The sequence below is a fragment of the Psychrobacter sp. Ps1 genome, from assembly GCF_022129425.1.
Classification (GTDB): Bacteria; Pseudomonadota; Gammaproteobacteria; order Pseudomonadales; family Moraxellaceae; genus Psychrobacter.
In genome coordinates this window covers 57,672-115,342 of record NZ_JADQAN010000004.1, presented here as the reverse complement: position 1 = coordinate 115,342, position 57,671 = coordinate 57,672, and the positions used below count along the sequence as shown (strand labels likewise).

The 57,671-nt window shown below is 42.9% G+C and carries 46 protein-coding genes and 1 tRNA gene (2 of these 47 cut by a window edge); 19 read left to right on the top strand and 28 right to left on the bottom strand.

Translation table 11 applies throughout. The features are described from left to right. From pyrC to I3249_RS02990, 3 genes are all read left to right on the top strand, one after another. Positions 1-986: the 3' portion of a dihydroorotase gene (gene pyrC, locus I3249_RS03000; RefSeq protein WP_238068507.1), read on the top strand. Its footprint begins 85 nt before the window's first position; the window shows 986 of its 1,071 coding nt (coding positions 86-1,071); its start codon lies off the left edge, out of view; the stop codon is at positions 984-986. Between the two features lie 291 nt (positions 987-1,277). Then, positions 1,278-1,937: a ribonuclease T gene (rnt, locus tag I3249_RS02995; protein ID WP_101206451.1), complete on the top strand. Its 660-nt coding sequence runs from the start codon at positions 1,278-1,280 to the stop codon at positions 1,935-1,937. A 533-nt stretch (positions 1,938-2,470) separates the two neighbouring features. Continuing rightward, positions 2,471-2,546, top strand: a tRNA-Glu gene (locus tag I3249_RS02990). A gap of 239 nt (positions 2,547-2,785) precedes the next feature. Here I3249_RS02990 and I3249_RS02985 read toward each other — a convergent pair. The 11 genes from I3249_RS02985 to I3249_RS02935 form a co-directional block, all read right to left on the bottom strand. Next, positions 2,786-3,394: a BLUF domain-containing protein gene (locus I3249_RS02985; RefSeq protein ID WP_238068506.1), complete on the bottom strand. Its 609-nt coding sequence runs from the start codon at positions 3,392-3,394 to the stop codon at positions 2,786-2,788. A 415-nt stretch (positions 3,395-3,809) separates the two neighbouring features. After that, entirely contained in the window at positions 3,810-4,538 is a 729-nt protein-coding gene (gene ispD / locus I3249_RS02980) for a 2-C-methyl-D-erythritol 4-phosphate cytidylyltransferase (RefSeq protein WP_238068505.1), read from the bottom strand. Positions 4,539-4,723: 185 nt separating this feature from the next. Then, positions 4,724-5,032, bottom strand: a complete 309-nt coding sequence (locus tag I3249_RS02975; protein ID WP_057761172.1) for a septum formation initiator family protein — start codon at positions 5,030-5,032, stop codon at positions 4,724-4,726. 166 nt (positions 5,033-5,198) lie between these two features. Beyond that, positions 5,199-6,515: a phosphopyruvate hydratase gene (eno, locus tag I3249_RS02970; RefSeq protein WP_057761174.1), complete on the bottom strand. Its 1,317-nt coding sequence runs from the start codon at positions 6,513-6,515 to the stop codon at positions 5,199-5,201. A 323-nt stretch (positions 6,516-6,838) separates the two neighbouring features. After that, on the bottom strand, positions 6,839-9,199 hold the full coding sequence (locus tag I3249_RS02965) for a cation-translocating P-type ATPase (protein WP_238068504.1): 2,361 nt from the start codon (positions 9,197-9,199) through the stop codon (positions 6,839-6,841). A gap of 235 nt (positions 9,200-9,434) precedes the next feature. Continuing rightward, positions 9,435-9,659 (bottom strand): cation transporter, encoded by a 225-nt coding sequence (locus I3249_RS02960; protein WP_201578727.1) that lies wholly within the window; start codon positions 9,657-9,659, stop codon positions 9,435-9,437. A gap of 254 nt (positions 9,660-9,913) precedes the next feature. Next, positions 9,914-10,171 (bottom strand): heavy-metal-associated domain-containing protein, encoded by a 258-nt coding sequence (locus I3249_RS02955; protein WP_238068503.1) that lies wholly within the window; start codon positions 10,169-10,171, stop codon positions 9,914-9,916. 27 nt (positions 10,172-10,198) lie between these two features. Beyond that, entirely contained in the window at positions 10,199-11,074 is an 876-nt protein-coding gene (gene kdsA / locus I3249_RS02950; protein ID WP_238068502.1) for a 3-deoxy-8-phosphooctulonate synthase, read from the bottom strand. 216 nt (positions 11,075-11,290) lie between these two features. Then, entirely contained in the window at positions 11,291-12,925 is a 1,635-nt protein-coding gene (locus tag I3249_RS02945; RefSeq protein ID WP_238068501.1) for a CTP synthase, read from the bottom strand. Positions 12,926-13,121: 196 nt separating this feature from the next. Then, on the bottom strand, positions 13,122-14,165 hold the full coding sequence (locus I3249_RS02940) for a porin (protein WP_238068500.1): 1,044 nt from the start codon (positions 14,163-14,165) through the stop codon (positions 13,122-13,124). Positions 14,166-14,774: 609 nt separating this feature from the next. Further along, positions 14,775-16,973, bottom strand: coding sequence for a malate synthase G (locus I3249_RS02935; protein WP_238068498.1), 2,199 nt, complete (start codon positions 16,971-16,973; stop codon positions 14,775-14,777). 556 nt (positions 16,974-17,529) lie between these two features. Between I3249_RS02935 and I3249_RS02930 the strand changes: the two genes are divergently transcribed. Beyond that, entirely contained in the window at positions 17,530-18,327 is a 798-nt protein-coding gene (locus tag I3249_RS02930; protein ID WP_238068496.1) for a tRNA-(ms[2]io[6]A)-hydroxylase, read from the top strand. A gap of 177 nt (positions 18,328-18,504) precedes the next feature. On the opposite strand, the gene I3249_RS02925 is transcribed toward I3249_RS02930, so the two are convergent. The 6 genes from I3249_RS02925 to mtgA all read right to left on the bottom strand — a co-directional run bounded on the left by I3249_RS02925 (position 18,505) and on the right by mtgA (position 23,233). After that, complete coding sequence (locus tag I3249_RS02925; protein ID WP_238068494.1) at positions 18,505-18,705, bottom strand: hypothetical protein; 201 nt, start codon at positions 18,703-18,705, stop codon at positions 18,505-18,507. A 70-nt stretch (positions 18,706-18,775) separates the two neighbouring features. Beyond that, positions 18,776-19,102 carry a hypothetical protein gene (locus I3249_RS02920; protein ID WP_238068493.1) on the bottom strand — a complete coding sequence of 109 codons (327 nt, stop codon included), beginning with the start codon at positions 19,100-19,102 and terminating at the stop codon, positions 18,776-18,778. 66 nt (positions 19,103-19,168) lie between these two features. Next, the gene (locus tag I3249_RS02915; protein ID WP_238068492.1) at positions 19,169-19,426 is read right to left on the bottom strand and encodes a hypothetical protein; all 258 of its coding nucleotides are present in this window, start codon (positions 19,424-19,426) and stop codon (positions 19,169-19,171) included. A 63-nt stretch (positions 19,427-19,489) separates the two neighbouring features. After that, positions 19,490-19,660, bottom strand: a complete 171-nt coding sequence (locus I3249_RS02910) for a hypothetical protein (RefSeq protein ID WP_238068491.1) — start codon at positions 19,658-19,660, stop codon at positions 19,490-19,492. 315 nt (positions 19,661-19,975) lie between these two features. Continuing rightward, positions 19,976-22,222: a polyphosphate kinase 1 gene (gene ppk1, locus I3249_RS02905; protein ID WP_238068573.1), complete on the bottom strand. Its 2,247-nt coding sequence runs from the start codon at positions 22,220-22,222 to the stop codon at positions 19,976-19,978. Between the two features lie 321 nt (positions 22,223-22,543). Next, positions 22,544-23,233 (bottom strand): monofunctional biosynthetic peptidoglycan transglycosylase, encoded by a 690-nt coding sequence (mtgA, locus tag I3249_RS02900; RefSeq protein ID WP_238068490.1) that lies wholly within the window; start codon positions 23,231-23,233, stop codon positions 22,544-22,546. A 297-nt stretch (positions 23,234-23,530) separates the two neighbouring features. Between mtgA and I3249_RS02895 the strand changes: the two genes are divergently transcribed. The 5 genes from I3249_RS02895 (at position 23,531) to I3249_RS02875 (ending at position 29,525) form a co-directional block, all read left to right on the top strand. Beyond that, entirely contained in the window at positions 23,531-23,845 is a 315-nt protein-coding gene (locus I3249_RS02895; RefSeq protein ID WP_238068489.1) for a glutaredoxin family protein, read from the top strand. A 488-nt stretch (positions 23,846-24,333) separates the two neighbouring features. Next, positions 24,334-26,106, top strand: a complete 1,773-nt coding sequence (locus I3249_RS02890; protein ID WP_238068488.1) for an L-lactate permease — start codon at positions 24,334-24,336, stop codon at positions 26,104-26,106. 91 nt (positions 26,107-26,197) lie between these two features. Beyond that, on the top strand, positions 26,198-27,385 hold the full coding sequence (locus I3249_RS02885; protein ID WP_238068487.1) for an alpha-hydroxy acid oxidase: 1,188 nt from the start codon (positions 26,198-26,200) through the stop codon (positions 27,383-27,385). 106 nt (positions 27,386-27,491) lie between these two features. Beyond that, positions 27,492-28,565 (top strand): rhomboid family intramembrane serine protease, encoded by a 1,074-nt coding sequence (locus I3249_RS02880; protein ID WP_238068486.1) that lies wholly within the window; start codon positions 27,492-27,494, stop codon positions 28,563-28,565. Positions 28,566-28,712: 147 nt separating this feature from the next. Then, a complete protein-coding gene (locus I3249_RS02875; protein WP_238068485.1) occupies positions 28,713-29,525 on the top strand; it encodes a MipA/OmpV family protein in 813 nt (270 codons plus the stop codon). Positions 29,526-29,637: 112 nt separating this feature from the next. On the opposite strand, the gene I3249_RS02870 is transcribed toward I3249_RS02875, so the two are convergent. Beyond that, complete coding sequence (locus I3249_RS02870; RefSeq protein WP_101205171.1) at positions 29,638-30,165, bottom strand: peroxiredoxin; 528 nt, start codon at positions 30,163-30,165, stop codon at positions 29,638-29,640. A gap of 310 nt (positions 30,166-30,475) precedes the next feature. Further along, complete coding sequence (fumC, locus tag I3249_RS02865) at positions 30,476-31,879, bottom strand: class II fumarate hydratase (RefSeq protein WP_238052120.1); 1,404 nt, start codon at positions 31,877-31,879, stop codon at positions 30,476-30,478. A gap of 198 nt (positions 31,880-32,077) precedes the next feature. Here fumC and I3249_RS02860 point away from each other — a divergent pair, with 198 nt between their 5' ends. The 3 genes from I3249_RS02860 (at position 32,078) to I3249_RS02850 (ending at position 33,548) form a co-directional block, all read left to right on the top strand. After that, positions 32,078-32,728 carry a 5-formyltetrahydrofolate cyclo-ligase gene (locus tag I3249_RS02860; RefSeq protein WP_238068483.1) on the top strand — a complete coding sequence of 217 codons (651 nt, stop codon included), beginning with the start codon at positions 32,078-32,080 and terminating at the stop codon, positions 32,726-32,728. Beyond that, the gene (locus tag I3249_RS02855; protein ID WP_179797815.1) at positions 32,728-32,976 is read left to right on the top strand and encodes a hypothetical protein; all 249 of its coding nucleotides are present in this window, start codon (positions 32,728-32,730) and stop codon (positions 32,974-32,976) included. The genes I3249_RS02860 and I3249_RS02855 overlap by 1 nt, the downstream gene beginning before the upstream one ends. Before the next feature lie 155 nt (positions 32,977-33,131). Continuing rightward, the gene (locus tag I3249_RS02850; RefSeq protein ID WP_238068481.1) at positions 33,132-33,548 is read left to right on the top strand and encodes a hypothetical protein; all 417 of its coding nucleotides are present in this window, start codon (positions 33,132-33,134) and stop codon (positions 33,546-33,548) included. Positions 33,549-33,666: 118 nt separating this feature from the next. Here I3249_RS02850 and I3249_RS02845 read toward each other — a convergent pair whose 3' ends face one another. Beyond that, positions 33,667-35,028, bottom strand: coding sequence for a Na+/H+ antiporter NhaC family protein (locus I3249_RS02845; RefSeq protein ID WP_238068479.1), 1,362 nt, complete (start codon positions 35,026-35,028; stop codon positions 33,667-33,669). A gap of 445 nt (positions 35,029-35,473) precedes the next feature. Here I3249_RS02845 and lon point away from each other — a divergent pair, with 445 nt between their 5' ends. Both lon and I3249_RS02835 read left to right on the top strand, forming a co-directional pair. Then, positions 35,474-38,077, top strand: coding sequence for an endopeptidase La (gene lon / locus I3249_RS02840; RefSeq protein ID WP_238068477.1), 2,604 nt, complete (start codon positions 35,474-35,476; stop codon positions 38,075-38,077). Positions 38,078-38,438: 361 nt separating this feature from the next. Continuing rightward, positions 38,439-38,996 carry a superoxide dismutase family protein gene (locus I3249_RS02835; protein WP_179797811.1) on the top strand — a complete coding sequence of 186 codons (558 nt, stop codon included), beginning with the start codon at positions 38,439-38,441 and terminating at the stop codon, positions 38,994-38,996. Between the two features lie 237 nt (positions 38,997-39,233). Here the strand turns inward: I3249_RS02835 and topA are convergent, their stop codons facing one another. Together topA and I3249_RS02825 are read right to left on the bottom strand one after the other, a co-directional pair. Next, positions 39,234-41,900 (bottom strand): type I DNA topoisomerase, encoded by a 2,667-nt coding sequence (gene topA / locus I3249_RS02830; protein WP_238068476.1) that lies wholly within the window; start codon positions 41,898-41,900, stop codon positions 39,234-39,236. Positions 41,901-42,183: 283 nt separating this feature from the next. Beyond that, positions 42,184-42,780 (bottom strand): hypothetical protein, encoded by a 597-nt coding sequence (locus I3249_RS02825; RefSeq protein ID WP_238068474.1) that lies wholly within the window; start codon positions 42,778-42,780, stop codon positions 42,184-42,186. Positions 42,781-43,131: 351 nt separating this feature from the next. Between I3249_RS02825 and I3249_RS02820 the strand changes: the two genes are divergently transcribed. After that, entirely contained in the window at positions 43,132-43,671 is a 540-nt protein-coding gene (locus I3249_RS02820; protein WP_238068472.1) for a DUF2799 domain-containing protein, read from the top strand. 209 nt (positions 43,672-43,880) lie between these two features. Here I3249_RS02820 and I3249_RS02815 read toward each other — a convergent pair whose 3' ends face one another. From I3249_RS02815 to I3249_RS02805, 3 genes are all read right to left on the bottom strand, one after another. After that, a complete protein-coding gene (locus I3249_RS02815; protein ID WP_238068470.1) occupies positions 43,881-44,282 on the bottom strand; it encodes a biopolymer transporter ExbD in 402 nt (133 codons plus the stop codon). Positions 44,283-44,397: 115 nt separating this feature from the next. Further along, positions 44,398-45,087 (bottom strand): MotA/TolQ/ExbB proton channel family protein, encoded by a 690-nt coding sequence (locus tag I3249_RS02810; protein WP_101205179.1) that lies wholly within the window; start codon positions 45,085-45,087, stop codon positions 44,398-44,400. 108 nt (positions 45,088-45,195) lie between these two features. Beyond that, a complete protein-coding gene (locus I3249_RS02805; RefSeq protein ID WP_238068467.1) occupies positions 45,196-46,155 on the bottom strand; it encodes an energy transducer TonB in 960 nt (319 codons plus the stop codon). Between the two features lie 486 nt (positions 46,156-46,641). On the opposite strand from I3249_RS02805, the gene I3249_RS02800 reads away from it, so the two are divergent. The 4 genes from I3249_RS02800 to I3249_RS02785 all read left to right on the top strand — a co-directional run bounded on the left by I3249_RS02800 (position 46,642) and on the right by I3249_RS02785 (position 50,892). Continuing rightward, complete coding sequence (locus I3249_RS02800; RefSeq protein WP_238068465.1) at positions 46,642-47,694, top strand: ABC transporter substrate-binding protein; 1,053 nt, start codon at positions 46,642-46,644, stop codon at positions 47,692-47,694. A 229-nt stretch (positions 47,695-47,923) separates the two neighbouring features. Continuing rightward, the gene (locus tag I3249_RS02795; protein ID WP_101211980.1) at positions 47,924-48,862 is read left to right on the top strand and encodes an iron chelate uptake ABC transporter family permease subunit; all 939 of its coding nucleotides are present in this window, start codon (positions 47,924-47,926) and stop codon (positions 48,860-48,862) included. Positions 48,863-48,958: 96 nt separating this feature from the next. Beyond that, positions 48,959-50,044 carry an iron chelate uptake ABC transporter family permease subunit gene (locus I3249_RS02790; protein ID WP_238068464.1) on the top strand — a complete coding sequence of 362 codons (1,086 nt, stop codon included), beginning with the start codon at positions 48,959-48,961 and terminating at the stop codon, positions 50,042-50,044. Positions 50,045-50,121: 77 nt separating this feature from the next. After that, positions 50,122-50,892 (top strand): ATP-binding cassette domain-containing protein, encoded by a 771-nt coding sequence (locus tag I3249_RS02785; RefSeq protein ID WP_238068462.1) that lies wholly within the window; start codon positions 50,122-50,124, stop codon positions 50,890-50,892. Positions 50,893-51,325: 433 nt separating this feature from the next. On the opposite strand, the gene I3249_RS02780 is transcribed toward I3249_RS02785, so the two are convergent. The 3 genes from I3249_RS02780 to I3249_RS02770 form a co-directional block, all read right to left on the bottom strand. Then, positions 51,326-52,657: a PepSY-associated TM helix domain-containing protein gene (locus tag I3249_RS02780; RefSeq protein ID WP_269137200.1), complete on the bottom strand. Its 1,332-nt coding sequence runs from the start codon at positions 52,655-52,657 to the stop codon at positions 51,326-51,328. A gap of 152 nt (positions 52,658-52,809) precedes the next feature. Further along, the gene (locus I3249_RS02775) at positions 52,810-55,131 is read right to left on the bottom strand and encodes a FepA family TonB-dependent siderophore receptor (protein WP_238068458.1); all 2,322 of its coding nucleotides are present in this window, start codon (positions 55,129-55,131) and stop codon (positions 52,810-52,812) included. A gap of 899 nt (positions 55,132-56,030) precedes the next feature. Next, positions 56,031-57,671 carry the 3' portion of a TonB-dependent receptor gene (locus tag I3249_RS02770; RefSeq protein ID WP_238068456.1) on the bottom strand. It continues 447 nt past the right edge of the window, so the window shows 1,641 of its 2,088 coding nt (coding positions 448-2,088); its start codon lies off the right edge, out of view — the gene reads right to left on this strand; the stop codon is at positions 56,031-56,033.

Here is a 57,671-nt window from a genome sequence, read left to right as displayed (position 1 = left end):
CCGTACCTCATGCAGCAAGCAGCTTCAACCGTGTCATCTGTATGCCTAACCTGGTGCCTCCAGTCAAAAACGCGCAGGATGCTATTGCTTACCGCGCACGTATCATGGAGCAATTAGTAGCAAGTAACTTAAGTCTTGAGCGCAAGTCAGCTTTCGATCCGCGTATGACCCTATACTTAACGGATAACACCACTGCCCAAGACATCGAGTTGGCAGCGCAGTCAGGTATCGTACAAGCTGTCAAACTCTACCCTGCTGGAGCGACTACCAACTCCACAGATGGTGTCACCAATATTAATGCCTGTGTCGATGTCTTTGAAGCATTAGAAAAGTACAATTTGCCACTACTGATACATGGTGAAGTTACTCAAGACCATATAGATATCTTTGATCGCGAAAAGCGTTTCTTAGACGAAGTATTGGCTCAAATTATCGTGAAATTCCCTACGTTGAAAATAGTAGTAGAGCACATCACTACCAGCGATGCGGCAGATTTTGTATTGTCACAAGGTAACAATGTTGCTGCCACTATTACGCCGCAGCATTTGATGTTTAACCGCAATCATCTATTGGTTGGTGGTATCAAACCGCATTTTTATTGTCTACCCATTTTGAAGCGTGAAAGCCACCAAAAAGTGCTATTAGATGTAGCTACTAGTGGTAATCCAAAGTTCTTCTTGGGTACTGACTCTGCGCCACATGCGACAGACAAAAAAGAAGCCGCTTGTGGCTGTGCAGGTTGCTATAGTGCAGCCACGGCGCTGCCTTTGTATGCGACCGCCTTTGACAGTGTTGGAAAGATAGATAAGTTAGAGGGTTTCGCCAGTCGTTTTGGTGCTCAGTTCTACGGCTTACATCTAAATGAAAGCACGATCACACTTGTCAACACACCTATGCAAGTACCGACTGACTATCCTTATTTTGATGGCGCATCATTGACGCCCCTAATGGCAGGTGAGACGCTACCTTGGTCGATTAAGGCTTAACGCCCGCAAAGCTTAGCATTCAATAAATGACCTATTATTTTATCCTATGATATTAATGATACCTTTGTAGTAGATTTCTTTGTACTAAAGGTGCAGTTAGTATCGTAGGATGCTTATTTCTTATTCAATATATTAGTACGACTGATAAAAGTGATTTAACTTTATATGACCAATCAAAACATAGCGACCTTGCCTGACGAAGACTTATCAAACCCTAAATCTGCTAGTCCTGATACTACTCTAAACGCTTCCCCTGAAGATGTAGCTTCAGCGACAGATGAGCAAGCACCTATGGCATTAAAAGACCGCTTTCGTAAGTTCTTGCCTGTCGTCGTCGATGTGGAAACAGCAGGTTTCAATGCCCAGACCGATGCCCTATTAGAAATTGCCTGTATTCCTGTCTTACTGAATGAGCAAGGTGTATTTTATCCAGGTGAAGCTTTCAACGCTCATATCGAGCCTTTTGAAGGCGCAAACTTAGAGCCAAGTGCGCTTGCCTTTACCGGCATTGACCCTAAAAATCCAATGCGCAAAGCCATTGCAGAAGATGAAAAGACAGCATTGCGCCGCATCTTTAAAGGGTTAAAAGACGTACGCCGTGATGAAGAATGCCGTCAATGTGTCTTAATTGGACACAATGCCCATTTTGACTTGGCTTTTTTGAATGCAGCTGTGCTACGAACCAATAGCAAAAACCACAATCCATTTCATAACTTTTCAGTATTCGATACCGTTACCTTATCAGCATTAGCATTTGGTCAAACTGTCCTAGCACGTGCTTGTAAAGCAGCAGGGTTAGAGTTTGATGGCAAGAATGCTCACTCAGCTCTGTATGACACTCAAAAGACTGCTGAGCTATTCTGTCATATACTAAATAACTATCCCATGTTGGCCAATGCACTGCACAATGAAGACGCGAAAGAAGAGTCAGCTGATAGCGACAGTCAATAAGTCACATATCCTATATTGCCAATCATACATAATAGTGCTATTTGTAATACTTGATGACTTTGACATCTTGATTTGGCAATCAATAGGGATATGATTGATATCATAATATATAGATGGAACTATTTTTTCGTGATTACAGACGTAGTTGTTCTATTCGATGCGAATAACGGTCTGATGATAAAATATCACTCTTAAGCGATGTAGTTATATCCTATAGATGGTTTAAGTTGCTCACACTGTCTTGATAGTAAGCATTATCAAGATTAATAGGAGGGACTTTATTATGGATCCACAGCTCAAGTTATGGGGTACCATTCTCGGCTATATGCTGCTCGCACTGACGATTAGTGCCTGTACTTCTTTATGGATTCGCTATCATTTAAAGCGAAATGACCTACATCCTCGGCGCGCAATTAAAAAAAGATATTTAATTTTAAAAAGACGTAGAAAAAGGCTTGACAGGAAGCGCCGACGCTATTAAAATACGCACCACTTCAGCATAAATGGTGAAAGCAGTTGAAGTGTTGTTACTAGTCCCCATCGTCTAGAGGCCTAGGACACCGCCCTTTCACGGCGGTAACGGGGGTTCGAATCCCCCTGGGGACGCCACTATTTGGCGTCACTTGTTAGCACTATTGCTTAGCATTAGATTAGACTAACAAGCGTACCACCAAAAACCCAGTTCATAATTTATTATGAACTGGGTTTTTTTATGTCTCTCATTAAAAGCCAACTTATTCTTCTAAATAAAAAAGCCAGCATTAATTGAATGCTGGCTTTTTCTTTTGGTTGTCTTATTAATTGTAAATATAGCTTGGCTCAATGGGTACTTTATTCATATCTATCGATTACAGCAGTAACCATAGCAACGTAGCCACTATCATCAATCCCAATATCGTCTGGATCAAAAAGAACGCCTGATGCTGCCCTACAACTTTACTTAGAGTCACCCCTAGCGTGCTGTATTTGACAGGAGGTGTATCGACGTTACCTGTTCTCGTTTGCTCTTCATAGTAGCCTTGCAACACGTCTAAGAACTTCTGCCACTCCTTAGAATCCCACTCATACGGCTTAAATGGCATTAACTTTTTAAGCTCAGGCTCTTTAGTCATCCAACGCTCAAGGGTAATTGAACGTAACGACCAACCGGCAAAACGACGTTTGGTAATTTCAGAAAAGTCTAAAATCTTTAATTCTTTATGTCGATCATCTACCAACAAACGATTTTTTAGATTGGTTAGTGCCTGCTCTGAGCCTTCGACACACTGTAAAAAGTAGCCATTGCCATAGCAAAGAATACCTGTGATATTATCTATTTGATTGCGTTCAACCGCGGTCTCTGAGATATCATTAAGCGTGCTAGGACTTGAAAGACCAGTAGAGGTAATCCGGCTTATATATACAAGCTGGCAGAGATCTGGCGTTACTGGATTTGTTGAATCGTTGATTGTTGACAATCAGCTTCTCCCTATTATCAGGTAAATGTCGCTAAAACAATCATACTAACTTCAGAAAAAATATAGAGACAACATAACTAAGCGTAATGAATCGGTCTGATATATTATTTATTTTATAAGTTTTTATATTAATTGTATTAAGTTAGTTACATCATAGGTTAGTTTGGTCATTAAAGCAACCTATTACTGGACATAGGCCCGCTCAGACACAAAAAACATATGTAATAACCATATTATATTTCAAAGTAGATTATATATATTCTTGGTATAGGCTTTAGTAATAGTTAATTTTTAAGAATAGTACAGAAAAGTCTAACGAGGATATAGTGGCTACTGAAGCCATAATACTTATCATGGCTACTATTAAGTATAAAAGGAGTAAAACTGATGCTCGTTAGCGGAAGCAGAGTTGAAACTAAGACTGAAGCGCCATAATCGCTGTTAACAGTACCGCATCATCAGGATAGGTCAGTTTTATATTCTGGCGGCTGCCAGAGACTAAACGTATTGGTAAACCTAATTGTTCAAAAGCACTGGCCTCATCTGTAATGCTTAGCTGATGTTCAAACACATGATTTAGGACTTTTTTTAATTGACCTAAGCGAAATACTTGCGGGGTTTGTGCTTGCCACATATTGCTACGATCAATGGTAGATTTGATATAAGAGTGTGCACGACTCTCTTCTGCGGAGGTAGCTAGCTGATAGGAAGCTTTTAACGTATCGGCCACTGGTGTCGCTAGAATAGCGCCGTAAGGCTCCAGCATCGCTGCTTCAATCACTTGATCGATATCTACATTCGGTACAGCGGGACGTGCTGCATCGTGAATAAGCACCAAATCCGAATCATCAGCACCTGTCTGACTAATTGCTTCAACGCCTGCTTGTACTGACTGCCAACGCTCTGCTCCGCCGACTGCATAGCTTATAGGAAGGGTAAACTCTAATTGTTGAGCCGTGCTGTCATCGGCTGATATGACCAATAGACACTTATCAATGTAATCGCTATAAGCAAGTCGTGCCACGCTATGCTGCAATAGCGTCTGACCTTCTAGCATTGTATATTGCTTGGCAATAGACGCACCAAAACGGCTACCGCGACCAGCTGCGACGATCATGGCATGTATATTAGGGGTTGTATTCATAGTAGTGTACTCATGGTTTGAGCCCATGACAGTATATGTAAAGAGGAATAAAGCAGGTGTTAAGTGTGATGAATGGTGTCAGATAACAACATTATGATGCTGCATCATGAAAATTAATTCATGTCGTAAAAGTTAGTGTATTCGTGAAAGCTAGTGTATTCGTGAAAGCTAGTGTATTTATAAAGCTAATAGTTGCTGTGCGTGGTTGGTGCGGTGGATACTTGAACAAAAGTCTCATTAGGTTTGATTAAACCTAAATCTAAACGAGCATGCTCTTCTACGGCCTCAAGTCCTGTTTTTAAATCTTGAACATCGGTGCGTAGTAAGTTGTTTGCTGCAACTTGATTGTCATTCAAACGTTGTTGCTCTTCAATTTGAGCTGTTAACTTATTGTGTTCAAAACGGCCATTTTCACCCAACCAATACTGATATTGCAATCCTAAAAGCACTGCAACGGCTAAAGCAAGTAGTATAAATTGGCTAAAATATTTCATAAGGTGATAACGCCAAACGGTATAAAAGAAGATAGTAAAGTTTAAGCTGATTAGGCGATATACAAATGATTATATATCGCCTAAATATTAACTCCAGCTGATGAGTCTAAGCTTTTTAGCGTATATTACTTAACGCATATTACGCGCCAAACAGCCAGTCAGACTCTTAGCCACGTAAACCGATAAACTCTTCACGGCCACGATAGCTTGCACGTACTTGCTGCTCGATACGTAGCAATTGGTTGTACTTCGCTACGCGGTCTGAACGGCATAGTGAGCCAGTCTTGATCTGGCCAGCAGCAGTACCAACTGCCAAGTCTGCAATGGTGCTGTCTTCCGTTTCACCTGAACGATGTGAAATGATAGTTGCATAGCCATTTTTCTTAGCCATATAAATCGCATCTAGCGTTTCTGACAAGGTGCCAATTTGATTAAATTTAATCAAAATAGCATTGGCAATATGCTTATCAATACCTTCTTGCAAGATCGCAGGATTGGTTACAAATAAATCATCACCAACCAATTGAACTTTATCGCCAATCTGCTCGGTCAGATATTTCCAGCCATCCCAATCCGACTCATCAAGACCATCTTCGATAGAGATAATAGGATACTGACGTGCCAGCCCAACTAGGTAGTCTGAGAACCCTTGGCTATCAAAGGCTTTATTACCTTCGCCTGCCAAAACGTATTGACCGTTTTTGTAAAACTCACTAGCCGCACAATCTAGCGCAAGATGGATATCTTCACCAGCTTTGTAGCCAACTTGCTCAATCGCCTGCATGATAACCGTGATAGCTTCTTCGTTGCTACGTAGGTTAGGTGCAAAACCACCTTCATCACCAACGGCAGTATTTAAGCCTTGCGATTTTAATACAGACTTTAAGCTATGGAAAATCTCTGTACCAGCACGTAGCGCTTCTGAGAAGCTTGTGAAGCCTACAGGCTCAATCATAAACTCTTGAATATCAACCGTGTTGTCCGCGTGCTCGCCACCGTTCAAGATGTTCATCATCGGCACAGGCATGGTCAACGATGTTTGATTGCGTAGATTGGCAATGTATTGATGTAATGGCAGATTCTGTGACTTGGCTGCTGCTTTAGCTGTAGCAAGTGACACAGCTAGCATGGCATTGGCACCCAAGCTTTCTTTGTTTTCTGTACCATCTAGCGCAATCATGGCATCATCAATGGCCTGTTGCTCAGTCACATCTTTGTCAATCAAGGCACTGCGGATTTGACTGTTGACATTAGAAACGGCTTTTTTGACGCCTTTACCCATAAAGCGGGTCTTGTCGCCATCACGTAGCTCAAGCGCTTCACGTGAGCCTGTTGATGCGCCACTTGGAGCAGCAGCACGGCCGACAGTACCGTCAGCTAAAATAACATCAGCTTCGATAGTTGGGTTACCGCGCGAGTCTAAAATTTCACGAGCGCGAATGTCTTTAATTGCGGTGACGTTGTTGGTTTCTTCAGCGTACATAATGTCTGTTAATTCCTTTGGTCATGCCAAGTTTGTGAGATAAATAACGGCAGCTAGCATACAAAAAAGATAAAGCAAAATATCATATAGCGCGTAATCCTAAAAACCCTTCATACCTTTCCATCTTGTGGCTATAGTTACCCAGCAATTAGAGGTGTATCAAGCAGATTAATAGTCGGCTATAGTGCTTGGCATCATAGCATATATTTTACCAAACTTCCCTTATCTTACACCGACTTGCCGTCATAAAAACAATCTTAGAGATACATATATGCGATGGCTATCTGTTTTATATTTATAGAAGCTTAAAGCAAATATGATAGCTATCCTTTTGCTAAATGCTCTTTATCCGTATGAGAGGTAGATACCGTATTATCTAACTCAACCTCTGTCTTAAACCGTGTCAATCGTAGTGCATTCATGAGTACTGAGATGGAGCTAAGAGCCATAGCAGCGGCAGCAATCATCGGATTCAAAAACCCAAATGCAGCAAGCGGAATACCAAGACAGTTATAAATAAAGGCAAAAAACAGATTTTGCTTGATATTGCGTAGCGTTGCTTGAGCGATTTTTTGTGCCGCATCGATATGCATGAGCGACTCACCCATTAGACGTGCAGAGGCACTATGCTGAGCGACATCAGTCCCCTCAAACATCGCAAAACTGGCATCGGCAGTAGCCATCGCTGGCGCATCGTTGACGCCGTCTCCTGCCATCGCCACCTTATGACCAGCAGTTTGCAATAGTGCAATTTGACTGGCCTTGTCACGCGGGCTCATCTTGCCATAAGCCTTATCAATACCCAACTGCCCTGCTACATGATCGACAACGGACTGCTTATCACCACTCATCAAGATCACATTGATACCCGCATCTTGTAGTGCAGCGATTGCTTGCGGCGTATCTGCCTTTAAATCATCAGCTAAGGCAAATGCACCTAGTGGCTCATCATTAATACTAATCGCAACGGTACTGGCAATTTGCCATACTTTTGGCATAAATCTTGGCAACGTCAAGTTCGCAAACTCTGCCGTACCCACTTTTATCAGCCCAAGTCCTTCGATATTTGCTTGTATACCAGCGCCTTTTATCACACTGATGTCAGTCACATTAAATAGAGACAGTTGACGGTCTTTAGCTGTATTGACCAACGCTGTCGCTAATGGATGACTGGCATGCGCCTCGACACTGGCAGCGATCTGCAACACATCATCAACAGCAAGCGATTTATCCACCATGACATGATCGACGATAGTCGGTCTACCGATGGTCAATGTACCCGTTTTATCAAGTACCACTGTGTCAATATCGCCTGCAGCCTCTAAACTTTGTGCATCCTTGAACCAAACACCATGACGCGCAGCAACGCCCATACCAGCCATGATCGCCGCTGGCGTGGCCAAACCAAGCGCACAAGGACAAGCAATAACCAACACCGATACTGCGTGCATTAGTGCAGTATCAACCATACCTGTCAGCCACCATGTGACTCCAAAGGTAACCAACGCAATCGTTACCACTACAGGGACAAAAATAGCCGTTACTCGATCCGCGAGACGCGCTAGATTGGCTTTTGAACCTTGTGCATCACTCAATGCTTGTACCATATCGCCGAGTTTCGTATCACTGCCCTTCGCACTGACACGATACAGTAGACTGCCATTCTCTACTAAGGCACCTGCCAGCAATCCATCGCCTTGCTCTTTTTTGAGAGCTACCGACTCGCCAGTTAAATGACTCTCCACGCACCAGCCGCTGCCTTCTATGACGGTACCATCTGTAGCGACGCGGCTGCCTTGCTTCGCACGTAGGACGTCACCTACTTGTACATCAGATAACGCAATATTATGAAATTCACCATTTGGCTGCTGCTGCTCTACTTCATCAGGTGTCAATGACAATAGTAAATCAATACTGTTTAGGCTGTGCTTCTTGGTACGTTCCTCAAGATATTTACCCGTACGTACAAAGGCAATGACCATCACCCCTGCTTCAAAATATACGGCTGGGCTGTTACTAGCACCGTGTCCACCCAAATGCCCACTTTGCAACAAGCTGTTCAAAGTACCATCGCCGTGCGTGAGCCATAGATAAGTCGAATACGCCCATATCGTTACTGTACCGATGACCACCAACACATCCATATTGGCAAGGCCGCCCTTTATAGATGCCCATGCGCTCTTATAAAATGGTAACGCTAAACCAAACTGTACTACAGTCGCTAAAATAAATTGAACCCAGACTGGCGGCATCCACGCCATGCCAAAACCCGTCAACATACCTGCCATACCCACTAAAAATGGCACCAAACAAACCCATAATCCGATTAAACGCCATGGGTATTGAGTGGCGGTATCTTCGTCAGTCTGAGCAAATAAGCTATCGGCTGCCTGCACATTAGCCACAAAGCCTGTTTTATTCACCCACTCCGTCACCTGTTCGGGCGTCGTCTGGGTTGGGTCATAATCAACATTGGCGGTCTCGCCAGCAAAACTCACACTTACCTCGTACACCGAAGGCTTTTTATTAAGCACCTTCTCGATTCTTGAGGCGCAGGCCTGACAAGTCATGCCATCAATCGCCAATTGCAAATGCGCGCGTTGCGGTGTCAGTGACGTGTTGGACTCAACATCAGTTTCGACATCATAAGACTCATTTTTGGTAGTACGGGTGGTATCGTTCATAAATAAAACTCGTCATGGTGCCTATAAATTAGTAGGAACCACGATAAAATATCAGTGGGTGGGCAAAAATTCAAATAAAGCAATTGGTCAATATCGTATTCAGTATGAGTATTTCAGACAAAGTAGCAATGTAGCAAAATATTGAGGCTGAATACTCATAATCGTTAATCATTAAAAAACCAGCTATCATGCTTGTAATAACATGTTAGCTGGTTCTGTAAATAAGTGATGAGATTTATGAGTTAGCAACTGTCGCCTCAAATCCCGCATCGTCAATAACTGAAGCAATAGCCTCTGCACTGGTTTTGCTATCATCAAAGGTTATCGTCGCTAGGTTGTCAGCGAGGTCAACGGTAATAGTCTCTAATCCATCAATATCAGCTGTTGCTGTATGTACGCTTGCTACGCATCCGCCACAAGTCATGCCATCAATTTTAATAATACGTGTTTGATCTGCCATATTGGGCTCCTTATTTTTATTAGTAATGAGCAACTCTAATAGTGATTCTGTTAATACTTACTTTGACACCTTTTAAGTTATCAAAGTAAGAGCAACTATCAAAGCTACATTAAATAAGCATAAGCCCTATTATCCTCGACAACAAGACTGTTTGGTTGTTGCTTTATTAACGAGATGCTATTAACGAGACAGTAACTTATTAATAAAAACGTAAAATAGCTCATCGACAAGTTTATAACAATAGTTATTTGTGATTATGAATCGTTATGGTGCGGGTTCTGTGGTGAATCAATCGGAAATGGCTGAGTCACATAGTCCACCATGCTAATCGCTGCTGTTAAGGCATGGATACTAGTATCTGTATCCTCATAGCTTACCGTTGCAACATTATGCTTAGGATCCAAATTAATAGCCGTCACGCCTGAGATGTTTTTAAGAGCGGTCATCACACTATCTAAGCCTTCTGCATCATCGATATTTTCGATGCTTACTTGCGCCATTTGAATTGCCATTGTATAGCCCTCTTATTACGTACCGTATCAATGAGTATCCAATACTTCAAAACCTTTGACCAAATCATCAATTTGCTTAAGCTGACGTAAGAAAGGCTCTAGTTGGCTCATACGCAGCGCACATGGACCATCACATTTTGCAGTTTCTGGGTTTGGATGCGCTTCTAAAAATAACCCTGCCAATCCTGTAGCCATACCTGCACGGGCAAGCGTTGTAATCTGCTCACGACGTCCACCAGCGCTATCACTACGTGCACCTGGCTGCTGTAAGCTATGCGTCACGTCAAAGAATACCGGTATATCCATCTGCTTCATAGTATCAAAACCAAGCATATCCACGACCAAATTATTATAGCCAAAAGCACTACCACGCTCACAAAGTATCAATTTATCATTACCACCCTCTAGGCACTTATTAACGATATGACGCATCTCGTGAGGGGCCAAAAACTGCGCCTTTTTGATATTAATAATGGCATCTGTTTTTGCCATCGCATGCACTAAATCTGTCTGACGCGACAAAAATGCAGGTAACTGAATAATATCAGCCACTTCAGCAACTGGTGCTGCTTGATGTGGCTCATGCACATCAGTGATAATCGGTACTTGGAACTTTTCTTTGATCTGACCTAACCAATCGATACCTTGCTCTAAACCAGGCCCACGATACGAATGCAGACTTGAACGATTGGCTTTATCAAAGCTCGCTTTAAAAACATAGCCGATACCCAAGCGCTTGCAAATATCAACATACTGCTCAGCAATCTCAAATGCCAATTCTTTAGACTCTAAAACATTCATACCACCGAACAATACAAAAGGCTGGTCGTTACCAATGTTGATCGTATCGTTGTTAGGAGTGTTGATCGTGATATGTGATTGTGCGGTCAATAATTTGTCCATGAAGCCATTACCTCTTATTTTGTTATTAATATGTCTGTCCTATATTGTAACCGATAGGCTGATTAAAAAAAGTATGCAAGCGTAATTAGACGTCATTAGTAAAGATGATTGCTGATTAATAACAACAAACAGCCTGAATTAAACAAAAAAAAAGACCAATCCGAAGATCAGTCTTTTTTATAATAAACGCTTTCAATATAGATTACATTTTGAGAGCTATTTTGCTTCGTTGTGGTTCTTAGCCGCTTTTACAAAGCTATTAAACAATGGGTGACCACCACGTGGTGAGCTAGTAAATTCAGGATGGAACTGCACAGCGACAAACCATGGATGCTCAGAAATCTCAACTGACTCTACCAAATGCTGCTTGGCAGAATAACCAGAGATGGTCATACCTGCTTGCTCTAACGGCTCGATATAACGATTATTCATCTCATAGCGATGGCGATGACGCTCAGTGATATTGCTCGCACCGTAAATTTGGCTTAGCTTACTACCAGAAACTAACTCTGCTTGCTGTGCGCCTAGGCGCATCGTGCCACCAAGGTCTGAATCATCACTACGAATCTGCAGCTCGCCGCGCTCATCTAACCATTCAGTGATCAGACCAATGATAGGCTCAGCTGTCTTACGATCAAACTCAGAAGAGTTAGCGTTAATGTTAAGTACGTTACGCGCATACTCAATCACAGCCAACTGCATACCAAGGCAAATGCCTAGATACGGAACGTTGTTTTCACGAGCATAAGTGATGGCTTTTATCTTGCCCATCGTACCGCGCTCACCGAAACCGCCTGGTACTAATATAGCATCAGCATCGTTTAGCTGCGTAAGCAAAGTATCATCATCTTCTAGACGTTCAGCATCGATGTAGTCAATCTTCACATCTACTTTATGCGTGATACCTGCGTGTAGCAATGCTTCGTTAATAGACTTATAAGCATCTGGAAGCTCGACATATTTGCCGACCATCGCAACAGTCACTGTTCCTTCTGGATTCAACTGAGCTTCAACAACTTTATCCCAATCGCTCAAATCAGCTTCAGGCACATCAAGACCGAAACGCTCACAGATTAAATCATCAAGATCTTGCTCGTGTAATGTGCGCGGGATTTGATAAATACTTTGTGCATCTTCACACATGATTACCGCACGCTCTTCAACGTTGGTAAATAGCGCAATCTTACGACGGTTGTCTTGAGAGATGTGATGATCAGAGCGACAGATTAAGATATCAGGCTGTAGGCCAATAGAGCGTAGCTCTTTTACTGAATGCTGCGTTGGCTTGGTTTTGGTCTCACCAGCACTAGCAATATACGGTACTAAAGTAAGATGCATTAGCATGGCTCTATTACGGCCAAGCTCTACTTGCATCTGACGTACGGCTTCCATAAACGGAAGTGATTCGATATCACCAACGGTACCGCCAATTTCGATAATAGCAATATCATAGCCCTCGCCGCTAGCAAGAATCTTGCTTTTGATCTCATCCGTAATATGCGGAATAACCTGTACCGTACCGCCAAGGTATTCACCGCGACGTTCTTTATTTAAAACATTTTGATAAATACGGCCACTGGTAAAATTATTACTCTTACTCATTTTTGAGTGACGCAAGAAGCGCTCGTAATAACCCAGATCTAAATCGGTCTCTGCGCCATCTTCAGTGACGAATACTTCACCATGCTGAAACGGGCTCATCGTACCTGGATCAACGTTAATATACGGATCCATTTTGGTCATCGTGACAGTCACGCCACGTGCTTCTAAGACCGCTGCAAGAGAAGCTGCGGTGATACCTTTTCCTAGTGAGGACACTACCCCACCGGTCACGAATATAAACTTGGTCATAGTACTCTGTCGGTAATTGGTAAAGAAGGATTTTACTAAAAATACGCCATAAAATATAGGGCAAAAATGCAAACTGTCTGAAACTCTTATGTTTTCGCGCTGGAAGCAAACATTTTTCTGTTATTAAAATCCTACACAACAAAAAACTCACCCCGAAGGATGAGTCTTTGGTAAATAACTTATAAGACTATCTGATTTAGAATTTATATTCTAAACCGCCACCGGCTGCGAACAAATCATAGTCTTCACCAACAGCATTTTCAGCTGAGTTTTGACCGACATAAGCGTGAGCGATCATGTTGCTTTTGAATTGATACTCACCACCAACAACGATCTGATCTGAATCAAAGTTGTCAAAGCCTAATACGTCAGAAGTATTGTTGTACTGAACATAAACAGCGGCTGGCTTAGCGAAGTTATTCAAGCCCATTTTCGCACTAACAACAAAGCCTTTTTCTTTCTCGTCACCTAGACCAGAAGTAGAATCGAAATCAGCAACTTGATATAGAGCGCCAAGTACTACAGGAGCTGCCATGTACTTGCCTAGATCAACAGTAGCCGTACCACGAATAAGATCACCATCTAGGTTAACATCGTTGTCATAAGCGGCACCAAACGTAATACCAGTACCAGCATCATACATTGCTGCTGCTGCAAAACCTGCATCGCTGCTAGTAGAGTCATTTAACGATTCGTCAGCTTTATACATAAGTGCAACATCTAATGGTAGATTATTGTACTTAGGTGCTTGCCAAACAAGAGAGTTATTACGGCGACCACTATCAGTCATGTTGATGCCGCTTTCTTCTGAATCAAGCTGATTCGAACCTAAATTATCCCAAAAACCACTGCCAGAAGTGATCACGTTATTTACGTAATCAAGTACTGAGGTGTTACGACCAAAACGGAACTCACCGTAGCTATCATTCTTGAACCCTAGATAAGTATCACGGCTCTTGAATGCGATATTGTTATCATCACCTGCGTTACCATCAACATTGATACCTACTTCATACTGATAGATCACGTCAGTATTGGCAGTAATTGCTTCCGAACCTTTAAAGCCAAGACGTGACGAGTATGAGTTGATCTGTACCGCATCTTCATCGGTGTTGCTTAACTCGTTGTCTAGATTAACATAATCCACACCGACGAATGCTTTACCATAAACAGTAGGTGCTGCATTGGCTGCTGATACAGATAGGGCTGCGATTGCTGTAGCTAAAAGTAGTTTTTTCATGGGGTATCTCCACTTTACAATTGTAGTAATGAGCAAGCTATTATTAGCTGGCGCCCATAATGGTATCGTCACAAATCCTCAAAGATATAATGTGTAACTGGCTACCGAGATTAGTCAGAAACAAGTGTGGCGAAGTTCTATTACAGTAAGATGAAAAAAACCATGATTTACATAACTGGGATTAAAAAAGTAACTGCCATGTAATCTTTAGTTTTCATCCTTCCATTGCGTAACATCCGTTACCAAACTCATACTTCGAGTACAAGCATAACAACTTTGACATAATTTGCAACATATTTTTTTGCCTTTTCGATACATCTATTATCAAATAATAGACCCTTCATTTTATTTGAACGATTGTGAAAAAACTTCCGCTTACTCAATTAGATACGAATAATATTGGTTAATATGATTACTAATATTCTTAAATTTTTATAATAAACATCGAATAATAGTCCAAAATAAAGCGCTATTTACTAAAAATAAATAGCGCTAATTAAGAAGTTAATAATCTATTTGAGCAAATTTATCAGTTACAAACGAGCAAGACTGACTGGCATACTTGCTCATCAAGTATGCTCAAATGCCTGTCATATTTAGTCTATTGTTCTAAGCGTTTGCTTTAAGATCCAAACGTGCTTGATGCAACAATGGCTCAGTATAACCACTAGGCTGCTCACGTCCTTTAAAGACTAAATCACAGGCGGCTTTGAATGCATAAGAGCTATCGAAGTTATCTGCCATTGATTGATAGTCATCATCGCCTGCATTTTGCTCATCGACGACCTTGGCCATGCGTTTCATCGTATCCATCACTTGCTGCTCACTAACCACGCCATGATGCAACCAGTTAGCAATATGTTGGCTTGAGATACGCAAAGTAGCACGATCTTCCATGAGACCGACATCATTGATATCAGGCACCTTGGAGCAACCAACGCCTTGATTTACCCAGCGTACGACATAACCCAAGATACCTTGAGCATTGTTTTCAAGCTCTTGCTGCTTTTCTTCGTCAGTCCAGTCGGTATTTTTTGCTAATGGGATGGTCAAGATGTCGTCCAAGCTAGCACGCTCGCGTGATTTTAGCGTGTCTTGTACATCAGCTACGCTCACTTGATGATAGTGTATGCTATGCAAGGTAGCGCCCGTTGGTGATGGTACCCACGCAGTGCTAGCACCAGACTTAGGATGAGCAGCCTTAGTATCCATCATCTCTTTCATTTCATCAGGCTTGGCCCACATACCCTTACCGATTTGCGCGCGACCTTGTAGGCCTGTCTCTAGACCGATATCGACGTTCCACTGCTCGTAAGCAGGCTGCCATGCTTGCGATTTCATCTCGCCTTTTGGTACAAATGGACCTGCATTCATGCTGGTATGCATCTCATCACCAGTACGATCTAAGAAACCTGTGTTAATAAAGATAACGCGCTCTTTAGCTTGGCGGATTGCTTCTTTTAAGTTCACCGTCATACGGCGCTCTTCGTCCATGATGCCGATTTTAAGCGTATTGCGCTCTAGACCTAATAGATCCTCTGATGCATTAAATAAGTCATTGGCCATTTTAACTTCTTCAGGGCCATGCATTTTTGGCTTCACGATATACATTGAGCCTTGACGCGAGTTTGATAGCTCGTTTTTGCCTTTAATATCATTAAGTGATAATAGTGGCGTGATTAAGCCATCCATTAAGCCTTCAAATATCTGCTCTTGACCATCGCCTAGATCGACTAAGATGGCAGGGTTCTGCATTAAGTGACCGACGTTACGAATTAATAATAGCGAACGACCTGGCAAGATCAGCTTGCCACCATCTGGTGTGTTATATTCACGATCTGGGTTTTGCTTACGCGTACGCGTTTTGCCACCCTTCTCAAAGGTTTCTTGTAGGTCGCTATTCATCAAGCCAAGCCAGTTATGATAGACTTCGACTTTTTCTTCTGCATCTACAGCAGCGACTGAATCTTCACAATCCTGAATGGCTGTCATGGCCGATTCAAGCAGTACATCCTTGATATTTGCTGGATCGTCTTTACCCACTGGATGATTACTGTCGATTTGAATCTCAGCATGCAAGCCGTTGTTCTTTAACAGTACACCTGTAGGAGCTTCAGCGTCGCCGACAAAGCCGACAAATTTAGCCGTATCTTTTAGCGCGGTACTGTTATCACCTTGTACGACCTCTAGCTTGCCATCGACTACTTTAAAACCAGTCACATCATTATAAGAGCCTGATGCTAGTGTGAAGTGCTCATCTAAAAATGCTTTGGCGTAAGCGACAACAGCGGCGCCGCGAGTAGGATTATAGCTACCACCCGCTTCTTGGCCATTGTCACTACTGATAACATCGGTGCCATACAACGCATCGTATAAACTACCCCATCGTGCGTTGGTCGCATTAAGCGCATAACGAGCGTTACGAACTGGTACGACTAGCTGCGGCCCTGCGATGTGTGCGATTTCGTCATCGACGTTTTTGGTATCAACCGTAAACGCTTCGCCTTCAGGTAGCAAATAGCCAATCTCTTGCAGGAATGTCTTGTAAGCTGGATAGTCTATTTCGCCATCTTTTGCAGGATTATCTAGATGCCATTGGTCAATTTGCGCTTGAATCTTGTCACGAGTCGCAAGTAACGCTTTATTGCGCGGGGTAAATTCTTTAATAACCTTTTCGAAACCTGACCAATAATCGTCTGAATCCACACCGACTTTCGGTAGTACTTCGTTTTCAATAAAGTCATATAACTGCTGATCGATGGCAAGACTGCCTTTTTGAATACGATTGGTGTTAGAAGACTGGCTCATATTGTTATCCTTATCTGTTCGTGAGGGGTACTAATACTGAGTTGTGACAGTAACTGTTTAAGAGTTTTTAATCTTGTGAGGTTTAAACGTTCATATCTCATTCGTTGTGGAATCTTTGATTCTCTAATTTTTCTAAGAAGATATATCTACAAATTTGATGTTCTAGTAAAAGGCAATCTATTGATATTAGACTTACTCTTTACTAATAGTGAATCATAAAAATAAGACGAAATGCTTAAAGAGCAAAATCTCATCCTACTATCAAATAATAAAATTAACAAGGAAACACCATTCACTAAGTAAATACTTAGGCTGTTTAATAATGATAATGTATAAGCAGCCTACTCTAGGAGCTATAATCATCATCTGGGAAATAGATGCAGCAACATTAATATAAACAGTAAGTAATCATTAATACCTTGAATTATGCTTAACCGTTATCTATTAATAAATACCTATTAATGACTGTCAGTTATTTAGCATCGTATCTAGGTCAGACTAACGATATAATTACTGGTATCACCATTCATAAATAAAGCTTCCTTAGACTATGACTATGACTATCAATCAACAAGACCTCACGACATTACAATCAACAGCAAATACTATAGATAACGATAATATCGAGAAAAAATCTGTCGAAGAAAATGTCTCTCAAACTGTAAATAGTAGTGCTGAATCAGATCTAATCGAAGAAGAGCTGCCTGAAGAAGATAGTGTCGATATTACGCATCTGCGCACTCCTATAAAGGTAGACTTATCTCCTGTTTACAACTTCTTAGGAGCGCAAACCACGCAAGCTTGGGTAAACGCTGCGATTGAAAATCTACCTATGATCATTCAAGACCATGCCAACTGCGAAAAAAAGGCCGCTGGCACTGCCATGAATTTGATATTTCGTTATGAGTTCTCGTATGACTTGCAACGTAAACTCGCACAGCTAATACGTGAAGAGATGCTGCACTACGAGCAAGTACTGGGTATCATGAATGAGCGCGGTCAGGAATGGAAATACCTAAGTGCTGGGCGCTATGCTAAGGGGATGTTGAAGCACAAACGCACTTACGAGCCAGCAGCGATGGTTGATGTATTGATAATTGGGGCATTTATTGAGGCACGCTCTTGTGAGCGTTTTGCAGCATTGGCCGAAGTCATCGACGATGAGCGTTTAGCGAAGTATTATCGTTATCTACTCAAGTCAGAGAGCCGTCATTTTGAAGATTATCTTGCACTCGCTCAATCATTATCAGATGAGAATATCGATGAGCGAGTTGCTTTCTTTAAGGAAGTAGAGGCTGAATTAATAAGTAGCCCAGATGCTGAGCTACGTTTTCATAGTGGTACACCTGCTTAAAACCCACGCCTTACCTAAATATGTCTACCTATATAATGTAGAAAGTAAAAACATAGTAAGCAAAAAGGCACTGTGTTTGGTAAGAGTATATAACTCGTATCAAACACAGTGCCTTTTTATCTATGTGCAAATGCCTATTTATGTACAAATACTAATAGCTATTGATGTAGTGAGTTCTTACTTTTTATCTTCCATCAATGGACTGTCATACTGTTTGTTGCTCTTGGCGACATTATGCGGATCATGATCTTCCGTAGCTTTTTCTGCTGCGGCTGGATTTGCTTTTTGTAATGCATCATCAGGGACAATACCATTATTGTCATCTGCATCTTCTAAATTATGATCACTATTGACGCTTTCATTATCCGAGTTATTCATTGGTACTCCCTACTATGATAATTACTTATCTAACCCAAGAAACACTATATTTTTTGAGATTTGCCCCTGTTTAATCTTTTTCATCAGGATTTAAGATGCGAGTTTGTGCGTTATCAATGTTGGCATAACGATTTAAATCATTAATACCCTCACTCTTGGATGCTGCACTACCGACAGTATCTTCATTGATATTGTCATCAAACGCGGTACTGCCCTCTTGATCACGGCGATCTGGTTGGCGCGCTGGATTGTCATTATCATTTACGTGTTCTGAGTCGACCACAGATTCATCAAAAGTATCAGTCCCTTTGTTCTCAGTGGTATTTTTCTCAATTGCACTATGATCATTAGATTCTAGTACCTTCACCTTATCTATTGCTGAGTCTTTTGCTTGCATTATCATATCCTCTTTTTATATTTATAATTTTATCGATTTGGTTAGCCCGCTGTTACCTATATTTCTTTACTCATTACCTTTTTGGCTCAAGTCGTAGGCACTTAGTTCCGCTGCATTCTTGCCACCTGCTGGAAGATTTTCTTCTTTACGTGGATCAGCATAAACTTCGTCAGTCTCTTGTGAGTCTTGCTCAGGGCCATCGATTTCAGGCTTGTGCTTGCGTCCTGCATAGCTATCTTTGGGGTTTTCTAACTCATTAGCAGCAGGGTCATCCACGATTACTTTTTCTTCTGTGTCTGTTGCTTCTGGTTCTTGCATAGTCATGGCGCGTCCCTCGCTTTATTATTGGTTATTATTAATTATTAGATCGATGTTTGATGTCGTAGATTACTTATCAGTACGTAAATCATCATCGATAAAAGGCGTTTGCTCTTCTTCACTTAATGATTCAGGAGCGTCGACTTTTTTATTCTCTGCTAAGTTCTTCTCAACTTCCTGACCATTTACCTGTTCTGCAGCTTGTTTTATATCTGAATTATCATTGTTAGTAGTACTCATGGTTTATTTCCTATTATTATGATTTGATTAGACGGCTTTAGACAGTCCAATAGATATACATTTTGAACTTGTACCAACGCTCAAATGAGTAACCAATACTTCTCAAGTAGCGTCGGAATTGATATTAATTATAGGTATGACCTTGGGTAATGCACCAGTGTACTGCCGTATCAATATGTGAATAATTGTGAGGTTGCAAGTCAGTTTGTAACTTTTGCAATTGGTGAGCAAAAAAAACCAAGCACCAGTATTTACCAGTGCTTGGTTAGATAGACAATCGAATAGCTGATTATCGCCTAAAGGTGCTTTTACGAATTAGCTAGACTCTTCGACACGATTGATCGTTTTTAATAAATGCTCTTGTGCGACGTGTGGCTCCTCACCTGCTGCTGGCTGTAATTGCTGCCAAACGCCAGTGCCATCAAGTGTCCACGCTTGCGTATTATCCTGTAAGTAGTTAATTAAGCCATCCTGATAAATCTGCTTAAATAGCTTCTTGTTCTCAATCGGGAACGCCACTTCTACGCGATGGAACAGGTTACGATCCATCCAGTCTGCACTACCGCAGTATAGACGCTCATCGCCATCATTATAGAAATAATAAACGCGCGTATGCTCTAAAAACCGTCCGATAACAGAGCGTACCGTGATGTTTTCAGACAGTCCTTTTACTTGTGGACGTAAACAACACATAGACCGCAAAATAAGCTCGATCTTAACGCCTGCCTGCGAGGCATCATATAACTTATCAATGAGGCGGCGCTCAGTTAGCGCATTGGCTTTTATAATGATATGAGAACGTTTGCCCGCTTTGGCATGAGCGATTTCATCATCGATAAAGCTCATCAATTTCTCATGCAAAGTAAAGGGTGCATGTAGCAGTTTTTTGAGGTTGGCAGGCTTACCCATGCCGGTTAGCTCTTGGAATATCTTGTGAACATCTTCTGAGATATCAGGATCTGCACTAAACAGACCATAATCTGTGTAGACCTTGGCATTTGCCGCGTGATAGTTACCAGTGCCTAGATGGACATAACGGCGGATTCGGTCGTCCTCGCGGCGTACGATTAGCATGAGCTTGGCATGGGTCTTGTAACCGACGATACCGTAGACTACGACCGCGCCTGCTTCTTGTAGATAGTTGGCAACTGCGATATTAGACGCTTCATCAAAACGCGCACGCAGCTCAATAACAGCCGTGACTTCTTTGCCATTACGAGCGGCAGCTGCAAGTGCTTTGACGATTTCTGAATTGGTGCCTGAGCGATATAGCGTTTGTTTAATTGCCAATACTTTGGGATCGCTGGCTGCTTGCCAAAGTAAATTAATAATCGGCGAGAACGCATGAAAAGGATGATGAACCAACACATCACTTTTACGCATGGCAGCAAACATACTGGTCGATTTATCTGACTTATCCATTTCTCGGCGGAATGCCTTTGGCACGACATGAGTAAATGGCTGGTAGCGTAGCGCAGGAATATTAAAGTCAAACAGCAAACGCGTTAAGTTGACTGGGCCATTGACACGGTATAGCTGATTGTCATGCAACTCAAATTCATTAAGCAGATACTCACTGATATGCGTTGGGCAGTCGGTTGTGACCTCAAGACGGACTTTGTCACCGAAGCGGCGGTTTTCAAGCTCGCCCTCGAGTGCCTTGGCGATATCTTCTACATCATCCGCCAGATCCAAATCTGCATTACGTGTCAGTCTGAACTGATGACAACCCGTCACACTCATACCAGGGAACAGCTCACCGATATGCTCATGAATGATGGCTGATAGCATCACATGATGCTCTTTACCACCCGTTAGCTCATCTGGCAGACGAATCACACGCGGCAGACTGCGCGGCGCTGGAACAATCGCCAAATTAATGTCGCGACCAAAAGCATCTTTGCCTTCTAAAGTGGCAATAAAGTTTAAGCTTTTATTGACCAAACGCGGGAATGGATGCGCAGGATCAATGCTAATCGGTGTCAATACTGGTACAACTTGCTCGGTAAAATAACGCTTCATCCATGCAGACTGCTCGGCATTGAGCTCATCACGTTTTAGGTAGCGGATATCCTCGAGCGCAAGAGCGGGCAAAATATCTTCATTCAGAATACGATATTGCTCATTGATAGCGTCGTGAGTGATCGCAGAGATCTCGTTTAACACCTCGCTTGGGCGCATACCGTGAGCACTGGTCGATACGTCACCGATATTGAGTTTTTGCATGATGCCAGCGACACGTATCTCAAAGAATTCATCGAGATTCGATGAAAAAATAATGAGAAAAAACAAGCGCTCAAGCAGTGGGTGACGAGGACTGGCTGCCTGCGCCAATACACGCAGATGAAACTGTAATAAAGACAAATCTCGATTGATATAACTGCTGGGTGAATAGCTGCCATCTTCTGAGCGTTGCCATTCGATTTCTGCTAAATTATTTGGGCTATTATCTACACTACTATCTATACTAATCGCTTTATCAATATTGTCGTTAGCGCCATCTTCAACATTATTAACGTCAATCATATCGTTAACATCACCACTGCCCTGATTACTAGTCATCTCTACCACGTCACTACTCCTTTTGCGTTATCGATACGCCATCATCTTTTATCGTTCTGTCTTTTCTAGGGAATGTCTTAGTCTTATTCGAAATAGCCTAGCTTACAACATTCGATCCTATAATCTAGGGCGTGTCCTCAATTCAAACGAGTGTCCTCTAAATGGGCTAAAAACAGCTAAATTTTGCCAAACATCGTCAAATAGTTGGTCAATATCTCGATATTATCTGCACTATTTTCCTTGTTTGACGGCAATTTATTTCATTTTTATCACCATTTTTAAAATGAGGACACGCCCTAGCCCAACCTTAATGCTTTATATTTATGAAGCTACTTGCGGTAATACGGCATTTTTCATGCGTTTTTTGATAATACGTTGCTTGTTACGCAAACGCTTATCACCTTGGTTATCTTCGTAATACTTTGGATTGGTAAGCATCGCAATCAGAAGTGCTGACTCATCTCGATTTAGATTGGCCGCAGACTTATCGAAATAATGATGCGCTGCTGCATCAATACCATAGATACCATTACCAAACTCCGCCACATTTAGGTAAGCGGTCATAATGCGCTGTTTGTCCCATAGCGTCTCAATCATCACAGTGATGACAGCCTCTTCAGCTTTACGCACATAAGAGCGATGCGAGGTGAGGAACAAGTTCTTTGCCAATTGCTGAGTAATCGTTGAGCCGCCAGCAGACATTTTGCCTGTCTCTTCATTTTTCTTTTGTGCCGCTTTGATACCTTTAAAGTCAAAACCGCTGTGCTGACTAAACGTTGAGTCTTCACTCACAATTGCCGCTTGCTTGGCAGATTTGGCAATCGCATCATATTCAGCCCATGTCTGAGTGACCGTGCCACCCGTTAGGCGATGCGTCAACATAAACATGCTGTTGTTAATTGGCTGTGTTTTCCAAATTAATAATAGCCCGACGACCAATATATGGAATGCGACAACCAATAGCATAATTGCCAATAACAGACGTTTGATAAATGTGCCAAAACTTGCCATGCGCGATATCCGAGTGGTTAAAAAAGTAATAAGATAAGGTTGATACTCTATCAATGACTATGAGACATCAACTAAGAATCAATGATTATAAATGGGCTATGTATAGCCGATCATCGACCGTTGAGCATCAGCCATTAATAACGATCAATAGCAGGTCATCTTACCTAATCTCACAATCGCTGTCATTATTTACCCCACTTCTTTATGATGTAATGACCGTTAAAGTATTTTATGTTTTAAATAAGCGCGTACTGAGCATCAGCGCTTTGCAATCAGTATGAAGATAAGAGACTACCCATGCACGATGATAATATAGAAGTATTACGAGCGCGTGTTATTGCAGCAAACCCAAGCCTCGGCATTGATGAAAATAGCAATCAATGGTGGCTACTAGGCACTTCGGGCTGCCATTTATGTGATATCGCTGAGCAAATAATCACACAATTTCAGGCGGTACAACCGATTAGTTACCAACATGTCGATATTGCAGACTTTGATGAGGCACTTATGATGGAATTTGCCACGTCTATCCCTGTGATTTTGACTCCATCAAAACGATTAGACTATCCATTTTCAGTCATGGATTTACAGCAACTGTTAGCTCACAACTAACGGCACTTTGTTTTGATGTTATAGAGCTTTTAAATTTCTTATATTAGAATATCTACCGCTAATTTTAGCTAGTATGGTATTTCAATACTTGCTAGACTACTTTTATATTCTGTTTGGTAAATTGATTATACTAATGCTAATGATTTACTGATCAATAATCTCAACTCTCTAACCTTGCACTCTATTAAATCATATACATACAATTCTTAGCGAAAGCACCTAAGAGCAACTATTAAGGCGTTTTAAACACGCCCTAATAAATATAGTTAGCTGAATGTAAAACTGTTATGGATTTAAACGCGCTACTGGTATAAATTTTACTTGCGTGCTGCGTTCCCAGAGGCTGCGCAAAATTCATCCCAGTAGCGCTATGACATTTTTAGAGTGTATCGACTATAGTAATAACTTAGTATGACTTTAAAACCAGTAAAAAATAAGCTGGTATACACAACAATAAGGACTGTTAATAACAATAAGGACTGTTAATTATGTACACTTTCTTAGCCTTAGCGCCAATTCTCGTTGTATTCATACTACTCATAGTTATGCGCCTGCCAGCTAAGATAGCTATGAGTATTGCCTATTTGGTGACAGCTCTGCTAGCCTTTTTCATTTGGCACGCTAGTGGTGCTCAGGTAGCGGCTGCTACTGTTAATGGGATTATTGTGGCACTTACTATTTTATTCATTGTATTCGCAGCTATTTTACTGCTGAATACGCTGAAAGAAAGCGGCGCTCTTGTCGCCATACGTAAGGGCTTTATGGATATTTCACCTGATAGGCGCGTCCAAGCGATCATTGTGGCATGGTTGTTCTGCTCTTTAGTAGAAGGTTCATCAGGATTCGGAACACCATCTGCAGTGGGTGCTCCGCTGTTGTTGGCTTTAGGCTTTCCAGCGATGGCATCGGTCATGGTTATTCTTATCATTCAATCTACACCCGTATCATTCGGTGCAGTTGGTACGCCTCTACTACTTGGCGTTTGGTCTGGTATTACTGATAAACAAGATTTAACACAGTCCATTGCCCCTACTACTGCCGAAAATTATTTATTACAGATTACAGCTAACGTAGGCCTTGTACATGCGCTTATTGGGTTTTTGATACCTTTAATTTTAAGTGCTTTTTTGACAAGGTTCTTTGGTGAAAAACGCTCCTTCATAGAAGGGCTTAAAGTATGGCCATTTGCCATTTTTGCAGGTCTTTGCTTTACTATTCCTTATTTTTTGGTTGCTAAATTTCTAGGGCCTGAGTTCCCTTCACTCATTGGCGGTTTCATTGGGTTGTTAATTGTACTTCCCGCTGCTAAGCGTGGTTTTTTGATGCCTAAAGATACTTTTGATTTTGCCCCTCGCGCAAAATGGGACAAAGACTGGCTGGGTACTTTAGACGAGGTAAAATATGATGATTCAGCAACCCCAAAGTTCTCTTTAATTCGTGCATTTTCGCCCTATTTCATTGTGATTGCCTTATTGGTCATAACTCGAGTGATTGCACCACTCAAAGCTTTTCTGGTAGGGGATTTAACAACCATTAGCCTTACTAATCTTTTTGGTACAACAATTTCTAGTAAGATACAGCTCGCCTATTCTCCTGGTAGCATTCTAATTATTACTTCTTTATTATGTATTTTACTGTTCAAAATGAATAGCCAAGCGGTAAAGCGCAGTTGGAGTAACTCGGCAAAGACCATGGTTGCTGCCGCACCAGCTTTGCTATTCTCGGTGCCTATGGTACAAGTATTCATTAATTCAGGCTCAGCCGCTGAAGTCGCTACTGCGCTACCGGCTATGCCAATATTACTGGCTGAAAGTGCTGCCGATGCTTTTCAAAATGCGTGGCCGCTAGTGTCTCCATGGATTGGGGCAATGGGTGCTTTCATCGCCGGTTCAAATACTATTAGCAATATGATGTTTTCATATTTTCAATGGTCAACAGCCAATCAGATCGGACTCAATAGCGACCTTGCAGCACAAGTAATAGCCTTGCAAGCTGTGGGTGGTGCGGCTGGTAACATGATTTCGGTGCATAATGTGGTAGCTGCTTGCGCAGTAGTCGGCTTGGTGGATAAAGAAGGCTATGTGATTCGCAAAACACTGCTAGCGATGATTTATTATGTCGTGCAAGCAGGTTTGATCGGTATGGCTATCATCTTCGGTCAAATATGGTGGTGGGCTTTAGCCGTTCTCTGGCCCATAACATTCTTTGGACTGATGTCTTTTTGTGGCAAATTTTCCCGTAGAAAACTGAATGGACGATAATCAGGCAAGCTGACGCTATTAAACTAGATCTAGTAGCGTTAGGTTAAGGTTGCCTTCTAGTTAAAACATAACAGCAATAAGAGATAAACCTATGAAAGACTTAACTAAAATCACCGAAATCGAAGATCTGCGCCGCGTTGCTGAGCGTAAAGTGCCGCGTATGTTCTATGACTATGTCGATTCAGGCTCGTGGACTGAGACCACCTATCGTAATAACGAGACTGACTTTGACCGTATCAAGCTGCGCCAGCGCGTATTGGTCGATATGGATAACCGCAGTCTGGCAACGAGTATGATCGGTGAGCCAGTCAAGATGCCTGTAGCCATCGCCCCAACGGGTTTTACCGGCATGATGTGGGCAGATGGTGAGATACATGCCGCACGCGCCGCTGAAAAATTCGGCGTGCCCTTTTCACTATCGACCATGAGTATCTGCTCTATCGAAGACGTCGCTGAAAATACCAGTGCGCCGTTTTGGTTTCAGCTTTATGTCATGCGTGATCAGGACTTTATGGCCAATTTGATTCGCCGTGCCAAAGCAGCAAACTGTTCTGCGTTGATTTTGACTGCGGACTTACAGGTGCTGGGACAACGTCATAAAGACATCAAAAACGGTCTATCCGCACCGCCAAAACCCACATTGGCTAATATTTTAAATTTAATGACCAAGCCAGAATGGTGTCTTAATATGCTCGGCACCAAGCGCCGCACCTTTGGCAACATCGTCGGTCACGCCAAAAATGTTGAAGATATCTCATCGCTGTCAGCGTGGACTGCAGAACAGTTTGACCCTCGCCTAAGTTGGGATGATGTGGCACGTATCAAAGACATGTGGGGCGGTAAACTTATCATAAAAGGTATCATGGAGCCTGAAGATGCTATTATGGCAGCTCGCAGTGGCGCGGATGCACTGGTCGTCTCAAACCATGGTGGCCGTCAGTTAGATGGCGCACTGTCTTCTATTTCTGCGCTGTCTGACATCGTACAAGCTGTCCATGCTGAGAATAGCGACATTGAAGTGTGGTTAGACAGTGGCATTCGCTCTGGTCAAGATGTGCTAAAAGCCATCTCATTGGGTGCAAAGGGCACAATGATTGGTCGCGCTTTTCTCTACGGATTGGGAGCGTATGGTGAAGACGGGGTGCGCCGCGCGCTTGAGATTATCTATAAAGAGTGTGATATATCTATGGCATTCTGTGGTCATACCGATATCAATACTGTCACGGATAATATCTTGGTAAAAGGCACGTATGAAAACCTCAAAGTGGGTCGTTTTTAGAGCGGCTGATTGTAGAACAATCAACGTTTAAAACCGGCTACACATAACATAATTTGCTCATACCCTTTATACTGTCTCTATAACTTTTTGATGACAGTTAGCCTTTATGACCATTCAACAATTATTAAAAACAGCGCCCGTCACTACCCTGCTATTAGCCAGCTTTATCGGGCTATTTGTCATGCAGCTAGTCACGGGCGTCGATGCCAATAACCCGTCAACTGAAGCGTTAGTTAAATGGGGTGCCAACGCCTTACCCTTAACGATGATGGATGACCCATGGCGCTTGGCCAGTAGTGCATTTTTGCACATTGGTCTGATGCATTTATTGTTTAATGGGTTTGCCATGTATTTCTTTGGGCAGATTGCCGAGCCGATGTTTGGCTCAGCCAAGTTTTTGGCGTTATTTTTACTAGCGGCAATTGGCGGTAACTTACTAAACAGCTATGTCACGTGGCAAAGTATTTTGGATGGTACGGGACAGCCTGGACTATCAGCTGGGGCATCTGGCGGTATCATGGGTATTGGCGCGGCATTATTAATTGCTGCACTGTTTAAAATATCGGTCAATGGCATGGTGCTCAATCTTAAGAGCCTAATATTTATTATGGGCATAAACCTCGTCTATGGGTTTGCCGTACCGGGTATTGATAATGCGGGTCATATCGGTGGCGCAATCACAGGACTAATAATTGCATTGGCTTTTGCGATTGGCTACCGTCAGCGTCTGGCAGTCGCTATACAAAACGCAGCGATTCAGCAGCAGCGCACGCTAAACGCTTATCAAACCAACTATTCATATAGTGCTCACGACAACCCATCATATAACAGTCAGTATAGTGGCCAATATCGTGAACAACTCGATAACCAGAGCTCGTATGACGCTACTCCTATCGAACAGTCACCTCATTTTGAGATGGATTCGAAGGAGCAAGTTACCACTTTTGCTAACAATGAAACAAATACAGCAGATATATATGCTGAAAGCATTACTGCTAACAATTCACCGTTAAGTCATGAAGCTGTTCATAATAGTATTGAACCCAAAACACTTAAAAAACCTTCCGTTATTTGGCAGCTATTACCATGGCTTGCGATGCTACTTATCAGTATTGGTTTTGTCTGGTGGTGGCAAGATATTCACCAGCAATTACTACAAGTACTAAAAGCCATTGAGTAAATGCTCATACTTATCTATCATTGCTATATATACTCCAAAAACAGCATACTGACCAACATTACTGATTCGTTTTATAGCTTGTCCTTTTGAACACGTTTTGCCTAATCGCACCACTCAGTTATTTATACTCACTTACGAGATCCAATTATGTTAAAACTTGCAGCGCTACCTAATATCTCTACACGTACTATGTTTAGCGCGTTCACCGCTACTGCACTATTTAGTGTGGCTAGCATGTCTAACGCCGCACTTTTTAATGACAACTTACCGACTGACAAAGATGCTGAGCTCAGCGTTGGGGTCAATGTCATGGCAGTCAAATCGGCCTATGATCTCGAAGACAGCACTGAAGTGCGCGTGCTACCAGGTGCATTTTATGACAACAACAAAGTCTATGTACGCGGTGCGCAAGCTGGTGCGTATCTGATCAATGATGGTGTCAATCAGCTGTCTGCTTATGCCAAGCTTGCGGGTTCTGAGTTTGATCCTGATGATGCCAATGGCGCACTACAAGGTTTGGATGAGCGTAAATCATCAGCAGAAGCAGGTCTAAGCTATCAGCGTCGTACGGCTATTGGTGGCATCCGCGCACAGATAGGTGCTGATGTATTAGATCGTAGTGGTGGTAATACAGCTCGCTTGACCTACCTTTCTAGAATCACTAAAGGCAAGCTAACGGTCTATCCAAGCATTGGCTTTGAATATCATGATGCTGACTACAATGAATACTACTATGGCGTCAGTGAAAAAGAAGCCGCTAAAACGGGCGTTGACGCTTATAAATCTAACTCAAGCTTGAATCCGTATATCAATATCAGTGCCAACTATGATTTCAATGAGCGCTGGGCAGGATTTGCCAATCAAAGCGTGAGCTATGTACCAAATGAGCAATACGATAGCCCAATGGTAGACTCACGTACTGAGGCGACAACGACGCTGGGTTTGCTTTATAAGTTTTAATTAAGCCTAAATTGTCATAAAAAAGACCTTGTCATATAACGTGACAAGGTCTTTTTATTCAATAAATTTATAGATTTGCGGGTTACCACCCACACTACAAACTCAATAGAATCTAAGCGTTACTTTTTAAATACGCTAACATAGTGTCCGCATCTGATACTTCAAATGGGTCTATTGGACAGTTGTCGCCAAAGTCAGCTTCCTTAAACACTTTCTTAACTTCTTTATTATCGACAACCATCGAATAACGCCATGAGCGCATACCAAAGCCAACATTGCTTTTGTCAACAAGCATGCCCATTTTGCGCGTAAACTCACCATTACCATCAGGAAGTAAGAAAACGTTTTCACGGTTTTGCTTTAGACCCCATTGGTACATGACGAACGCATCATTGACAGAAATACAAACTACTTCATCTACGCCCAATGCCTTAAACTCATTATAAAGCTCTTCATAACGAGGGAGATGGCTGTTTGAACAAGTTGGTGTAAAGGCACCTGGTAGAGAAAACACAACCACTTTTTTATTGGCAAATAACTCATCTGTGGTTAGATCATACCATGTGAACGGGTTGTCTCCGCCAATAGAGTCATCACGAACACGAGTTTTAAAAGTCATATCAGGAACATGGGTAATCATTATTTACTCCGATTTAGGTTATTGTCTTTTTTTCTAAAATCCTGCAGGTATATGATAATAGTTATACTGGTCCATAAGCAATCTTTGAGATTATGTCCCCTAGATAAAATATAGCGCTAACTTGAAAAATATAGACAAAAAAACCTTGCCACATTCTCTTATAACTCTTATAAGAAGTGACAAGGTCTTTTTATTTCTAAATTCTCAGTGGAATAAATATGATGCTGCTACCAGAAAGACGAGTGCAAACTGTACTTATCGTACGTTAAGCAAGTCTGACGCCGTAGCAGGTCATTATTTGGTCTACTGCTTACTTAGGATGTACCATATCAGCAGGAATGACCCACTCATCAAACTGTGCTTCAGTTAATAGCTCTAACTCAACCGCCACTTGCTTCAAAGTTTTGTTTTCTTTATAAGCAGTCTTAGCGATTTTCGCAGCATTTTCATAACCAACATGACGGTTCAATGACGTTACTAGCATCAATGAGTTGTGCAAGAAGTCATCGATTTTGTCTTTTACTGGCTCGATACCAACTGCACAGTTTTCGTTGAAGCTGTTGCAAGCATCGCCAAGCAGTTTGATAGACTGTAACAAGTTAAAGGCGATAACTGGCTTATACACGTTTAGCTCAAAGTTACCTGATGCGCCAGCCATGCTGATAGTGGTGTCGTTACCCATGACCTGAGCGACAACCATAGTCATTGCTTCTGACTGAGTTGGGTTTACTTTGCCTGGCATGATAGAAGAGCCTGGCTCATTTTCAGGAATCGTCAACTCACCCAAACCACAACGAGGGCCAGATGCCAACCAACGTACGTCGTTAGCGATTTTATTTAAGCTGCCCGCTAGCGTTTTTAATGCGCCTGACGCGAATACTTCTGCATCACGAGCCGCTAGTGCTTCAAATTTGTTTGGTGACGTAACGAATGGCAAGCCAGTTAAAGTCGCTAGTTGCGCAGCTGATTTTACTGCATAATCAGGGTGGGCATTTAGACCAGTACCAACCGCAGTACCACCTAGTGGCAATTCATATAGGCCTTGTAGCGCGTTGTCGATACGAGTCAATGAATGGTCAAGTTGGCTTACATAGCCGCTGAACTCTTGGCCTAAAGTCAAAGGCGTCGCGTCTTGTAAATGCGTACGACCGATTTTTACGATGCTATCGAATTCTTTGGCTTTAGCCGCTAGTGTATCGCGTAGTGCTTTTACCGCTGGAATCAACAAGCTGTTGATTTGACGCGCAGCAGCCACACGAATCGCCGTTGGGAAGCTGTCGTTGGTAGACTGTGCATGGTTTACATGGTCATTTGGGTGAATTGGCGTGTAGCTGCCACGCTCAGAACCAGCGATTTCGTTGGCACGGTTGGCCAATACTTCGTTCATGTTCATGTTTGACTGTGTGCCAGAACCTGTCTGCCATACAACCAATGGGAACTGATCGACCAGACCACCATTGATGATTTCGTCAGCGGCTTGTACGATAAGGTCACGCTTGTCGCCTTCGATACGCTCTAGGCTTGCATTGGTAATCGCAGCGGCTTTTTTGACCAGTGCCATCGCTTCAATCATTGGACGCGGCAAAGTCTCGCCACCGATTTTGAAGTTTTCGCGGCTACGCTGAGTTTGCGCACCCCAATAAGCATCAGCTGGGACTTCTACGTTACCCATGGTATCTTTTTCGGTACGAGTTGCCTGATTCTGTGTCGACATAACTACCCTCTTTACTGGTTTGTTGTTAAATAACTGAACGATAAAAAGTGCAACAGCTGCTGCACATAAACGGAAATACGATGTAAAGTGGCGTTATGATAGCATGACTAAGGCGTGTTGAATATTCACAAATAGCCGTTGCTAGCGTCTAAAAGCACCAGCCATCATCAATTTAATACATTATTGGATAGTATATCTATGCATCCTGAGTCAGAAAATCCTGAGTCGATAGATTCTAAAGTGAACAATCCACCTAGACGGCAATTTACCCGCCAGCGTCGTCAGTTAAATGATGGCATGCGGAGACAATATGCTCAGTCTGCAAGCTTGCATTTAGCCAAATTACAGCAGCGCTTACCGCCGCGTGCGCGTATTGGGTTATATTATGATGGCTTTGGTGAGCTGCCCACTCAGCCACTCTTAGATTGGTGTCAACGCTTAGGCTATTTACCATATTTACCAGTAGTAGGTTCGCTCGGACGTGATCATAAGGGGCTCGATGATAAACACCTGCGCTTTGTCCCTATATACCAATCGAAGCTGGTCAATGTGCCGACACGGATTCATCGTTTAGGCATGAAACAAAACCATCATCGCAGATTATTATGGGCGCGCGAATTAGACGTGATTATCTGTCCGTTAGTCGCGGTAGATAAACACGGCAACCGCATGGGCATGGGTGGTGGATTTTATGATACAACACTTGGAAAAATCTATCGGTCAGGGGCCAAGAAACCGTTAAAGATAGGCTGGTGTTATGACTTTCAAGTGGTTGAGCAATTAGCGCGTCAACCGTGGGATGTACCATTAGACGGCTTAATTACCCCAAGCGGCATAAGGTGGTTTTAATGAAAGACGATAAACAATTTGAAAAAGACTCTAGCGCTGCTGATTCCAGTGCAGACAGTGTGGATGAGTATTTGCAGACATTAGGCAATGAGGACGCTAGAGAGCAACGCTACTACAGTCAAGAGCAACCGTTTAGCGCTGAAGAAATGACACAGCTCGTCAATGAAGAACGCTTAAATGAGCTGCTTGCGCAAAGTGATGCATTTTTGAGTAGTTTGAATAGTGAGATTGGGGATTTTGATGAATAACATCTATAAATGATAGAGCACAATTTGAATAAACGCGGTTATATGTTAGTTTGATTTGATCGACGTTTTCTTTTTATTGCCAAACTATTGTTTCTATATAACCTATAAACTATACTTATCGCAAATAATTATCATTACAGTATAGGTCGTTGATCGTGGACAAAGTAAAAAAAGAGTTTATGTCGCCCGCTTCGCTACAAGTTTGTTTTTATTTGTTCGTGCTATTACTACTGGCCACGCCTGCGGCTTATATTTATGATTACGACGGCTTTGATTTTGCTGAACTAAGAACCTTTTTGCTAGCGCTTGCAGCATTTTATACCTTCGCGCTTAGCACTCACATTGAAATGCGTCATATAAAGTCCTCTAGCAGCACATCTTTTCTACATTTTTTGGTTCCTATATCTCAATGCTTTTCTTTTATTCTGCTGTCTCTGTTTGCGTTGGCTATTGTTGAATACATCAATGACGATTTGAGACTAGATCGTATTTATGACCCTTTCATTACGCTGTTTTTCGTATACCTGTTGCACAAAAATATAGAAAGTATAAAGCAAGATATCGGTACTTAAGAGAACCGTTTAATTTAATTACTCTAACAGTCCTATAACTAATGCAAAAAAAGACGCTTACCGATAAGCGTCTTTTTTGTTGGGTACTTGGATTGATTTAAAGGGCTGACCAAATCACCTACAACACCATCGCTGCAATCCAACCAAATGCCAGTAGCGGAATATTGTAATGCAAAAATGTTGGTATCACACTGTCTTTGATATGGTCATGTTGACCGTCGATGTTTAGACCAGAGGTTGGCCCCAATGTCGAATCTGACGCAGGCGAACCCGCATCACCTAGCGCGCCAGCCGTACCGATAATCGCCACAGTAGCCAACGGCGAGAACCCTAAAGAGATACACAGCGGTACATAAATCGCAGCCAAAATAGGAATGGTCGAAAATGAAGAACCGATACCCATAGTCACAATCAAACCAATCAATAGCATAATAAATGCCGCCATCGCTTTATTACCAGCAAACAGTGACGCTGCTCCATTGACCAATGGCTGAATCTGCTCAGTCGCTTTCATTACTTCAGCAAAGCCTTGCGCGGTAATCATAATAAAGCCAATCATCGCCATCAGTTTGATACCGTCATTAAAGACGCCATCAGCATCACGCCACTTCACCACGCCCGTGGCCATGAACACACCGAAGCCAAACATTGAGCCAAGTAGTAGCGAATCAGTATATAGCTGCACCACAAAAGCAGTCACGATAGCAGCCAGTGCAACCAGCGTCTTTAGCTTGCTTTGCGACTGTGCGCCAGCAGCCGTTTTGCTTAATGCATCACCTTCTACTACTGCATCATGCGCTTGCTGATCTAACGCAATCTGCTGATACGCACGTGGCTTACGGTAGCTGATAAATACAGCAACCAGTAAACCAATTAGCATACCCAATGCAGGAATCGCCATGGCTTGCACCACAGAAATATTGGCAACATCAATGCCCGCTTCACCCACGTTTTTTAGCATAATCTGATTGAGATAGATATCACCAAAGCCATAAGGAATAAACATATAGGTGGTGACCAGTCCAAACGTAATCAGACAAGCAATCAGGCGTCTATCAATCTGCATGCGATTGAATGCTAATAATAGTGGCGGTACCAGTAGCGGAATAAAGGCAATATGAATAGGGATTAAGTTTTGGCTAAAGCAGCTCATGGTAATAAGGCCTGCAAACAGCATGTACTTAATCATGCCACTCGTACCCGCAGCATCAATACGCTTAATGACCGCGCCTGCCAACGATTGCGGCAGGCCCGAATGAGCAATCGCTACCGCAAACGCCCCAAGCAGTGCATACGACAACGCAATCTCTGCGCCATTACGGATGCCTTCTTGAAAAGCATTGAGCGTATCAGTAATACCAAGCCCTGCTAGCAGTCCACCTGCCAGCGCCCCGATTAATAAACTGAGCACCACGTGCACTCGCGAAAGTGACAGTCCTAGCATGATAATAACTGCTAGCAATACCGCATTGATGGCCATGTGTTGCCCCTTGTTCTTTATACTTTGGTCTTATTGAGACCTATGAATATTGAAACTAATGAATATCGCCCTGTTGTCTAAAACGTCCCAATATGAGAGCCTGTTTTAGACGCGCGCCAGTTTACCTTATTTTGGGTATAAAGCCTACGTATAGAACCGATTAGACATCATCATAAGCAGCCAAATATCATTTACACATCTAAACCCTCTTCTCTAATTTCTGACTGTTTTTATCACTCATAGACCAGTCATAGACCATTCATACTCATGACGACACATCGTTACCGACGTTAATGGCGTCGTTTACTGGGCGCTTAGACAACTATTTAACAAAGATAAGCAGACGACTTCACCAATCAGCCTTGCAATTTTTTTCGTGAGCACCATTTATCTAAACATGAACCACGAACTTGACTTTACAAGTCTGGGGAACGAGGAAAAACATATGAGTGAACATAATATTGATAAAGACAACATCGACATCGATGTATCATCTGCCCTGAACACTGACACGACGTCTGATGCAAATACTGACACTGACGCTAACATCAGTGCTGACGCGAATAACGAGACAGAAAGCTCATCTACGGATGCGTTAAATGCTTCGTCTGACGCTGTCAAAGATAATGAAGATGAAAGCTATCTGCCACTGTTGGCATTGCGAGACGTCGTCGTCTATCCACACATGCAGATTGCATTGTTTGTAGGACGTGCGCCATCGGTGAAAGCGGTTGAGCTGGCACAAGCTGAGTATGGCAACAAAGTACTGGTAGTCGCGCAAAAAGACTCACTGACCGAAGATATTGATCAAGATAACTTGTATCAGTACGGTACGGTGTGCCGCATCGTCAGCACCATGCCACATGATAGCGACGAGAACTGCATTAAAGTCTTGATCGAAGGTCAATACCGCGCTCGTGTTGACAATATAGAAGGCCATGATGATTTATTGATGGCGAGATTTGAACGTGCCGACCTTGATGTCAGCATGGATGAGAGCCAACAGAAAAACACCATTCAAGCATTAACTACATTATTCGAAAGCTATGCAGATGCTCGACTTCGCAATGCACGTGAGCTGACTCGTGTGGCTAAGCGTATCGACGACTTGCTTGAGTTGGTTTATTTCATCTCAACTCGTGTGTCGATGGACCTTGATATCAAACAGTCTTTCTTAGAAGAAGACGATATCAAAACGCATATCAACACCTTAACTGAATATCTGGTCAAGCAAAGTGCTGAGCAAAATATCGAACAAGATATCCAAGATGCTGTCCGTCAGCAAATGGAAGACAATCAGCGCGAATACTTCTTGAATGAGAAGATGAAAGCCATCAAAAATGAGCTGTCAGATATGAATGATGGCGCGTTCGATGGTGAAGATGATGTGGCTGAGCTAGAGCAGCGTTTAGAAGATGCTGACTTGCCAGAAGATGTGCGCAAAAAAGCTGAGCAAGAATTCAAAAAGCTCAAAATGATGCCACCTGCATCAAGTGAATCGTCAGTCGTACGCAACTATATTGAATGGATTTTGGATACGCCGTGGAATGCGACGACCAAAGTATCTATCAATTTAGATAAAGCTAAGACGGTATTAGACGAAGATCATTATGGTCTACAAGATGTAAAAGACCGCATCTTAGAGTACCTCGCCGTGCAATCACGCGTGAAGAAACTTCGTGGTCCGATTCTATGTCTCGTCGGTCCTCCAGGTGTCGGTAAAACCTCGTTGGGTGAATCTATCGCCCGTGCCACGGGTCGTAAGTTTGTACGTATGGCGCTTGGCGGCGTACGTGATGAAGCAGAGATTCGTGGTCATCGCCGTACCTATATCGGTGCAATGCCAGGTAAAATCGTTCAGTCACTTGCAAAAGTAGAAGTCAAAAACCCGCTGTTTTTATTAGATGAAATCGATAAGATGGCGCAAGACTTCCGCGGTGATCCAGCATCAGCGTTGCTTGAAGTATTGGATCCATCACAGAACGATACATTTAACGACCATTATTTAGATATGGACTTAGATTTGTCGCAAGTGATGTTCATCTGTACTGCCAACAGCATGGATATTCCGCCTGCGCTGCTTGACCGTATGGAAGTCATTCGCCTGCCGGGTTATACCGAAGAAGAAAAAGTTAATATCGCACAGAAATACCTAGTGCCAAAAGCGATTAAGCAAAACGGTCTTAAAGAAGGTGAAATTGAGATTGTTGAAGCAGCATTGCATAGCATCGTGCGTAGCTATACGCGTGAAGCAGGTGTGCGTAACCTTGAGCGTGAAGTGAACAAGATCTGCCGTAAAGTGGTTCGCGGTTCGGTTGAAACTCATGGCGCACGTGCTCCGAAAAAAGCAGAACGTCAGCTAGTGACCGTCGATGACAAAAATATCGATGACTATCTAGGTGTACATCAGTATGACTACGGTCTGGCTGAAGAAGAGCCTGAAATTGGTCGTATTACTGGTCTTGCATGGACTCAGGTCGGCGGTGAGCTATTGACCATCGAAGCGGTCGGTATGAAAGGTAAAGGCGAGCTTAGCTTTACCGGTTCACTAGGCGATGTAATGAAAGAGTCGATTCGCGCGGCTATGAGTGTGGTTCGTGCTCGCGGTGATAGCTTAGGTATCGACTACGAAACGTTTAAAACAACAGACGTCCATGTGCATATGCCAGAAGGCGCCACGCCAAAAGACGGCCCATCTGCTGGTGGTGCACTGACAACAGCGCTAGTCTCTGCGTTGACAGGTATTGCTATTCGTCCAGATATTGCGATGACAGGTGAGATTACCTTACGCGGTAAAATCCTACGTATCGGCGGTCTCAAAGAGAAGTTGCTTGCGGCACATCGCGGTGGTATCAAGCATGTCTTGATCCCAGCGACTAATGAGCGAGATTTGGCTGATATTCCTGATAACGTGAAAGAAGGCTTAACCATTCAGCCAGTCGCGACGATTGAAGAAATCTTAAAGGTTGCTTTGGTCAGTATACCAACACCAATTAAGCCTGCCAAAGTGACTGTTGATAAAACCTCTGGTAAAGCACTGCACAATTAATTGAACCTTTATTAAGCCAGTTCTATAGATTAGGAAGCCGCTCATCACTATGGTGAGCGGCTTTTTTATACCTGTTTGTTATTCATTTGCTTGCAGTTCATAGCCTTCTTAGTAGGTTTCTCACGCATTTAAAGCCATTTAATTTTGAAAATCATTTATCTTAGTTCGTTTTTCAAACCCATACGTTACTTACATTTATTAACTGATTGTTGCGCATTTGATGAATAACTATAGCGTTAGCTTGGCTATACTGACTCCGATGTTAACGAATATTGACACCGATTTTTATAGAACAATAACGATAAATATTCGTGGCTTTCATAAAGATTAAAAATAACAACTCAAACAATTGGAGATAATAATGAATAAGACATTACTTGCAAGTACCCTATTATGCGGTTCAGCGTTAGCAATGACTGGTTGCCAGACCGTAGAGAGTCAAATGCAAACGGGTAATCCTTTAGCACAGCCGACGCTAAAATCAACCATACAAACAGTAGATGGTGAGAAGAAAGAAGTTGGTCAAGTTTTCTTACGTCCAGTCGATGGCGGCGTCCAAGTTTACGGTAAACTTACTAACCTACAGCCAGGTAGAACTGTCTCATTACATATCCACGAAACAGGCAGCTGTGACGTTATGGGTAAAGCGGCAGGCGGTCACTTCAACCCAGATAACAAGCCACACTCTAATCCAGATGATATGAATGGCCATGCTGGTGACTTGCCAAACTTAACTGCTAATGAAGATGGTGTTGCTACTATTAACTATGTGAATAAGAAAATCGCAGCGACTGAAGCAGGTAAATATAGCGTAAATCGTTTGGCCTTTATCGTACATGCTGGCGTTGACGACTATACCAGTCAGCCTTCAGGTAATGCAGGCGATCGTATTGGTTGCGGTATCATCGTAAAAAACTAATACTGTCCTAATTTATGAACTTAGACTAGGTTTGTAAACGTAAAATAGTTTGAAAGAAATAGCTTAAAAGAAATATTATAAGCACAAAAAAACCCTCTTAAATTATAAGAGGGTTTTTTATTGGAAGTAACTATTAGGTTTGTTGAAGCCAATACAAGAAAGACCAATGCAAATTGTACCTGTAGTACATTAAATGAGTCTGACGCTATAAAAGCACTATATTGGATGTAACAATATTTACTCCTCTACCCATTCACCTTTACGCCAGTACACACCCCAACGTGTGGCCTTACCGTTTTTCTCAGAGCCGATATACTGCTCTTTTTTCTTACGTGACCAGCGCAATATGGTTGGGTTGCCTTCAGGATCCTCATCTGGTCCTGCAAACAGATACTGGAACTTATCTTCCATTTTATCTTTGATTTCTCGTAGCTCAGCCAGCTTCGGCGGACGTGTCTCACGCACTTTTGGAAACTTAGACGCTGCTAAGAACATTCCAGCTGCACCTTCACGCAATATGAAGTAATCATCATGCTTAGTCGACTTTAGCTCTGGTAGGTGGATTGGATCCATACGTGGCGGCGCTGCTTCGCCTGTTTTTAGTACCTTGCGCGTATTATCACAGTTTTGACAAGCAAAATACGGGCCAAAACGTCCTGTCTTAAGCTCCATCTGCCCATCGCACTTGTTACAGTCAATGGTTGGTGCATCTGAGCCAGGAACTTCAAACTTGCCTTCTTCTAGAATATAACCATCGCAATCAGGGTTGTTACCGCAAATGTGTAGTTTGAGACCACCATCTACGATGTAACCATTCATCGCCGTGCCACATTTCGGACAGCGTTTTTTCTCCATCAAATCTTTAACTTCTGCCGCTTCGTCATCACCTTCCGCATCATCTAGATTGGCGAATGCTTCGACTGGCATTAGATTTTTGGTACCTTTACAGCGCTCTTTTGGCGGCAAGTTATAGCCAGTACAGCCCAAGAATACACCTGTTGACCCTGTACGCAACTGCATCGGACGATCGCAAATATCACAATGGACATCAGGCACGTCAGTTGGATCGTTTGGACGCATACCGTCTTTTTCTTTGGCACGCTCTAGAGTCGTTTTGAACTCGCCATAGAAATTATCAAGCACATCTTTCCAATCTTGATCACCCTCTGCCACATGATCGAGCTTGTCCTCTAACGCAGCAGTGAAGGTATAATCCATCAAATCTGGGAAGCTAGCTGTCAATCTATCCGTGACGATATCACCCATTTTTTCAGCAAACAGACGCTTATTCTCAAGCTTCACATAACCACGATCTTGAATAGTCGAGATGATTGAGGCATACGTCGATGGACGACCGATGCCTTTTTTCTCAAGCTCTTTTACTAGGCTTGCTTCAGTATAGCGAGGCGCAGGCTTAGTAAAATGTTGGCTCGGATCTAGCTTGTCTAGGTTTAACTTATCGCCTTTTTTGACATCAGGCAGCAAGGTATCGTCAGTCTTGGCTGGTGGCATAACTCTCGTGTAGCCATCAAATACCATGGTACGACCGCGGGCTTTTAGCTCGATATCATCTGCGCCTACAAACAGGTTCACTGACAGATACTTGGCAGGTAACATCTGACACGCCACAAATTGACGCCAGATTAGCTCGTATAGACGTATCGCATCACGCTCAACACCTTTGAGCTGTGTTGATTTCATGTTGACGTTAGAAGGACGAATCGCTTCATGCGCCTCTTGTGCACCTTGCTTGTTACCATAGAAATTTGGTTTTTCTGGTACATATTTTGCACCATAGCTGTCTTCGATATGACCACGGACAGCAGCAAGTGCGTCGCCTGATAAAAATGTCGAATCGGTACGCATATAAGTAATATGACCCGCTTCGTATAGACGCTGCGCCAAAATCATGGTTTTCTTAACAGAGAATCCTAAGCGCGTGCTGGCAGCCTGTTGCAAGGTCGAAGTAATAAATGGCGCACTTGGACGTGATTGCGTTGGTTTCTCTTCACGCTCTTTAACGATAAAGTCACTTGCTTTGAGTACCTCTAAGACTTTATCGGTCTGTTCTTTATTACCAAGCTTTAGGGTTTTGCCACCTTGTTTGGTCGCCTCTAAGCGGATACCGATTTGCTCAGCGTCTGAGGTCTTTTTGGCTTTGCCATCAGCGATATGCGTGTCCGCATGGATTTGCCAGTACTCTTCTGGAATGAACGCGCGAATCTCATGCTCACGCTCGACGACCAAGCGCATGGCAACTGACTGTACACGGCCTGCAGATAGCCCGCGAGCTATTTTTTGCCATAATAGTGGCGATACCATAAAGCCGACAACACGGTCCAAGAACCGACGCGCTTGCTGCGCATTCACGCGGTCAATATCTAATTTTGAAGGCTGTTTAAACGCACTTTGAATAGCTGACTTGGTAATCTCGTTAAAGACCACACGTTGATACTTACTATCAGGGCCACCGATGACTTCTTTTAGATGCCAAGCAATCGCTTCCCCTTCTCTATCCATATCCGTTGCCAGATAGATTTTGTCAGCGTCTTTGGCTAATGCTTTAAGCTCTTTGATGACTTTGGTTTTGTTGGGTAGTACTTCGTAGACTGCTGCCCAGTCATGCTCTGGATCTACACCCATGCGGCGTACCAGTGCTTGCTGCGCTTTCTCTTCTTTGGTCAGACTGTCATCTTTTTTAGCGGTCGTTGCTTTCTTTGCGCTTTTGCTCGCACTGACCGGCAAATCACGGACGTGACCGATACTTGAGCGCACAATAAAGTCATCACCAAGGTATTTATTAATCGTTTTTGCCTTGGCTGGTGATTCTACAATCACCAAAGACTTACCCTTTGGGCTGTCAGCAGCTGGTGCTGGACTTTTTTTGGTTGTGGTTTTTGCCATGTTTGACGACACCATAATATAAGTAAATTAAAAGTAAGGTTAAATTCAGCAGCACGGCAATTTATGGAAGCGGATACTCATGGTTTGGCCATGGTTCAGCTATTTATAGTAATAATCGCTGCTGATAAAAAAGGTTATAAAACAAATAATAACCATAAAATAAAGATATAGTTATAAAGACGTTACACTGCTAAGCGTTAAACTGTCAACTTTAAATAATTTGAATATGACAAACCGCTTGCATATTGCCCTTTAATGGAGACGAAAAAACGCTTTACTAGGTTTATGCTTGTTTTTGCATATGTAGCGCCCACTTCTCAAGGTTTTCTTTGAGCACTAATAAGTCCGCTTCAATCCGTTTTTGATGGTACGTAGGATTAGATGCTGGACGTACATAAGCAATATCTTCCCAATAAATAATAATGCTATTGGCCTTGGTCAATAGACCTTTAACAAACGGTTCGATACTTACTGGCAGCTCCAACGGCACTTGATCCAAGCTAAAATCAGTTTTTTTGACTACTGGATTATTGCTGATTTGACTAGAACGAATCGCACTGGGAATAGTAAGCGTTTTATCATCTGTACTGGTATCAACAAAACTGCTGTCTGGTCGCCACTGTCCATCAATCACTTGATAACGAGTATGCGGCAGTTTAGTGTCTTCAAATATCAGGCAGTACTGTCCAAGCATACCGCGGCCATACTCATTATCACGACCTTTGATCCAATCAGGGCACGAAACAAGTTTTGGATTGAGCTGTAAACGACGCGCGGTCATACGCAGCTTATCCAAACGCTGATCGATACCGTTCGGTTTGAGCGCCATCATACTCCCTAATACGAATAGTACAATGATAACGCCAATCAATGTTCCCATGATGGTCTGGCCTTTTGACTAAATGAAAAAGATACTAAGAGATATAGAGTGAAATATCGCTAATGAACCGTTATTTATACATAGTACATTTGCGGTTAGCACGATAATAAACAACGATATATAAGGGCTTATAATGAGCACGAACCATTAAATATCAAGCGTTGTCGTCCAATCGCAGTGCAACAGGTACTTTTAAAGCATATGACAATTTAGCAAGTTACGCTATTAAATCAGCTATTTAGCGTATATAAACTTACCGAGTACAGTACGCTATAAAAACCAGATACGAAAAGTGGTCAGTTCAAAAAAGTGCTATGATAAACCATAATTTTAAACGCGCGCAGGTTTATTATGAATTATCTTATTGAGTCAAACTCATCGGGCGCTTATCACGCTCGCAAGCTGACAAGTAAAGTCATGAGCAAAGCAGGCATGAGCCTATCGCTACTTGGCGCGGTCGTACTGACATTATCAGGCTGTGCCACGACTCAGAGCCTAACGCCGCAGCAGTGTCAAAGCAGTAACTGGCAAGAAGTCGGCTATGCTGATGGCTCACAAGGTCGTTCAGGAGCTTACTTCGGTCACTATACCAATAGCTGCGCTAGTGTCGGCGGTGCTAGCCCTAACCGTATCCAATGGGAGCAAGGCCGTCAACAAGGCCTCAAAAACTACTGTACCGAGCTGAACGCTTATAAGCTCGGTCGCGAAGGCTATGACTGGCAACCTGTCTGTCCGTTAGAAGGTATTGAGAAGTTAGAAGAAGCTTACTCTCAAGGGCGCTACTACTATATCCGTCAACGTGATCTCGACTACTTACGCTCACCTTACCCATTTGGCTACAGACATGCAGGCTTCGGTTACGGCTATCGTCCGTTTGGCTACGGCTGGTAAAAAAAGAAAACCTCACTAACGACTTAATTTGAGGTTTAAGTAGTTAATGAGGTTGGAGAAAATTTTATTATTTTAATTGTTTTTATTATAGCGGTGTTGGTTGTTTTACTGGTTGGGCTATTGATATATCTAGCCAGTTTTCTACTATAGAGCCAAAGCTACTAGCACTGACTCACTATCGTTAATCTCTTAGAGATTTAGCTACTCAGCTATTCATTCACAAACGCGATTTTGGTCAGTCCAGCGTTACTTGCCGCTGCTAAGACTTGAGCAACCGTATCGTACTTGCCTTCTTTATCCGCACGTAACTGTACCGCTGGATTCTTACCAGTCGCGCCTTGTTGCTGCAAGCGTGTCTCTAACTCTTGCATACTGATCGGATCACTATCCCAGAATATCCCTGCATCTTTATCAATGCTGACTTGAATCGCTTCTGGCGGCGTTTCGTTGAGCGCGGCACTGGTCTCTGGCAAATCTAAAGGCACCGTCGGATTCAACACGGTCGCTGTCAATAAAAATATAATCATCAATACCAGCATGATATCGATCAGCGGAATGAGGTTCATCTCATCCATGCTTCGTACGTCATCATCACCCAATTGAAATGCCATAGTTACTCTCAATGCTTTTGGTTATTTTCACACAGCCAAGCCGTTTTTTGACCTGTCGTTTGAGCCTTTACAGACCTAGCGCTGGCAGATTTAATGCTTGCAAGATCAACACTATCTATAGCTGCTTTGGCACAGAATTACTGTAGTTATTGGTATGCTGAGTCTCGCTCGTCGTTGAACGACTGCTTGGTGCAGCGTGCACTTGTGAGGCGCTAGCAGCATGGCTCGCGGTTACCTTGGTAGTATCCACAAGACCCGTTGATTGCGCCAATAAATCATGCGCTCTATCGTTGGCTTGATACATTATGCGGCGATTGATACGTACTGCAAGGTTATAAAACACCACAGCTGGAATCGCTACTGCAATACCAAGACCTGTCATAATTAGAGCTTCACCGACTGGCCCTGCAACCTGCCCCAATCCTGCCTGACCACTCATACCGATATTGTGCAAGGCATGGAAAATACCCCATACCGTACCAAACAAGCCGATGAACGGTGCAATCGCTGCCGTCGTACCAAGAATCGGCAGACCGCGCTCACTAGCAAAGCGATAGCGACCGATATGCTTGAGCAAAGTCTGCTCAGTCACCAAGCGGCGAGTGGCAGCATCAGTACCAGCCAAGTCAGACTGTTTGGCTTGTAATTGCTGACTCAAATCATCTGCTACATTGGTCGCCAGCTTACGGCTTTGCAATACGCGGACGATACCTGTCACCCAAGAGAGAATAGATAACGCAAGCAACAAAAAGAACAACGTTTTTGTCACCATGTCGCTGATCTGCCAGTATTGCATAAAGTCCATGTCAGACTCCTTAATGTGTAATGCCATTACATGATACTGAGGTAAATATCATGTTTAGTTTTATAATGAAAAATGATTAATAAATACGTTGTTATAAAATGTGAGCTATCAAGGAACCGCGTAACTGATCGGTAGAGTTACATCACCTACCACGGGTACGCCATTCTTAGTAAAGGGTTTGAACTTGCCAGATCGAACTTGACGTCGGGCTTCTTTGTCTAGTAGCGGATTACCTGATGATTGAGCAACTCGCACGTTATCGATGCCGCCTTGTTTGTTGACTCGTAATACTAAGACAACGTTGAGCGTATCACCAGAACGAGCTCTACGTGCGGCGCGCTCAGGGAAACTAAAGTTTGGCGCAGATGCCCAGTTGGCTGAGCTAGCAGTAAAGCTCACAGGCTCATTACTCTGTGCTAAAGCAGCTGCTGCTTCTGCCTCAGCTCTTGCTTGTGCAGCGGCGGCCTCTGCGGCAGCCTTCGCTTGAGCGGCAGCTTTGGCATCAGCGACTCTTTTGGCTTCTTGCTCTGCCCTAGCTTGCGCCTCTTGCTCAGCTTTTCTGGCTTGTCGCTCTGATTCAGCTTGGGCAGCTGCTTTGCGCTGTGCTTCAGCTGCTGAATTATCAATCTTTGGTTTCGGTAGCGCCTCTTTTGGGGCTACTTTTTGACTGGTATCAGGACGAGGCTTTTCTGACGCTATCACAGGCGTTACTTTCGGCTCTGTATTTTTTACAACAGGCTCTTTTGGTTTTACTGGTGTCTCTGTTGGTTGTTTAACCGGTTCTTTAGGCTTAGGTTCAGGTTGCGGCGCTGGCTGAACTTGCACCTCGGGCTGTACTTCTTTTTTGGCTGTGACTGTTTGTTTTTCTACTTCAGTTGAAACCGTTTTTGCCGGTAATGACACAAACTTTATCTCAAGTGGTGACATCTCTTTTTTTGGCTCAGGTTTGAGTTCAGGCGTTTTTATTGCCACTAGTGCAATTGCGGCAAGCACATGGAGTCCTAGTACTGCAACAATAGCTAGCAATAACGACTTAAGTGGTGGCGCGTCTAAATCCGTTGAACTCATAACAGCCTAATGTTTATTACTCAGAGTAGAATGGCGTAGATAATAATGCAAACGATAATTATTATCAATAATAATTTACAATATTTTCGCTATTTAATACATCTCTGACACGTGACATTGCTTAGTAGCCTTACTTATCAGAACGCTTATTTCTATGAACGTTACCTACTTTTATACCTCACTACTATGAATCTTATCTTTACATCAAATGATACGTTGCGTTTAATATAACAAGTGCTGTTAATAAAAACCATTATCATTTATATTGATAATGAGTCTCAACTACTTTATTATAACCGCTGTACTGTCTACCCAAACTATTTTTATAAAAATTATTCGTACAAAAAATTAGTGAGTGGTACTAAGTAGACTATTTATTTTATGCTTTTTATCTCAAGCATCGTTCAGACTTAATATTTTTAGCATCATTCATCTGCAATTATTTTAGACAATTGCTTAAACATTTTTTGATAGACCGAGTTCATTATGCCGACACCTTTATTATCTAGCAGACCTACCGCCTCTTTTTTCAAACGTCCATTATTGACTGCTGCCATGACAGCGTTATTAGCTACGGTAGTGGCAGGATGTAGCTCGCCTGAATCTAATGACTCTGAGCCAGCAGACGCCAAAACTGAAAACCCAATGGCTGATGAATCACAGAACGTTGCTAATAACGACGCTGTATCTGCTGAGAAAATCATGGTCAATACTGTAAAAGGTGATGTTGAGCTAGCCATGAACCCATCGCCACTTGTCGTTTATGACATGACATTGATGCAAGACTTGGCCGCGCTAGATGTGGCGGTCGATGGTATGCCTGGTGGCCTATTACTAAAGAATCTACATTCAGAAACACAGCCTGATCCAAAATCGGTAGGTACTGTATTTGAGCCAGATCTTGAAGCGTTGAATGCAATGCAGCCACAAGCTATTTTGGTTGGTTCACGCATGGCAGAAAAATACGACGAGCTATCAAGTATCGCGCCGACATTGGACATGAGTATTGATACAGCTAACATTTACGAATCAAGCAAGCAGCGCCTGCATGATCTAGGTGCACTGTTCGGTAAAAGCGATCAAGCCGCCAAGCTACAACAGAACATCGATGGACTCATCACTGAGACCAAGAATCTAACAAAAGAAAATAAAGGCACTGGCCTAGTCGTCATGGTCAATGGCAACAAAATGTCAGCCTATGGTGACAAGTCTCGCTATGGTTTTATCCATACTGTGTTAGGTGTACCAATGGCAGATGACAAAATTGCCGATGCGCCTCATGGTCAGCCGATATCGTTTGAATACATCCAAAAAGCCAATCCTGATTGGTTATTTGTCATCGACCGTAGTGCTGCAATTGGTGAAGACGGTATTGGTGCCAAGGCCGTATTAGACAATCCACTAGTTGCCCAGAGCAATGCATGGAGCAAGCAGCAAGTGGTTTATTTGAGCCCAGATTCTTACTTAGCATTTGGCGGTTACTACCAGTGGATGCAGGATCTAACGACGATCAAAGATGCTTTTACTAACGCTAAATAACGTCGTTGCTTATAAAAACGATGATTGCTCAAGTAGGTAATTATTACCGTTAACCCTGCTCATTTTTAAGCCAGTAGAGATTATGTCGTTATTTTCACCCCGTACTCATGCTAGGCTCAAATCCAGTACTGCTCCATCAGCGTCAAGCTGGCAAAGCGGTACTGGCAATGCGTTACATCGACGTACTGTCATACCACCGTGGTTCATCAATATAGCAAGCCTCATTCTTATGGGGCTTTTGGTGTTATTGAGCTTATCTATTGGGGTGGCTGACTTTTCGTGGTCAGGTATCTTGCAGAGCCTGCTGACTCAGAGTGCCAACTCCGATAGCTCATTGTTATTGGTTAGCCGTATACCGCGTACCATCGCCATTATCTTGACTGGTATTGCGATGGCAGTGGCTGGGATGATTATCCAAGTAGTACTAAAAAACCGCTTTGTAGAGCCATCTATGGTTGGTGCGACTCAGAGTGCTGCACTTGGTTTGCTGGTGGTCAGTTTACTGTTCCCTGCCAGTGCGCTCATTGTCAAAATGGGCGTGGCAACCATCGCTGCCGTTTTTGGCATGATGCTATTTATGCTGCTCATTCACCGCATTCCGCCCACTGATTTTTTGATGATTCCACTGATTGGCATTGTCTTTGGTGGCATTATTGAAGCAGTCACTACCTTTATCGCCTATCAAACCGAATCGCTACAGATGCTTAGTGTTTGGCAGTTTGGGGATTTCTCAGGCGTATTGGCAGGGCGCTATGAGCTGTTGTGGCTAACGGGTGGACTGTGTGTGCTGGCTTATATTATTGCCGACAAGCTTACTATCGTTGGTTTGGGTGACAATATCGCCTTAAACTTAGGTATTAGTAAGCGTCAAGTCACTTGGATTGGCGTGGGTATGGTAGCCATGATGAGCGCTGTCGTGGTCGTGACTGTGGGCATGATTCCTTTTATTGGGCTGGTCGTACCAAACATTGTGAGCCGTCTAATGGGAGATAAGTTGCGTCGCAGCTTGCCAGCAGTTGCCCTACTTGGTGCTTCAGCCGTGCTGCTATGCGACATTATCGGACGCTCTATTCGCTATCCATTTGAAGTGCCGGTCGCCACTATTTTTGGTGTGGTTGGTACGGTGCTGTTTTTATGGCTGTTATTACGAGCGCCAGCTGAGCAGTAGCACTATGTTCACTAACTGTGTATTAGTTTTCAACACTCACTTACCGTCGTTCATTTTTTGCCTTATTAGATAAGCTTGGCACCATAGGATTTTTGTATGTTCTCATCAACTAAGCTTACTTCTACCAAGACTGGTGCTACCAAAACCAGCACAGCGATAGATAACTCATCTTCAACAGATGGTCAGTATTCAGCCGCTGCACAATGTCATTTGGCAAAGCTTTGGGCATGGATAGTTGCCCATCCAAAATCTATAGCAGCTATTATTCTAATTATCTCGATGACCTTGTTTATGACACTCAATGTCAATGGCTATTGGGACTTTGCGCTACCATTACGCGGCAAAAAATTGCTGGCACTAATGGTGGTTGGCTATGCGATTGGCGTATCGACATTACTGTTTCAGACGTTGACTCACAATCCAATTCTAACGCCCTCCCTACTCGGGTTTGACTCACTCTACGTTCTGTTACAGAGCTTACTGGTTTTCTTTTTAGGTGCGATTAGTTTTACCAGTCTCGATCCTATTGCCAAGTTCACGTTAGAGATTGTCCTGATGTTTGGGGCATCTTTATTATTATTTAAGTTATTATTTTCTAAAAGCAGTCAGGATCTGACACGGCTAATATTGGTGGGCGTTATCTTTGGCGTGTTGTTTCGCAGCTTATCAGCACTCATTGCACGGCTAATAAACCCTGATGATTTTGTGGTCGTACAGTCTGCCAGCTACGCGCAGTTCAATACGGTCAACCCTCAGCTACTAGGTATCAGCTTATTTATCTGTGCCATCACTGCGATATTTGTGTGGCGCTGGCGTTATCAATGCGATGTGTTGATGCTCGGACAAGCACAAGCCGTCAACCTTGGTATCAACTATCAACGTTTAGCATTTGGTCTATTAACTGTCATCGCTGTACTGGTTGCCACGGCCACGGCACTGGTCGGCCCAGTAACTTTCTTTGGTCTATTGGTTTGCGCATTGACCAATCGTATCGCGCGACATATGTATCACACCGAGCGGCTGATATTGGTCAGCTTGGTCGCTATGATTTGCTTGGTGCTGGGTCAGACTATCTTTGAGCAAGTGCTAGATATGGCAGGCGTATTGTCAGTGGTGATAGAGCTGGCGGGCGGATTGATGTTCTTGGCATTGATATTTATGTCTCAACGTCGTTCAGTATGATTACTTAGCTAACATTCTTTATTTAGCTGATCCTGTTGATAGAGAAAACCCTAAGACTTTTTTAAATAAGACTGACTATGATTAAACTAAATAATATCTCTCACTATATTGGCAAACAACAAATCTTGCATGACATTACGTTGTCCCTACCAACGGCGCAGGTGATTGCTTTGATTGGGCCTAACGGTGCTGGAAAGTCTACGTTGTTTTCTGTCATGGCCCGTTTGCAACCGCTGCAATCTGGGCAGGTGAGCTTCGCTGTAGATAATGAGGAACGTGATATTGTCAGCTGTCAGGCGCGGACACTGGCCAAAACTGTCGCTATGCTCGGACAAGACAATCATGTACAAGGACGACTGCGCGTACATGAGCTACTGATGTTTGGTCGTTATCCCTATCATCAAGGACAACCGACCGCTGACGATCAGCAAAAAGTACAGGAAATCCTCGAACGCTTTGAGCTTGAGCCACTTGCCGAGCGCTTCTTGTCAACGCTATCAGGTGGACAGCGTCAGCGCGTGCTGATCGCTATGATTGTCTGCCAGGATACACCCTATCTATTGCTCGATGAGCCACTGAACAACCTAGACATGTATCATGCTGGTCGACTCATGCGTGAGCTACGTACGCTTAGCCACAGCCAACAAAAAACCGTGGTGATCGTCCTACATGATATCAATCAAGCAGCACAATTTGCCGATACAGTAGTTACGATGAAAGCAGGAGAAGTGATGGCTGTTGGTCGCCCTGCTGATGTTATTACTCAAGAGACAATGAAAGATTTATACAATGTCGACGTCACTGTGCTCAATCATCAGGGTCGTCCTGTGATTGTGGATACGGTTTAAGTAAAGTATTTTGCGAATAACAAAAAGGAGAATAGATGCACAAAATGCTATTAAACAGTCGATGGATAAACTACAAGAATTTATCTCTACTCATTTTAGTGATTAGCTTTTGCCTGTTCATTTATTATGCTCTAAATAAGGAGATATCAAATACCTTTTTTTGGTTAGGAATGACCTTATATGGTCTAAGATTGGTGGTTATTCCTATGGATTTTACTCAAAACATCTCTTCAGTAGATTACTCAAAGAACTATGATGAAAATAATAGTTGGCATAGATGGGTCATGATAGGTGAAACGTTTGCTTTCTTCATTTTTACTGTCTTGATAGCATACACAATATTTTTGCAATTCAAGTGATAACTAGGGCATGCCTTTAATGCAGTACATAGCTATTTACCGAATTAAAAGCCTACCTTAGAAATCTGGCAATATTACCTACCCTTTTGCAACGCCTTCAATCGACTTTGACGCCCTTTCCACCATAGATAAACACCAGTAATAGACAACACTGTCACAGCCAAACCTATCAATGCTAAAAATATTTGATACAGCAAATGGCCAATACCTTGACTGATATGCCCCATATGTAAGGTCGATAGCCATTGATCGGCTTTGCTGCCAAATGATGAACTTTGATAGCCAAAATTTACACGCTCGATGCTACCAGTCCTTGCATTGACGGTAATAGACGAAGCGCCGCCTTTTTTACCGATATCTCTATCTGTCTTAAAGCGCAGCTGCCATTGACCCTCGTCCTCAATCCAACGTATGCCTAAAAACTCTCGTACTAGCATACCCTTGCTTTGGGCAGCAGTGTTTGCCTGCTCACTTAAATAGGCAATGCTATTGGCTTTATTGACCACATCAACAGACTCGACATCGACAACCTCATTGTTTACAGCCTTAACCCTAGTCGCTGTTTCTGCACCAGACGCCTGCTCTGCTTTTTCTGATGGTTTTCTTGAGTTCTCCTGTCTCTCACCCCTTCCTTCAAGCCCTACGACAGCGTGCATCACAGGTTGATAGACCTCTCTTAGGTTAAAACCAACACTAGACCACGCGATGACAAATAAGATCCCCCAAAGCCATAATCCAAAAGCATGGTGTAGATCATAATTCAGTTTGAACATATTACTTTTGGTGCGGATTTTCCACGCTGGTAACCAACGTTTCAAAAATGAGGCACGTTTTTTAGGCGAGGTTTGATTCTGTGCTTTTTTCTTGAGCGCTCTAGGAAACGTTAAGTAAAAGCCAATAAAGCAATTAATCGTCCATACGAGCGCGACAATCCCTAGTAGCAATTTTCCAATATCACCCAATAATAAATCGCGATGTAACCAAAACACTTTCCACATGGTGTTGTGCCATGCCCACTCATCTCTATCACGAGTACCAATGATATCGCCAGTATAAGGGTGGACATAAACTTGTTGAAACGGTGCTTTTGGTTGGTTTTGGGCGGCTTTTCCTCGCGCTCTATCTACCGAAAATACGGCTGACCTCTCTGCTGCTATCGAGGTTGGCATGCTAGAAAAAGCATATTGTGGATACGCACTGATGACCTTATCATGAAGCTCTGCAATAGGCAGATGTGATGCGTTTTGTTTCTCGACCTGGGCCAGTTTATGGTTGAAGATATCATCTAGCTCGTCATGAAATGCCAATAATGTGCCAGTAATACCAGTAATAATTAAAAAAGCTGCCATGGCAAGCCCAGTATAACGGTGAATCCAAAGACAGCTATAGCGAAGGTTAAATGACATAAATAAATCTGCTGTTATATTGTGATAGTTGTTTACTAAATGATTATTTATTGAATGGTTAGAAAAGCGTGTTAAAGGGAGTTACTAACAGCATAAAAGGTCTAAGCAAATAGCTCAGACCTTTTATATTGAACAAACCCTATGTCTAACTATTAAAAGTCAACGCTAACGTCGAACACATAAGTACGACCAGGCTCATTAAAAGTACGTGCACCAGCATTCGTAGCGGTACCCTCACGATAAACACCCGTATCAAATAAGTTTTTGACACCAGCACCAACCGTAATCGCGTTTGTCAAATCATAGCGAGTGCTCACGTTAGCAATGGCATACGGCTCGCGATCAAGCAACGGGTCATCACTATCATCTCCCGTCGTCGCTGAAATCGTTGGGGCTTCAATCGTGCCATAGTAGCTCACATCAAAACCAGCATTCCACTGAGGCGTGATATCCCAATCGACACCCGTGTTTACAGTGAACTTAGGAATGAGCGATAATGGCTCGCCATTGTCTTTACGCTCAGAGCGGATGTTACCAGTGATATTAGAAGACCACGAAACATTGTCAGTGACTGGTACTTGTACAAAACCTTCTAAACCTTCGACAATTGCTTCACCTTGATTGTCCCATTGAAAGATAGAACGATTTGTCGCTGGGTCTACCGCCACACGATCCGTACCAGCGCCAATGCGGTTATCATAGGCATTATGGTAGTAAGTCAAACCAGCATTTAGCCCAGTGCCATCATCATAAGTAAAGGTGATCTCTTTATTCCAAGATGTCTCATTTTCTAGGTCAGGGTTACCTAATACATGACAACCTCTTTCATCAGCAGGTACCCAAGATGGACAACCATTGCCACCAGTATAGTAAATATAGTTTGGATCAAGCTGATATAACGATGGGGCTTTAAACGCACGACTGACGCCGCCTTTTACTGACCAATCAGGGCTGAAATGCCAAGTAGTATTGATACTAGGCGACCAATTACTACCAGCCTCGCTATGATAGTCGAAGCGTAAGCCTGGCGTGACATACCAATCAGGCGTGATCTCGTAGTTATCTTCTAAATAAGCACCAATAAGATAAGCATCTGAAGTTGGATCACGCTGTTCAGGATCGGTCTCTACGTCACCAAAATCAAAACCATCTTCAAATGTCATATCAGATACCACAGGGTTATCTAGCTTTTCGCCGCGAAACTCTGCGCCAGCAGTCAAGGTATGACGATCAAAGTAAATATCCCATTCTGATTTGGCATTCAGCGTATCGTAAGTCGCCTCTGTCCACTCAAAATCTTCGCCTTCGTCAGGTATTTGAATTTGACCTTCACCACCACCCGCACTACCTTCACCCAAACGCTCATTAACTGTCCGAGTATACTCAATGAAACTGTTACTACTAGCGTCATCATACTCACCGCGATGTGTGATCGCCGCGCCATAGCGTTGCATTTTGCTCGTTGTTTCACCTTCTAACTCATCTAACAAATTTTGGTTCACGGTTTGGAACAATGAATCACCCGCCCAGCGGTTTTCTTGACGGCTATAATTCACTTCAAAACCGACCGTATTCATCGCATCCATCGCGTATTCAAACAATTGGCGCACATCGATATTTTCGACACCTTCAGTACCTGCCGCTACCGAGGCAGCCGGACCACTGCGCCCGTCAACAATCTGTGCATCTTTGGCATTGATATAAGGATCATCGCCTTCACTATCGTGATAACCAAGAGTGGTACGCGAGGACAGTTTATCCGTCAATGCACCTGCCATATTGATATTGGTACGCCAGCTACTGCCTTCTAAATCGCTCTCTGGTGCCTCATAGTGACCACTGATAGAAAACTCTGGCTCAGTCGGGCTCTTAGTAATGATATTTACCACGCCGCCCATACTACCAGAGCCATAACGGGCTGCTGCAGGACCGCGCAATACTTCGATGCTTTCGATAGCGCCTGGTGGTACCCACTGCGAGTCACCACGCGTGTCTTGCTCACTGCCACGACTAGGTCGTGAGGAATTACGAGAAGTGACAGGACGACCGTCGATTAAGATAAGTGTATTGTTTGGCCCCATACCGCGCAAATCAATTTGACGCTGGTTACCACGCTGACCTGACGTTGAAGAACCCGACAAATTCACACCTGGCATCTTACGTACAATCTCTGAAATATCATTAGAAACTGATGCTTTTTCGATGGCCTCTTCACTAATAATAGACAGCCCAGCTGCTTGTTCTAGCTCGTCCCTTGCTGCCCGCACCACAATTGTATCCAATGTAGCTGTAGGCACAGCTTCTTGGTCGGTCGCCCCTTGCACAGCTACCTCATCACCCTCGGCAGCAAAAGCGGTACTACTAAGAATAGAGGTCACAGCGATACTTAGTAAAAGCTTACCAGTCACGACGCGTTGAAGTTTTTTTGGAGAAGTGATGACTGAGAAATCAGAGCAACCTGATTGGTTTGACATAAGTAATATTCCTTGAAGCGCACAATTTCGTTAATACCTGTTTATCTCATCGTCAGTGAATGGTTTCAGCCACTTTTTATGCAATGCTTCGGATGCATTCTCGGTGCAAGTACACATAAATAAACGTCTAAAATTGACATACGATTGTCGGATAGACGTGTCCGTAAATATATGTGTTATAAAAACATGACTAAAATATCGCCAAGCGGCTTAGCTATTGAGAGTAAACGAATAAGGGTATCTACTAAGTAGGGTTAAAAGTTTGATGACGCTGTAACTATCATTAGCTAACGAATTAAATATTTAGCGTAAAAAAGTCTCTATAAATAGAATAGAGCAAAGGGTCATTAACTGTTCTGTAATGAACGAAACACACTTTAGCAAGATACATATAAGAATGCAAACATTAATGATAATTATTATCATTAATGTTTGCATTCTTATATGTGGTTCAGTTAACGGTTTAATGGATGCTAAATATATTTATAGAAATGCCTGTTAGTTTCAGTTGTATAAGCGCTACACTGTCAAACCTTATCGATATTTCCAATATGATAATTCGGCCAGTTAAAAACATTATGCGTCAGCTTCAGAATTTCGACGTTTGATTACTCTATGCCCGTATTCATTCACAATTATTTCCTGATAATTTGAAAGATATAAATGAGCTTCGATGATAGCTCGCTGTTGTTTAGAGTATTGGCATAGTGCTCGCATACGACTCGCATACGATTTAACTCATATGCTATTTATACGGTAGCCTCACCTTCTACCAAACGAGCAACTTAACATCTACTCTTAGATAAATCGCACTCTCAAAAATCTCGTAAAAAAAGCCAGCTCCCGTATAAGACAGCTGACTTTATAAGTACGATTAGACTTAAATTCGATAAGCTAGATTAGAACTGATAAGTTAAAGACGTTTTGATATTACGCCCCATTTCAAAATCAGTATAGGCATCATCGATAGAGTTACGTGACGCATGGCTTGCATAAGTCTCATCAAAGATGTTGTATACACCTAGCGTGGCCTTCAAACCTTCGATTTGAGTTGGCGTGTAAGTCATGAAGATATCGTGCACATCATAGCCTGGTTTTTCGTTGTCATCACCAGCGGTATTCGGTGTCACATCGGCGACATAAGTACTGCGCCAGCCAAGCTCAGTAGTATTGGTTGGAGCGTAACCCAAGTTGACCATGTACTTATCGCCAGACTCAGAGCCACTGCCACTGACAGAAGAGATATTGTAACCTGTATCTTCGCCTTTGCTACGTGCACGAGCATAGCTTAGACCCATGTTGAAGTTATCTGCGCGATAATCGGCTGATAGCTCTACACCTTTGATTTTGAAATCTTCATCATTATTGATGACACCTTGGCAGGCTTCAGGGGCAGCACTTGTACCTAGTTGCCCAGTTGTGCAATTCATGCCAGTTCTACTACCACCTGCACGTACAAACTCAATATAGTTTTCGATATTGGTTTCAAAGTACTTAGCACTTAGTTTTAAAGAGTCATCAGCCATAGTCAGACCACGCAGCGTTGTAGCAATACCGACTTCTGCATTATCACCTTCTTCTGCTTTTAGGTCATTGTTCACATAGGTATCAACACCGTCGGAATTAAAGATCGCTTGACTAAGATCTGGACCATTAAATAACTGCGTATAGCTCGCAAATAGCTGGGTGCGCGGTGCAATCTCATAGCTAGCAGCCAATGCGCCAACGACATTGTCGTAAGTCTTGCCAGCCGATACATACTCTGGAGATTCATAACGGTCATAACGGACGCCTGGCGTTAAACTAAGCTTGCCCATTTGCCATTGGTCTTCCAGATAGACTGAAGTGTTGGTCGCCTCATCGGTGCTCGCCTTGCCAAAATCGCGCGCCATCTCAGATTCTTTTTTGTAATGCTCAACCCCAGCGATGAACTTATGAACCCCTGGCACACCATTGATGATACTGCTATCGATGATACTAGTGTTTTGTACTTTTGCGCCTGTGGTTTGGACTTCTGCATCAAACTCAAACCCAGGTTCGCCATCAGAGTTACGCAAAATCTGTGTGCTGGTCTGATATACATTGGCATCTACATTGACCAACTGGTTGGCAGGACTATATGCGTAGTCAAGCGCATAGGTATCGCGTTTGACTTCCTGCGGGATGATTGGGTTCCAGCCACCAGCAGGAAAATCTGGACGTAATGGGAACTTGCCTTTGTTTTCGGTACGGCTAAAACTAGCGCCTACATGATGATCACTACCGACATAAGCACCAGCTTTTAATAGGATGTTTTCGCCTTCGCTGTCTTCCGTTTGGATTTTACGGCCTTTACCGTCTTCACCAGCGTCCGCATTGCGTTTGCCATAATAAGCCAGTAAATCAATATTTTCTGTTGGCGCACCATACACAGTAGCTGAAGTTAGCAGTTCATCATTGTTGCTAGCATAACCTGTATGCAGCTTAGCACCTACCTTTTGACCTGGCTTGAGTAAATCTGCCGCGTCGACTGTCTCAAAAGCAACCGCACCGCCGATAGC

Bases quoted from the DNA above. Each gene is read 5' to 3' on its own strand.
- I3249_RS02895 (WP_238068489.1), top strand. From the start codon at position 23,531: ATGCACGATGATAATATAGAAGTATTACGAGCGCGTGTTATTGCAGCA.
- I3249_RS02845 (WP_238068479.1), bottom strand. From the start codon at position 35,028: ATGGCCATCAATGCGGTATTGCTAGCAGTTATTATCATGCTAGGACTG.
- I3249_RS02835 (WP_179797811.1), top strand. From the start codon at position 38,439: ATGAATAAGACATTACTTGCAAGTACCCTATTATGCGGTTCAGCGTTA.
- rnt (WP_101206451.1), top strand. From the start codon at position 1,278: ATGGCATTAAAAGACCGCTTTCGTAAGTTCTTGCCTGTCGTCGTCGAT.
- I3249_RS02785 (WP_238068462.1), top strand. From the start codon at position 50,122: ATGATTAAACTAAATAATATCTCTCACTATATTGGCAAACAACAAATC.
- I3249_RS02925 (WP_238068494.1), bottom strand. From the start codon at position 18,705: ATGAATAACTCGGATAATGAAAGCGTCAATAGTGATCATAATTTAGAA.
- kdsA (WP_238068502.1), bottom strand. From the start codon at position 11,074: ATGGACAAATTATTGACCGCACAATCACATATCACGATCAACACTCCT.
- lon (WP_238068477.1), top strand. From the start codon at position 35,474: ATGAGTGAACATAATATTGATAAAGACAACATCGACATCGATGTATCA.
- I3249_RS02965 (WP_238068504.1), bottom strand. From the start codon at position 9,199: ATGAACGATACCACCCGTACTACCAAAAATGAGTCTTATGATGTCGAA.
- I3249_RS02910 (WP_238068491.1), bottom strand. From the start codon at position 19,660: ATGAGTACTACTAACAATGATAATTCAGATATAAAACAAGCTGCAGAA.
- I3249_RS02775 (WP_238068458.1), bottom strand. From the start codon at position 55,131: ATGTCAAACCAATCAGGTTGCTCTGATTTCTCAGTCATCACTTCTCCA.
- I3249_RS02860 (WP_238068483.1), top strand. From the start codon at position 32,078: ATGCATCCTGAGTCAGAAAATCCTGAGTCGATAGATTCTAAAGTGAAC.
- I3249_RS02945 (WP_238068501.1), bottom strand. From the start codon at position 12,925: ATGACCAAGTTTATATTCGTGACCGGTGGGGTAGTGTCCTCACTAGGA.
- I3249_RS02815 (WP_238068470.1), bottom strand. From the start codon at position 44,282: ATGGCATTTCAATTGGGTGATGATGACGTACGAAGCATGGATGAGATG.
- I3249_RS02920 (WP_238068493.1), bottom strand. From the start codon at position 19,102: ATGCAAGCAAAAGACTCAGCAATAGATAAGGTGAAGGTACTAGAATCT.
- I3249_RS02820 (WP_238068472.1), top strand. From the start codon at position 43,132: ATGAATTATCTTATTGAGTCAAACTCATCGGGCGCTTATCACGCTCGC.
- I3249_RS02805 (WP_238068467.1), bottom strand. From the start codon at position 46,155: ATGAGTTCAACGGATTTAGACGCGCCACCACTTAAGTCGTTATTGCTA.
- mtgA (WP_238068490.1), bottom strand. From the start codon at position 23,233: ATGGCAAGTTTTGGCACATTTATCAAACGTCTGTTATTGGCAATTATG.
- topA (WP_238068476.1), bottom strand. From the start codon at position 41,900: ATGGCAAAAACCACAACCAAAAAAAGTCCAGCACCAGCTGCTGACAGC.
- eno (WP_057761174.1), bottom strand. From the start codon at position 6,515: ATGTACGCTGAAGAAACCAACAACGTCACCGCAATTAAAGACATTCGC.
- I3249_RS02800 (WP_238068465.1), top strand. From the start codon at position 46,642: ATGCCGACACCTTTATTATCTAGCAGACCTACCGCCTCTTTTTTCAAA.
- I3249_RS02940 (WP_238068500.1), bottom strand. From the start codon at position 14,165: ATGAAAAAACTACTTTTAGCTACAGCAATCGCAGCCCTATCTGTATCA.
- I3249_RS02855 (WP_179797815.1), top strand. From the start codon at position 32,728: ATGAAAGACGATAAACAATTTGAAAAAGACTCTAGCGCTGCTGATTCC.
- I3249_RS02955 (WP_238068503.1), bottom strand. From the start codon at position 10,171: ATGGCAATTCAAATGGCGCAAGTAAGCATCGAAAATATCGATGATGCA.
- I3249_RS02960 (WP_201578727.1), bottom strand. From the start codon at position 9,659: ATGGCAGATCAAACACGTATTATTAAAATTGATGGCATGACTTGTGGC.
- I3249_RS02930 (WP_238068496.1), top strand. From the start codon at position 17,530: ATGACTATCAATCAACAAGACCTCACGACATTACAATCAACAGCAAAT.
- I3249_RS02880 (WP_238068486.1), top strand. From the start codon at position 27,492: ATGACCATTCAACAATTATTAAAAACAGCGCCCGTCACTACCCTGCTA.
- I3249_RS02875 (WP_238068485.1), top strand. From the start codon at position 28,713: ATGTTAAAACTTGCAGCGCTACCTAATATCTCTACACGTACTATGTTT.
- I3249_RS02870 (WP_101205171.1), bottom strand. From the start codon at position 30,165: ATGATTACCCATGTTCCTGATATGACTTTTAAAACTCGTGTTCGTGAT.
- I3249_RS02780 (WP_269137200.1), bottom strand. From the start codon at position 52,657: ATGTCATTTAACCTTCGCTATAGCTGTCTTTGGATTCACCGTTATACT.
- ispD (WP_238068505.1), bottom strand. From the start codon at position 4,538: ATGAATACAACCCCTAATATACATGCCATGATCGTCGCAGCTGGTCGC.
- I3249_RS02810 (WP_101205179.1), bottom strand. From the start codon at position 45,087: ATGGACTTTATGCAATACTGGCAGATCAGCGACATGGTGACAAAAACG.
- ppk1 (WP_238068573.1), bottom strand. From the start codon at position 22,222: ATGACTAGTAATCAGGGCAGTGGTGATGTTAACGATATGATTGACGTT.
- I3249_RS02885 (WP_238068487.1), top strand. From the start codon at position 26,198: ATGAAAGACTTAACTAAAATCACCGAAATCGAAGATCTGCGCCGCGTT.
- I3249_RS02825 (WP_238068474.1), bottom strand. From the start codon at position 42,780: ATGGGAACATTGATTGGCGTTATCATTGTACTATTCGTATTAGGGAGT.
- I3249_RS02975 (WP_057761172.1), bottom strand. From the start codon at position 5,032: ATGAAATATTTTAGCCAATTTATACTACTTGCTTTAGCCGTTGCAGTG.
- I3249_RS02795 (WP_101211980.1), top strand. From the start codon at position 47,924: ATGGGGCTTTTGGTGTTATTGAGCTTATCTATTGGGGTGGCTGACTTT.
- I3249_RS02790 (WP_238068464.1), top strand. From the start codon at position 48,959: ATGTTCTCATCAACTAAGCTTACTTCTACCAAGACTGGTGCTACCAAA.
- I3249_RS02935 (WP_238068498.1), bottom strand. From the start codon at position 16,973: ATGAGCCAGTCTTCTAACACCAATCGTATTCAAAAAGGCAGTCTTGCC.
- fumC (WP_238052120.1), bottom strand. From the start codon at position 31,879: ATGTCGACACAGAATCAGGCAACTCGTACCGAAAAAGATACCATGGGT.
- I3249_RS02890 (WP_238068488.1), top strand. From the start codon at position 24,334: ATGTACACTTTCTTAGCCTTAGCGCCAATTCTCGTTGTATTCATACTA.
- I3249_RS02915 (WP_238068492.1), bottom strand. From the start codon at position 19,426: ATGACTATGCAAGAACCAGAAGCAACAGACACAGAAGAAAAAGTAATC.